Source organism: Streptomyces sp. NPDC056580, assembly GCF_042793175.1.
In the GTDB taxonomy this organism is placed as follows: Bacteria; Actinomycetota; Actinomycetes; order Streptomycetales; family Streptomycetaceae; genus Streptomyces.
Window position 1 is genome coordinate 1 of sequence record NZ_JBHTVE010000029.1, and the last position, 47,225, is coordinate 47,225.

Consider the following 47,225-nt stretch of genomic DNA (forward strand, 5'->3'; position numbering starts at 1 on the left):
AAGGACGGCCCCGGCGGTCCCGCCCGGCCCGACCCGCTGCTTGCGGCGACGAGAGACATGGTTAGCGACCGCGAAAACAGGAAGCAAGAATGTGACCTACTACCCAAGAGCGTAGAAACTGCGCAATTCGGTCATTCCGTGGCTTTCCTGCGCGTCAGACCGCTCTGCGGCCCTACGATCCCGCTTAGGACGTGACCTGCCTCTCGTGGGTGGCGTCACGCGGAGAGCCGGAAAATCAGCCTTCCCGCCGGGCATGCTCCACCCGGAACGGGGGGCAGAGCGCAGCCCGGAAATGCGTACACGTGATCGGCCCATCCCTCTCCAGGGGGCGGGATGCTGATGCGCAGGCCGGCCAGCAGGCCGGCGCTCGTCAGGGAGTCGCCGTCCGCCTGGGGATCAGGGCGACGGGCGCCATACCCAGCGACAGGCGTCCGATCACCGAGGCGATCAGCAGGTGACGGCAATATCGGTGGTGCAGCACGTCGAGGGCTGCGGGCCGTCGGCCGGTGCGGGCGGGGGGAACGGCTGGGGTGCGGGGGACGTCACGGACCTGCGCGTGGGTACGGGCCCGGCCGTACATCTGACGCTTGATCATTTTGATCCTGTTGACGTGGCCTTCGACGGCACCGGAGCTCCACGGCAGTGTGAGGCCGGCGGTGACGGCGGCGATGTCTCGTTCGAGGCCGTTGGCGAAGGCGTGGAGGCGTTCGTCGAGAGGGGCGAGGCCGGCGATCTCCCCCACGGCGGTAAGCAGCTCGCACAGCGCGGCGGACAGTATCGTGCGCGCTCCGCACCGCTAGGGACGCCCCGGGTACCCGCACGCCCGACCTGGGTGGCCGGTGTCGGGCCTGCTGTGAGCGAAAGAGGCTCAGCGCAGCCGTCGCGCACGCAGCACCAGGTCGTCGGTGTGGTGCGCGCCGGCGCCGCCGTCGGGTGCCACGCGTGGTCGCTGCTCGTTCACCTCCACCTCCCAGTCGTCGGTGAGCAGGGCGGCGACCATCGAGGGCCAGACGTAGTCGGCCGGGTCGAAGCCGCTGTCGTGCGCCTGCTGGGTGTCCATCCCCGCGTGGTGGACGAGCAGGATCACGCCGCCGGGCGCGACGGCCGCGAGCAGCGCTCGCTCGGCTGCGGCGTCGGGGGTGCGCAGCAGGGCTGGATACTGCGCGGAGACCAGGTCGAAGGAGGCCGGCGGGAGCGCCGCTTCCGTCAGCGCGGCGTGTACCCAGCGAACGGCGACGCCTGCGTCCCGTGCGTGCCCGGCCGCCCGCTCCAGCGCCACGCCCGAGACCTCGAGCGCGGTCACGTCCCAGCCGCCGCGCGCGAGCCAGACGGCGTCCGCGCCCTCGCCGCAGCCGACGTCGAGCACCCGCCCGGGCGTGAGCCCGGCGACCTCGGCCACGAGCGCACCGTTGGGCCGGCCGCTCCACAGCTGTTGTCGGTCGGCGTATCGGCTGTCCCACTCCGCCCGCACCGCGGGGTCTCCGACGTATCCGTCGCCAGGCAAGGAAGTGTCGGACGCGGGCGATCCCGCTGTGATGTTGTCGGTCACGGGCCCAACGTCACCCATCGTGGCCCGGTCACGCCACTCCTGTTGCCGCTCCGGCAAAACGGCGTCCGAGAGACGACTCCTGGCGCGCTTCTGAACTTGAACTCGTGATGTCGGCCGGGGCATCGGGTGGACTGCTCGTCGTCTGTCGGAGGTGATCGGTAGCCTCCCGGCAGGACTTCACACAGACCGAGGACGGGGAGCATGGGAGCGAAGACCGCAGTGCTGGCCTATGCAGACGATGCGATTGCCAACCTGCTCCAAGACGTATCAACGAGTGAGATCGACGGGGCTATGGCACTGGTTGCTCGGGTTCGCCTCGGTCACCGCGTAGACGCGGACGACGAAGAGGCTTGGGAACTGGCGGACGCGCTCTACCCGCCCGAGGGGACCGTCTGCGCGCTGTCGGCGTCGGGCCTTGACCTGGTCTGCGACCAGGAGGTCATGCTCGACCGGCCCTCGGAACTTCCGCAACACCTGGTCGCGGCCGGGGCCGACGCCTCTATCTCCACGCTATGCACAGCGTCGTCGACTGGCTGGCCTTCGCAGTCTGGGACGACGGCAAACTCGTACGCTCACTGAGCCTGTCCCCGGACAGCGGCGTCATCGAGGACATCGGCGAACGGCTCCCGTTCGAGCTGCCGTACTGGGAGGGCCGGCACCCGGTGGAGCCCTTTCCGCCCTTCGAGGACGAGGAGCCATACCCGCTGCCGTTCCATCCGCTGGAGCTGGGCGAGCGAGCGCTGCTGGAGTTCTTCGGCTTCTACGTCGAAGGCTTCTCGGACGAGGAGGACGCCCCCGAGCCGGTGGTGGACATCTGGAGCGTTGAGCTGCATGGCTTCCGCGTGACGGCGACGTCGCAGGACGAGGCCGCGGACTGAGCAAGGCCCTCCTGGAAGCTGAGCCCAGTGGCGCCCAGACAGCCGTCAACCACCGTCGGCCGGTACTGGAGCGTCTTCAGTCGGCGCTTCACCGCCCGGGTGATCTCCGCGAGGTTGGCCGCGGCGAGGTTGCCGATGTCGCGCTTGACCAGTGACCAGATCCCTTCGGTGGGATTGAGATCAGGGGCATAAGTCGGCAACTGGAACCGCTCCAGGGGCTGGCTGCATGAGGCGGTGCTGCACCGACTCGATGACGCCGGCCTCATCCACGGCAGCAGGTTCCGCCGAGACGGCGGAGCGGACCCTGCGGTTCGTCGCGCGGCGCCTCGCCGGCGAGGGGGGCCGACCGGGACCTGCGGTGGTGGCGCATCACGCACACCGACCACCCTTGCAGACGGGTCCGACAACGCCACCGCCGTCACGGCGTCGCGGCGGGCCATGGACGCCGGCCCACCGGTCTGCCGTGGATCGCGCCCTCGCCGAACACCCCGACGCCCGCGACCGCCGACCGCACCGGACGGCACCGGACGGCACCGGACGGCACCGGACGGCACCGGACGGCACCGACGGAGGGTGCCGGGGCAGGCTCCGGGGGCTTCAGCGACCTGCTGCGGGGGTCCGACCGGCTCGGCGCACGCTCGACGCCGGCGGCGACCCGTCGGCGCTGTGCGCCGCGCCCGCCCCGCCCACGGCGGGGCGGGGCGGGCGGGTCAGCGATCGCCGGTGGGGGCCTGCAGGACGCCGGCGCTGTCCGGGCCGACGGGGGCTAGCGGCGGTGCCTCGGCGGCGGCAAGGCTTTCCCGGGCCGCGGCGACGACCGCGTCCGCGGTGAGCCCGAACTGCTCGTACAGCACGGTGTAGGCCGCGCTGGCACCGTAGTGGTCAAGGCCGACGATCCGGCCGGCGTCGCCGACGAACTCCCGCCAGCCCATGGGCACGCCAGCCTCGACGCTCACCCGGGCGCGCACCGCAGGCGGCAGCACCTGCTCGCGGTAGGCCAGGTCCTGGGCCGCGAACCACTCCCAGCACGGCAGTGACACGACCCTCGTCGGGATGCCGTCGGCCTCCAGCGTCTCCCGGGCGGCGACGGCGATCTGCACCTCGGAGCCGGTGCCCATCAGAATGACCTCAGGACTGCCGCTGGAGGCTTCGGCCAGCACGTAGCCTCCCCGGGCGACGCCCTCGGCCGACGCGAACTGTGTGCGGTCGAAGACGGGCAGGTTCTGCCGGGACAGGGCGAGTCCGGCCGGGCGGTCGTTGTGCTCGAGGATGGTGCGCCACGCCACCGCGGTCTCGTTGGCGTCGGCCGGGCGGACGAAGTCCAGGCCGGGGATGGCCCGCAGCGCCGCGTAGTGCTCGATGGGCTGGTGGGTGGGGCCGTCCTCGCCCAGCCCGATGGAGTCGTGCGTCCACACGTAGGTGACCGGAAGCTGCATGAGCGCGGCCAGCCGCACCGCACCGCGCATGTAGTCGGAGAAGGTGAGGAACGTGCCGCCGTAGACGCGGGTCCCGCCGTGCAGCGCGATGCCGTTCATGATCGCGCCCATGGCGTGCTCGCGGACGCCGAAGTGCAGCGTGCGCCCGTACGGGCCGCCCGACCACATCTTGGTCTGCCGGTTCTCGGGCAGGAACGAAGCCTCCCCCTTGACCGCGGTGTTGTTGCTCTCCGCCAGGTCGGCCGAACCACCCCACAGCTCCGGCAGGACCGGGTACAGGGCGGCGAGGACCTCGCCGGAAGCCTTCCGGGTCGCCACGCCCTTCGGATCGGCGTCCCAGACCGGCAGGTCGTCCGCCCAACCCTGCGGCAGCCGACGGGTGGACAGCCGCTCAAGCAGCGCGGCACCGTCGGGGTTGGCGGCCCGCCACGCGTCGAAGCGCTGCTGCCACGTCGCGTGCGCCTGCGCGCCGCGCTCGGCGACCCGGCGGGCGTGCTCGAGCACCTCCGGGTCGACCTCGAAAGTCTTGTCGGGGTCGAAGCCGAGGATCTCCTTGGTCGCCCGGACCTCGTCCTCGCCCAGCGCGGATCCGTGGGCCGCGCCGGTGTTCTGCTTGTTCGGCGCGGGCCAGCCGATGATCGTGTGCAGCACGATCATCGACGGGCGGCCGGTCTCGGCCCGGGCAGCGGCCAGCGCGCGGTCGACCGCGGCCAGGTCCTCGCCGTCGTCGACGTGCTGCACGTGCCAGCCGTAAGCCTCGTACCGCTTGCCGACGTCCTCGGTGAACGCGATGTCGGTGTCGTCCTCGATCGAGATCCGGTTGGCGTCGTAGACCAGGACCAGATTGCCCAGCTCCTGGGTGCCGGCCAGCGATGACGCCTCGCCGCTGACGCCCTCCTCCAGGTCGCCGTCGGAGGCGAACGCCCAAATCGTGTGGTCGAAGACGCTCTCGCCCTCGGGGGCGTCGGGGTCCAGCAGACCGCGCTCGCGGCGGGCGGCCATCGCCATGCCGACGGCGTTGCCGACGCCCTGGCCGAGCGGGCCGGTCGTCGTCTCCACCCCCGGTGTGTGGTTGACCTCGGGATGGCCCGGGGTCGCAGAGCCCCAGGTGCGCAGCGCCTGAAGGTCGGCCAGGTCCAGGCCGTAGCCGGAGAGGAAGAGCTGGATGTACAAGGTGAGGCTCGAGTGCCCCATCGACAGCACGAAGCGGTCACGGCCGACCCAGTTCGGATCGCCCGGGTCGTGGCGCAGCCACTTCTGGAACAGCAGGTAGGCGATGGGGGCCATGCTCATCGCGGTGCCGGGGTGGCCGTTGCCGGTCTTCTGTACGGCATCCATCGCCAGCACGCGCACGGTGTCGATCGCGCGGCGGTCGAGATCGCCCATCCCCTCAGGGAGGGTGGGGTGCGGCTGGAAGGGGTTGCCGGTGGGTGCGTCACTCGCGGCCTCGGCGGGAGCCTCGGGGCGGGTGCTCTTCGCCTCGGTGGCGGGGTCTGCCTCATGGGCGGTCATCGGTGGCGGTACTCCCTTGGGGGTGGGACGGTAGATGCTTTTCACCGCGCGGCCGGTCTCGGGCACCGCAACCGGGCGGGCCCGGCGACGGTGGGGGCGTCAGGCGAGTGGGGTGTCGTCCAGTGCCTTCGCGGGCTCGCCGGGGGTGTCATAGAGGGCCATGGCGCCGGCCTTCCGCAGCTCGTCGTCCCCGAAGCCGCCGGAGCGGACGACGATCGCCGGCATCCCCGCTCTCTTGGCCTCCTCAACGTCCCGCACCGAGTCGCCGCCCGTCCCGATCATCCGGTGCGGCCGCCACACCGGATGAATCTCGCCCACCGGGCGCAGTGCGCGGTACCGGGCGAGGGCGTGGTGGTAGGTGGAGTCGATGAGTGTCCCGTCGATGTCGAGGACGGCGATGGCGGATGCGGTCACGCTCACCGGCTACCCGCCGGCCCGGTACCCACACGGAGACCGCGGAGCCGACCGCGGAGCCGACCAGGCGATCGTCGGTACGGACGGTGGCCGTGCCCTTGGTGTCGGCGGTGAACTCCCACTCGCCGGTGCCGTCCGGACCGGTGTGGCCGACGCCGCCTGGCGCTCAGCGCGCCGAGACACCCGAGGACTTGCGTCCCGTACGCATTCCGCACGGAAGATGGACGCAATGCGTTCGGTCCGGCGCGTGGCCGCGGCCACCACCCTCAGGGCATTGAGTTTGTGCTGGTGGCCGCCGCGCCATGCCATCAGAACGGCGTCGTCGTCGAAGCGGCCGCCGTGGTGTTCGAGGACAGCGCGCATCAGGCGAAGCGTGACTCGCAGCCCGGCCGGCGGTGCTCCGCGTTGCCGCTACGGGGTAGTCGGTAGATCCCGGTCCTGCGAGTGGGCGGCCGGAAGGCGCTTGGGAGGGTCTTCTTGTGATCGACCCTGTGAAGGTGAGCAGTGCGCTGACCGATCTGATGCTGGCCAGCCATCTGGCGGCGTTGGAGGAACTGCCCCGCATGGTGGTCGACAGTGTCGAACCGGTGGGCCTGCACGATGTGGCGTTCTTCCTCGTGGACGTGCAGGGCGAGGTATTGCGTGAGGTCACCGGCCGGGGCGCCGACGCCGGTGGCGGTGGCACGGAGCTGGCCGTCGACGCGACCCTGGCCGGGATGGCCTTCCGGCGAGTGGACCTGATCACCGAGCCCCCAGCCGCATCCGGGCGTCATCGCTGCCGCTGGTGGGTGCCCGTCACCGACGGGGTGGAACGGCTCGGGGTGCTGCGCGTGGACACCGGCCAGGGCGATCAGGCCACCGGGGACGCGCTGCGCGTACTGGCATCGATGGTGGCGTTGCTGTTGCTGAGCAAGCGGGACTTCAGCGATTCCTACGCACGTCTGATCCGCACCGCACCGATGACTGTCGCGGCCGAGATGCAGTGGCATCTGACCCCGCCCTCGGCCTATGCAGGCCGCAACACCACCGTCGCCGCGGTCTCGGAACCGGCCTACGAGGTCGGCGGCGACGCCTTCGACTACGCAGTCTCCGACAACGTGCTGCACCTGAGCATGTTCGACGCCATGGGCCACGACGCCCGAGCGGGCCTGACCGCCAACATGGCCGTGGCCGCCTGCCGCAACGCCCGCCGCCAGGGAGCCGACCTCGTGCAGACCTCCCAGGCGATCGAAGACGTCCTGACCGAGCAGTTCGGCACCAGCCGCTACGTCACCGGAATCCTCGCCGATCTCGACATGACGACCGGACGTCTGACCTGGATCAACCGCGGTCACCACCTGCCCTTGCTGCTGCGCTCGGGCCGCTGGCCCAGTGAACTGCACTGCCCGCCGGCCGGGCCCATGGGCGTCGCCCTGGGACTGCCGGTGACCGTCAGCCACGACCAGATGCACCCCGGCGACCGGCTCGTCCTCTACACCGACGGCATCATCGAAGCCCGCGACACGCACGGCCGGGAGTTCGGCCTGGAACGGTTCACCGACTACCTCGTACGACACCACGCCGACCGCCTCACCGTCCACGAGACACTGCGCCGGCTGATCCACTCCGTCCTCGACCACCACGACGGCCACCTCGACGACGACGCCACCGTCCTGCTCGCCGAATGGCGCGACCCCGACCAGGACAACCTCACCCCCTGACGACCACACCCCCGCGCACGACGAGACACAAGGCCCACGGCGGAGAAGGAGGCAACAGACCATGCCCAACCACCACAGCACCCCGCCGGACTCCCTGGGCACGCTCACCCTGCACACCGAGGCCCTGCCCGACCAGACCGTCCTGCTCACACTGAAAGGCACCCTCGACCACCACACCAGCGACCAACTCACTCAGACCCTGCACACACTCCTGCGCCCACCACGCCCGGCTCTCCTGCTGGACCTGTCCGGAGTGTCCTTCATCGACTCCACCGGCCTGACCTGCCTGCTCCAGGCCAGGCGAGCCGTCCACGGCACCGACGGCACCATCGATCTCATCGCACCCAGCCCGCCCGTCCAGAACCTGCTGGACCTCACCGGCGTCAACCAGGTCTTCCACATCCACCCCGACCGCCCCACCGCGCAAGCCGAAGCCGCCGCCGCCGCCGCGCACAGGAAGCAGACTTGACTTCCTCCCCCGCCTAAAGGCGGGGGATTCCAGCGGTCGCCCGCTGGGTTTCCTGCTTCACCGACGGCCGCCCCGTCCGGGAGGACTCCCGTTGGAGACCGGCCGGCCGGTCTCCAGGCGACGCGGGAGCACCATGGGCACCCGGTTGTCGCTGGCATGCCATACGCTTCGTCTCCGGCAGCGTCCGGGCGCCCGTAGCAGGGGGCAGGGGGACGCGCCGCCCGTTTCTTACCGCCCGGACACCACCGGGCTTCTTCTGTGGGGGGTCACAGTACTGTGCGCAGGCGCAGCATCTCGATCGCGACGGCACTCGCGGTCGTCCTCGGTTCCGCGTCCCTGACAGCGGGCGTGGCGGGTCCGGCGGCGGCCGACTCGGCGAAGGTCCTTCCGGTGAAGGCGGTCGGCGACATCATCGTGGACGGCGCCCACCAGCGGGTCTACGTCTCCGATCCGGCCGGCGGCAAGATCGTCGTCACCGACTACAGCGGCACGGTGAAGGCGACGCTCACCGGCCTTTCCGGCGTGAGCGGCCTGGCGCTGTCCGCCGACTCCGGACAGGTGTACGCGGCCGTCAAGAACGGCAATCGGATCATCTCGGTGGAGACGAGCACGTACACGCAGACCGCGAGTTATCCGGTGGGCGCGGCTCCCGGCGACCTGGAGGTGGTGGACGGCCGGATCTGGTTCGCCCACGGCACGGACTTCGGCTCGCTGGACGTCTCCGGCCCCGAACCCGTCGTGCACCTCGCCCAGCGCGGCGACGTCGACTTCTCCGGCGCCTTCGGCATGTTCCTGGCGTCCGACCCGGCCGTGCCGGGCGTCCTGGTGGCCGGCAACGGTGGCCGCCTGGCCGTGTACGACGTCTCGGCCGAGGGGGCGGTACTGCGGGTCAAGGGCAGCATGGACACCGCCGTGCGGCAGCTGGACCTGACGCCCGACGGCGAGCAGGTCCTCACCTCGTGGGGCGACCCGGAGTACGGCTACGGTCTCGGCGCCTACTCGGCCACCGATCTCACCGAGCGGCCGGGCTACCCCATCGACGCCTACCCGAACGCGGTGCGGGTCGCGCCCGACGGCAGCGTCGCGGGCGGCAGTTCCTCCTGGTACGAGCCCGACGTCCACATCCACCGGCCCGGCGACCCGGTGCCGGTGCGGGAGTACGACTTCCCCAACACCGGCAACAGCAGCGGCGCCGACACCCTGGTGGACGGAGCGCTCGCCTGGGCGCCGGACTCGAGCCGGGTCTTCGCCGTCTCGGAGAACACCTACGGCACGTACACCCTGCGCGCCCTGACCGACCCGACCAAGGAGCTGCCCACCCTCAAGGTGTCGGCCCCCGGCACGTCGGAACGGGGCAAGAAGCTCACCGTCACCGGCAAGCTGACCTCGAGGACCCCCCTCGCCGCCGGCACCGCCCTGAAGGTGACCCGTACCGACGTCGACTTCCCGAACGGCAGGGCACTGGCCGCCGTCACGACGAAGGCGGACGGCGGCTTCTCCTTCACCGACACCCCGCCCGCCGGCGGAAAGGTCACCTACAAGGTCTCCTACGCGGGCGACGCCACGCACGCACCGGCCTCCGGCTCGGACGCGGTGGCCGTCTCACGCAAGGCGACGTCGCTGACCCTGAACAACAACGGCAAGCTGTACGCGTACGGCAAGGACGTCACCTTCACCGCGCACCTCGGCACGACGTACAAGAACCGCACCGTCTCGCTCTACGCGGACCCCTTCGGCTCCGACAAGCCGAAGAAGCTGCTGAAGACCGCCAAGGTCAACTCCAGCGGCAACCTGTCGGCGACCGTCGACATGACCCGGGACACCGCCGTCACCGCGGTCTTCGCCGGCGACGCCCGCTATGCGTCGAAGACCGTGAAATCCACGGCGTACGCCCAGGTGAAGGTCTCCACCACCGTCTCCAAGCACTACAAGACGGGCCGGATCGGCTCCACCACCTACTACTACTTCCACAAGAACACCGATCCGGTGTTCACCACGACCATGACCTACTACGCCGGCCGCAAGCAGCGCTTCCAGCTCCAGGTCTACTACCAGGGCTCCTGGCACGACTCCGGCGCGGAGTACTTCGCCCTGGGAGCAGGCGGCAAGTCGGCCGTGCGCCTGGAGGCAGCGGGCACAGCCGGCGTCCGCGCCCGCATGCGCTCGTCGTACGTCAACGGCTCCTCCGGCGACAGCGTCAACTCCACCACGCACGGCGCCTGGAAGTACTTCACCTTCACCAACTGACCGCCCGGGCGGTCACGTCTCGTCCCTGCGGTGCTGCGGATCGCCCGCGACCGCGGCATCACGACGATCGCAACCGCTGGGGCGGCCAGCCAGGACTGTCTGCGCGGCCTGGGCGCCCTCGCCACGGCATACGGCGAGGGCTGGGCCGAGCGGGTGCGGCGGCTCGGCCGCGTCGGCGCAGCCCTCGACCTGGCCGGCTCGGGCGTGATCCGCGAGCTCGTCGAACTGACCGGGGACCCGCAGAAGGTGGTCCCCATCGCCGATCTCGGTGCGCGCGATAAATCCGGCGACGTCGGCGGTCGTCCCCGGGATACTGGTCGGCCGTGGATGAGGTCGAGGTCGTCGTCGCCCATTCCGAGCGGGCGACTCTGCGGGTCGGTGACGTGTTCTTGAAGGTGGACGCCGATCCGGGGCGCCTCGATGGCGAGTTCGAGGCGATGGCTTCGGCGCCGGTCCCGACTCCGCGGGTTCTGTGGCGCAAGCCGTCCGTGCTCGCGACCGCCGCGCTCCCGGGGACGACACTCGGGCGTCTCGGCGGGCCGTCGACCGGCTCGCCTGAAGCGTGGGCCGCTGCAGGCGCCGTCATCCGCAAGCTGCACGACGCGCCGCTGCCGCCCCGTCCGGGTCAGGCCGGCCGGAGCATCCTCGCGCTGGCGGCGGAACTCGACGCCGAGTGCGAGCTGCTCGTGACGAACGGCGTCCTGCCCGCCGGTCTGGTCACCCGCAACCGCCGGGTCGCCGAGGCGGCGCTCCGGCCGTGGACTGCGGCGTTCACGCACGGCGACCTGCAGATCGATCACGTCTTCGTCGACGGCGACGAGGTCACGGGCATCATCGACTGGTCCGAGGCGGGCCAGGGTGATGCCCTGTACGACCTCGCCACCTTCACGCTCGGCCACGAGGAGCACCTCGACGACGTCGTCGCCGGCTACGGCGCCGGCATCGACCTCGACGTGATCCACGCGTGGTGGTCGTTGCGGAGCCTGCTGACAGTTCGCTGGCTGGTCGAGCACGGCTTCGACCCGTTCGCGCCGGGCTGTGAGGTCGACGTGCTGAGATCCCGGATGTGAGACGGGGCGGGCCCGACAGGCAGGTATGCGTTCTGACGCAGCGGGCAGCGGGCGCCCTCCCGCTTTCGGCCCTCGGACGCGTCCAGCGCCACCGTCGCGGGCCCGGGCAGAGCCGGGGATCGTGGTCACCGCTGCCGTCACTCCCCCGCCGCGCGCAGGGCCGCGCTCGACGTGCGCGCCCCGGCCGTCTTGAGTCAGCGGCGGTGTGAGCCGTGCAGCACGGGTGAGCTTTCTCTCCCGCTCGCCGGGAACGGGCGGAACCTGTGACTGAAGTCCAGGGCGATGTCCAGTGCGAGGAAGTTCTGCCCGCTGTCCGTGCGGGCGCGCAGCAGGATGCGGTGCTCGGCCACCGGTACCGTTTCGGGGAGCTGGAGGTTCCACGTCTGCTGCCACGGTCCGGCAGCCGGCCTCAGGTCACCCGAGAGCCTCGCGCCCAGGCTCTCGAGCAGGTCGGGCAGCCCGTAGTTTCTCTCGAGCATCTTCACCGGCCCGAATTTCATGATCACGTTGCAGGTGACCCGGGTCAGGTCGACGGGCTCTTTGAGGTGGCCCTTCATCTCCCAGCAGGCCTGGTGTCCCAGCCGGGGCAGCGCCGGGGTCAGCGTGACGGTGAGGCCGTCCAGGACGCAGGTGCCGTCGCTGACGTCTTCCACCAGGCGGATGCTCATGTCACTCCTCACCCGTTTGCGGACCGGGAAAGCACCGGCCGGACAGCCTGGGCGGCCGCCCCGGGGCACCCGTCGGCGGGCACAAAACCGCAGGTGGGCGCACCTGTGAAGGGGAAGGGTGGCCGCGCGGGCGCCGGATGCCGCATGCCCGGCATCCGGCGCCGGCAGGGCTGTGCGGGACGTGACCGCCCCGCACATGGGCCAAACTGGGACCCCGGCCCGATTCCGGCGGGCCGGGGCCTTGACAGTCACACGACGGGCCGCGATCTAGTACTCGTCCTCGCCGTGGTGACGCTTGACCACGCGGAAGCTGGCCAACACACCGTCCTTGACCTCGACGTCTTCGATGTGGCCGGGGCGCACGCCGTAGGCGGAGCTGTGGCGTCCGACGGTGGCGATGGGCGCGCCGTTGTCGCAGACCGCCCCGCGGAAGACCTCGACGGTCTTGCGGCTGTCGTTGCGGATGTTCAGGGTCTTCGCGCCCAGGCCGCTGAGCACCGTGATGCAGTCACCGGGGTGGGCCCAGTAGGTCCGCTCGTTGACCTGGATACGGCCCTCCTCCTTCTTCTCGCCCCGGCCCTCGTTGCCCTCTTCCCGGCCCTCGTTGCCCCGGCCCTCGTTGCCCCGGCCCTCGTTGCCCTTGCTGTTGTTGCCCTCGTTGCCCTTACCGCCGTTGTTGTTGCCGTTGCCGTTGCCGTTGCCGTTGCCATTGCCGTTGCCGTTGCCGTTGCCGTTGCCGTTGCCGGTTGCGGCGGCCACGGCGGCCGGGGCCTCCTGGGGCGCCGGAGCGGAGGCGGCCGAGGCATAGGTGATACCGGTCGCGGCCAGGGCCGCGGCGGCCGACACAGCGGCCGTGACCACAGTCGAACGAAGCTTCATCTCACCATCTCCTGTCGTACAGAGAGACGCCGACCCGTCGGCCGACTCGTGAGCGAATTTACCCACAAGCGACATGACAGGCATATCGGAATACTGGCGATTGGGCTCCGAACAGGGTATTTTCCGGCCCTTGACACGAACTGACGAATCATCACATTAGTTAGCAAAAAGGCTGATTGACATACTATTAGGCTTTCCAGGTGACATTCTGACGCCTTCTCACTCGTGTCGTTGCGGCGCGTCGCTGCAGACCCGATGGACTGAGCCGTGTTAGGGCGGGGCCGCGCCGGAGCCCGCCGACAGGCCGCACAGCCCGGTCGGTGCTTCACGCAGGCATGGACGTCCGCGCGAGGGTCGGCGGCTTACGGCGCACCGGGCGCAGCGGCGTGCGTCTTGCGGAGCTGCCCGGCCGGTGCGCCGAGAGGGCACCGGTGGGAGCACGGGCGACCTTCGACACCTTCTGGCGGACCTTCGAGGAGAACCATCCCTTCCTCACCGCCAAGGGCATCGACTGGCGGGCGGTCAGGAACCGTCACCGGCCGAAGGTCCGTGACGGGATGACGGATGCCGAACTCTTCGCGCTGCTGCGGTCGTTGGCGCTGCCGCCGCGCGACGCTTCACGTGTTCCTCGACGCGGATGGCACCGGGTTCTTCGCCCAGGGCCGGCCCGGCATCACGGTCCCCTCCCCCGCACTCGATCAGCGAGCCCAGCGGTACGTCGAACAGCGGGATCTGGGCGGCACCCGGCTGCGGAACGTCGCGGGTGGCCGCATCGGCTACGCCCGGCTGCCGGACGGCACCGGCTACCTGCGGATCTCCGGCTTCGGCGGCTACGACGAGGCCGGCCCCGCCTACGCGCGCAACAGCGCCGTGCTGGACGAGACGGTGAGCCAGGTCATCAAGCCCGGTCTGAGGCAGCAGGACCCGGCCTTCGCACAGGCGCTCGCCGCTCTGCGCCGCCACGACCGGTAGCCGCTCGTCCCGGTGGGCCTGGCGGCGCGCGTCCGCCGGGCCTGCTCGGTGTCCTCTCCCCGCCGCCCGGGCGAGGAGGCGACCGGGCCGGCCGTCCTTCGCTCCCGCCCGGCCGTCCTTCGCTCCCGCCCGGCCGTCCTTCGCTCCGGTGCGGCACCGAGCCGCCCCCGTCAGCAAGGCGTCAGGCATGCGTCAGGGGGCCCTGCCAAAGTGGTTCACGTGAACGGCGCGGGGAAACACCCCGGGGCCGGACACAGGGAGAGGTGCCCGGAGCGGTTGATCGGGGACCAGCGAGCATGCCTCACGGTCGGGCCTTTCGGGGCCCACGCAGGTTCGAATCCTGCCCTCTCCGCCAGTGTCGTCGCGCGATGGCCTGCTCGACGCGGGCCCGGACAGTCCCGGTCGGCCGAGGCCGCCCCGAAGCGTTCGCCACGGCTGGGACGGGCCGGCCGGCGTCGTCAGCGGGGCCCGCGGCGCCGGCTGCGGGCGAGAAGCGCAACGGCCAGGAGGAGCAGGGCGCCTTCGACGGCGAGGCTGACCAGTCCGAGCGGCTCGGTCCAGTTGCCGATGTCGTCGCGGTAGTCGGGCAGGCCCGGTCCCCGGGAGAGGACGTAGCCCAGCAGGGGGCCGGCGGCGACCCCTGCCGCCAGCAGCCATCCCGCTCGGACACGATTGGCGAGGAGCAGCACGGCGGCGACCACGGCCGCGACCTCCAGGACGTGGTAGGCGATGCCGAGGTAATAGGGGTCCCGCGTGGTGGTGATGCCGCCTTGGTCCACGACATGGATCCCGGCCACCACGAGGCACAGCAGCGCTCCTGCCCATCTGGCCACCCAGCCGGTCCCGGGCGCTGTCACGGTGTGTTCCGGCATTGGGAGGTAACCCCCTTCCTCCTGCCCGGCGAGGCACCCCGAGAGTGTGCGTCAGCAGCGTGCAGGCGCCTCAGTGACCTGAAATGTTCCACCACTACGGCCAGTGTGCGTGGTCGTGGATGCGTGTGCCCGTCCGGCCGCTCGTGGCGGGCGGACGGGATCGGTGGCTGAAGAGCCGATCAGGATCATGCTGCGCTGCTCGGGGGTGAGGCGGGAGTCGCCCCAGGCCGCCAGAGTGATGATCACGCGGGCGCCGGACGCGGACCCACCGCCCATGCGGCGCGTCCGGCGTCACCGGGAACCCGCGCGCCCCCGGCCGGCCGGACAAACGGATGGCCGGGGGCGAGCGTGACGCGGCAGGATGCCCCGTATGGCATTGCCCACCCCCGAGCTGCACACCGCCCGCCTGCGGCTGCGGCCGTTCACCGACGCCGACGCGGCGCCGCTCTACGCGCTGCACAGCAGCGCCCGCGTGCTGCGTTACTGGGACTCCCCGCCGTGGACCGAACCGGCCCGTGCCCAGCGCTTCATCGCGACCTGCCGGACGATCGAGGAGGAAGGCACGGGAGCGCGGGTGGCCGTCGACCGCGTCTGCGACGGCAGGTTCATCGGCTGGTGCGGCCTGAACAACTGGAACCCGGATTTTCGCAGCGCGTCCCTGGGCTACGTCTTCGATGCCGCCACGTGGGGTCACGGCTATGCCACGGAGACCGCGCACGCCGTCCTGCGGTGGGCGTTCGACAACCTGGACCTGAACCGCGTCCAGGCCGAGACCGACACCCGCAACGCGGCGTCCGCCCGGGTCCTGGACAAGCTCGGCTTCGTCCGCGAAGGCACCCTCCGCGAGGACTGCGTCGTCAACGGAGACGTCTCCGACTCCTGGGTCTTCGGCCTCCTGCGCCGCGAGTGGCACCCGACGGCCACGCCGACGGCCGGCCGCTAGGACCGAGACCGGCCCGCCTTTCGGTCCGCACCCCGAATCTCCGAGACCATGGGATTCGGACGATTGAAGATCCGCCACGCCCGGCGTTGAGTTGCGCACCCGCGGCGTGGTCGGCGGCCCGCCTGCGGTGCCCGGGACCGCCCGTCCCGTCCGGTCCGTTGTGGTGCCCCAGCACACCGGCACGGTGTGTGCGAGCGGAGGCCGGCAAGGGGGGCGCGCCCTGGCGAGTCCCATCGGCCGACGGATACGGTCCCTCCATGCCTGAGTCAGCCGAAGCCGAGCGCAACGCCGAGGTCGTCCGCCGCTATCTCCGGGTCTTCGAGACGAAGGACGTCGCCGAGTTCGACGAACTCCTCGCCGAGGACGTCCTCGTTCACGGCGCGGGCTTCCACGGCCGGGGCCGGCGCCATCCCGAGGCGGCAGTGCTGACTGCGGGGCTGTCCGACTGCCGCGTGCAGGTGGACGACCTCTTCTCCGCCGGCGACCGGGTGACCGTGGCTTTCACCCTCACCTACACCCACGACCGCAGCGGCCGGGACCTCACGATGACGGGAGTCAAGTCCTACCGGCTGCGAGAAGGGCGGATCGCCGAGTTCTGGGGGCGAGACCGACCTCTACGGCCTCCTCCGCCAGGCCGGACTCGTGCCCGAACGGATTCCGCCCTTCTGACCGGCCCGATCCGCCGCCCCGGCGACAGTGCGGACCTTGCCTGATGCGGCACGGAGAGTGAACGCATCGCGTCCGCCTTCCGTGCGCCATCCGCACGGAAGGCGGACGGTGCGGTGGTCCGGCCGGGCGGGCGCGCCCCGTCAGCGGCGCCGCCGCCCCGCCGGTGCGGCTTCGGTCGGCCGGACCACCGCCCTGCCCTGTCGCGTGCGGCCGGTCCCGGGTCCGGGGCGGTCAGCGCAGCTGGTTGAGCGCCTTCTGGACGGCCGCGGCGTGCTTGGCCTCGTCCGCGGCGGTGTTGCGGAAGTAGCGGGCGGCGGCGGTGTCGCCGACGGCGGTGGCCCGCTGGGCGAACTGCGGGTACACCGTGGTCGCCTCGTTGTGCTCCCCGGTGACGGCCGTGCGCAGGTTGGTCTTCGTCGTGTGGACCAGGCCGGCCAGGACCGCTTCGCCGGCGAGGTGCTCCTGCAGTTCGACCTTGGCCGTGCCCTCCCACAGGCGGGCCAGCGCGGTGTTGCCGCTCTGCCGGGCGTAGGCGGCGAAGAGCATGTACTTGGCGTGGGCGAGCGCCTCGCCGTGCAGGGCGGTGTCCAGGTTGGCCTTGGTGCGGGCGGCCTTGACCTTGGCCGTCCCGGCGGGCACGGGCACCATGTCGGCCTTCGGCGGCGCCGGGACGGTGCTGCGGCCGGCGGTGACGGCCGTGAGGGCCGCGCGGAAGGCGTCGCGGTGACGGCCCTCGTCGGCGGCGATCTCGCTGAAGAGTTTCGCGGCTGCGAGGTCTCCGTCGGCGCGGGCCCGCTCGGCGAAGCTGCGGTACATCACCTGGTGCTCGTAGGTCTCGCCGTTGATGGCCTGACGCAGGTTCGCTGCGTTCGATCCGACGGTCCCGGCCAGAGCGGCCGCCTCGCGCAGGTGCTCGTTCAGCTCGGTCTGGGCCGTGCTGCGAAAGAGTCCGGCGACGGCCGGAAGGCCCTGGCGGTCGGCCTCGGCGGCGAAGAGGTTGTAGGCGGCGTAGGCGTACGCCTCGCCCTTCATCGCGGTGGTGACGTCGGCGAACGTCTGCGTGTTGAGAGCCCGGCCGGCGGTGTGCGGCGCCGGCTGCGGGCCTCCGGCCAGGGCCGGCGTCGCCGGAGCGGCCACGGCCACGGCCAGCGCGCACAGACCGACCATGAGCGTACGTGTCGAATGGCGGAACACGAGGTCCTCCTTCCGGGGGGCACCCTTCTGGGTGCGAACGCCCCCTCCTCATGCCACCCGTGCCTGACCGCCCCTGCCCCTTCACGTCACCCACCCGAGTGAACGCGAAGAGTGACCGGTGTGCGCTGCGTCGTCCGCGTCCGAGGTGCCGGTTCACCGGCCGGACCCCTACGGCGGAGGGCAGGCGCCGGGAATCCGAAGTCCCCGCCTCATCACCTCGGGTTGCGCCATGATGCGTGGAGGGGTCCGGGGCGGGCTGCAGCTGGGCGAACGGCCACAGGAGGCAGGTCATGGACGAGCGGTTCGCGGTGGTGGCGAGCGCGGGGTCGTTCCTGAAGGAAGACGGCACGGAAGACGGCGACGACGTCCGGCTCCCGCACCGGTGGACGCCCGGCGGCGTCGGGGTGCGGTCGGCGTTCACCGGTGGCCACGTGCTGAACCTGGCGGTGGCGGCGTGCGTGCTCAACGACCTCTACCGCGAGGCCGAGGCCGGCGGGGTGGAACTGCGGGGTGTCCGGGTGCGGGCGGAGGGCGGCTTCGACACCTCCCGATGGCGGTCGACCGGCATCTCCTACGCCGTCGAGGTCGACAGCGACGCGCCGCGGGCACTCGTCGAGGCACTGATCGCGACCGTCGACGAGGTCGCCGAGATCCCCCGCGCCCTGCGCCAGGGTGCCGCGGTCACCCGCTCGGCGGGCTGAGCGGCAAGGCGCGCTCCGCGCGACAGGGCGGAGGCCCGGGCCGGAGGCAGGGGGCGAGGCGGAGCGCGAGGAGGGGGCGCACGGTCGGTGTGCTCAGCGGATCAGGGACGCACATCGACGTAGTCGCCGGCGGCCTTGGCCGGGCCGGTGGTGCGGGTGCCGGTGAAGTTCCACCGCCAGTAGCCGTCCTTCACTGCCTTGACTGTGGTGCGAAGGGTGCCGGTGCCGCTGGTGTTCCCCGTGGCCACCGTGGTGTAAGTGCTGCTGTTCTTCGGCCGGAATTGCAGTTTCACGGCTTGGCCCGCATATCCCGCATACCGGTAGGTGTCCCAGTCGGCCCGCACGAGCTTGCCGGTGACGGTGATACGAGCGCCCTTGGCCACCGGTTCCGGTGAGGCGTCGACCGTGAGCCACGCGGCCCGCTTGAGGCCGAACGACCCCACACCGGGGGCGAAAACGGAATCGCCGTTGCTGAGATCGGCCAAGGCGTCGACCGACCACGTTCCCGCGTTGGCGTTGGCCAGGTCCACCGGGTCGTCGCTGCCCGGAGCCGGGTGGGCGTTGACGGTGAACACCGTCGTGCATGTTGTCGTGGTCTCGCAGAACGCGTCGGTGGTGTAGAAACCGCCGTGCGGCCCCTTCAGATCCACGTCGGCGAAAGCCAGGCCGGGGTCGTCCGAGCCGGTGACCGTGACCGGGAACCGCACGTCGTGCGTTATGCCGACGATGACGTCATGTCCGGAGTTGACGGTGGCGCCGCTGACCTCCGGGTCGCTGGGCGCGGCACCGGCCGAGGCGCCCCCTGCCGTCAGCAGAACGGCGACGGCCCCCACCACGACGCCGCGGCTTGTGACGCGGCCGACGGGCTTGCGCGGTACGGCAGGTGAGGCGGCGGTGAGCGGGACGATGTCACGCCCGTGCCTTTGTCTGTCGCTGGGCGGTGCGGCGAAACGGCTCATGGATCCTCCCCGGGGATGACAGGCCTTGCTGCCGGCCACCGCCCACGCGGGCAGTCGGTGGCGGGTGCGGGAGGCCGGTGTGTATCACTGCCTACGACTGCCGAACCGGTCCGATCGTTGCCCCGGCCGGGGCGGGAAAACCACCAGCCGCCCGCCGGCCGCCATGGGAGCCGGGCACTCCACGGGCCGTCGCTTGTGGGCGGTCGGCCGGCGGCGGGAGTTCTTCTTCCTCTTCGGCACCCCGGCTCGCGCGGCCGGCGAAACCGAGCCGTCCGGGGAGGATTTTCTTCAGTGACATGGGCGGTGCCTTTGTGGCGTGCCGGGGCGCGGCCGGCCCTTCCCCCGTGCGGCGGGGCCCGCTGCCGGGCGCCGGGCATGCGAAAACCCCGCCTCCAGTGTGTGGAGGCGGGGTCGGTGTGGAGCGCCGGGCAGGCCTTGCACCTGCATCTCCCCGCAGGAAGCGGGACGTCTTTCCTTGGACCACCAACGCACGGGCGGCCGACCGGAGTACCGGCGGCGACCTCAAGATCAACTATAGCGCATGGGGCCCGTGGGCGCACGGTGGGGCGGAGCCCGTCGGGCGGCCGAGGACGACGGCGTCGGCGGTCATGCCGGTCATCTCCAGCGCCTGGGCGATCCGCGGCGCTATATCGGGCGGCCCGGCCGCCCCCGGAGGACGCCGGCGCCGGGTGGCGGCCTCGGCCCACGGGGCTGCCCCTTCCGGTCTTGGCAGGGGGGCGCGGTCAGGCGGTGGTGGCGGGGTTGAGGCGTACGGCCATGAGGGCCACGTCGTCGTTTCCGTCGGGGGACAGCCGCTGCAGCAGGCGCGTGCAGGTCTCCTCGAGGTCGGCGGAGTCCTCGCCGGTCACGTCGGCCAGGGAAGCGAGGGACGTCCGGAGGTCCTCGTGGCGGCGCTCGATCAGGCCGTCGGTGACGAGCAGCAGGAGTGTTCCGGGCGGTGCGGTGACCTGGTGGGCCGGCGGGTGGGGCAGGCCGAGTCCGAGCAGCGGGCCGTGCTCGGTGTCGTACGCGGTGGTGCCGTCGGGGGCGCGCAGCAGGGGCGGCAGGTGTCCGGCGTTGGCGATGTGGAGGGTGTCGGACCGGTGGTCGACCAGGATGACGCACAGGGTCACGGTGGCCCCGGGCTGGACGGTCGTCAGGTGGCGGTCCAGGCGGGAGAGGATCGCCTGGGGCGGGTGGCCCTCGGTGGCGTAGGCGCGCAGCGCGTGGCGGATCTGTCCCATCCCCATGGCGGCGTCCAGGGAGTGGCCGGCGACGTCGCCGACGGCGAGGACCAGGCCGGCCGGTGTGTCGATGGCCCGGGCCGGGGACGCGCCGGTCCGTGCCAGCGGAAGCGTACGGACAGCATGGTGTGGCCGGTGTCCTCAGGGAGAGCCGTGCGGTCGGCCGCACGGCGCCCAGGAGGTGTTCGCCCGCCGCGCTCACCACGGTGGCCAGGCGGACGAGAGGGGGGCCCGTGATGCCCGTGACCCGGCACGCGGACTGGCTGAACCGGCGCAGGGCGAAGACGTCCCGGTCCTCCCGCAGGGCGATCGTGACCAGCTCCCGGGCGGCGTGCCCGCTGCTCACGGCCGCCTGTGGCCGGCCACGACGATGCCGGCGTCGTCGCGGCGGACGCCGGCCTGGTTGAGGAGCTGGGCTGCGACGAGGGAGGGGCGGTGGGCGAACAGACCGGGGAAGTCGGCGGGCTTCCACCGGTCGCTGAGGCCGTCGGAGTGCATGACCAGCACGGCGCCGGGCGGGAACGCCGCGTCGAAGGTGCGGGGGCGGGGAAGCTGCAGGCCGACGATGCCGGGCAGGGACAGCAGTCCCGTGCGGCCGCCCTCGGCGGTGACCAGGGCGCTGATGTTGCCGACGCCCATGAGTTCCACGCGGTGGCGTCGGGCGTCGATGAGCGCGAGCGCCACCGCGGCACCGCGGGTTCCCTGCAGTGCGCGGTGCACGTCCTGCAGGACGGCGCCGGGGCTGGTGCCCCTGCTCTCGCGGAAGGCGCTGCGGGCCAGGTCCGAGACGCGGGCGGCCAGGGGCCCGTGCCCCAGGCCGTCGCACATCAGCACGAGCGTGGCCTCACCGTCGTCGCGTGCCACGGTGCGCACGGCCCAGGTGTCCCCGCAGACCTGTTCGCCGCCGATCGGGCGGGTCAGACCGCCGGCCTCGACGGGGCCGGCGTCCAGCGGCGGGCCGTCGGCGGTCCAGAAACGGGTGTGGACGACCGAGCCGCGTCCCGGCAGGGTGTGCACGGCGAAGCTGTCGGCGGTCCGTGCGATGGCGCCGAGGCCGATGCCCAGCGTTCCGGTTGCCGAGGTGCCGTCGCGCAGGGCCGCGCCGACGTCCCTCATGCCGGGTCCGGTGTCCAGGGCCAGGCATTCCACGGCGGCGCGGTCGCGGGAGCGGACCACGTGCAGGGCGAGGGCGCCGTCCTCCGCGTGCTTGAGGATGTTCGTGGCCATTTCGGTCACGCACAGTTCGACCTGCGCGACGCGTTCGGCCTTCAGGCCGATGCTGCGGGCGAGGTGTCCGCCCGTGCGGCGCGCGGCCGCCGCGAGGGCGACGTCCGCGCGCAGCCACGTGACGTCGCCGGCTTCGCAGACCGGGGTTGCGTTCACCGGCCCCACTTCACAATGCGCACCGTGGTGCCCGTCGGTCCCGACTCGATGTCGAACTCGTCGACGAGCCGCTTGGCGCCGCTCAGCCCGAGGCCCATGCCGTTGCCGGACGTCCAGCCGTCGGTCAGGGCCAGGTCGATGTCCGGGATGCCGGGCCCCTGGTCGGCGAACTCCACGAAGATCCCGGTGCGGCCCGCTTCGCCGACGGCCGCCGCCCGGACGACGCCGCCTCCGCCGTAGATGAGCATGTTGCGGCCCAGTTCGCTCGCCGCCGTGACCAGTTTGGTCTGGTGGACCAGCGACAGGCGGCTGCGCTGTGCGAGGGCGCGGACCATCTGCCGTGCGGTGACGACATCGGTGCTGCTGGCGACGGGCACGCTCTCGCACGCGGCTTCCTGCGCGTAGTTCCTCATGCGCGGCCCGCGGTCAGCCGCCGCAGGAGCCTGAGTCCGCGCTCGAGGTTGAGTGCCGTGCGGACACCGTTCAGGGAGAGGCCGAGTTCGACGAGCGTCATGGCGACGGCGGGCCGCATGCCGACGACGATCGTCTCGGCCCCCAGTATCCGGGAGATGGACGCGTTGGTGGCGAGCATCCGTCCGACGAAGGAGTCGACGATCTCCAGGGCGGAGATGTCGATGACCACGCCTCTGGCGCCCGTCTCGACGATCCGGCTGGAGAGGTCCTCCTGCAGGTCCATCACCATCTGGTCCTCCAGATCGGTCTGGATGGAGACCAGCAGCGTGTCACCGATCTTCAGTACGGGAACGCGGTCGGTCACAGCAGGGCTCCCGCGTTCTCCTCGGCGTCCTGGGCGATCTCCTTGAGCGCCTGGCGCAGGGCGTCGGACAGCGAGGCGTTCGTGGGGATGTCACCGAACTCGATACCGAGGGCGACGATCGTCTGCGCGATCTGCGGCCGGATCCCCGAGATGGTGGCCTGCGCCCCCATCATGCGGGCGGCGACGACGGTCTTCAGCAGGTGCTGCGCGACCTGGGTGTCGACGGTCGGGACACCGGTGATGTCGATGATCGCGTGCGTGGAGTCGCTGTCGACCAGGGTCTGCAGGAGCTTTTCCATCACGACCTGGGTGCGGGCCGAGTCCAGGGTGCCGACCAGGGGCACGCCCACTACGCCGTCCCACAGCTTCACCACGGGCGTGGAGAGCTCGAGCAGCTGCTCGGCCTGCGAGGCGATGATCTCCTCGCGTGTCCTGACGTACGCCTCCGTCGTCAGCAGGGCGAGGTCGTCGAGCAGCCGGGCCAGCCTGAGGTAGACGCGGGCGCCGTCCTCGCCGTTGACCAGCTCCGGCTCGAGGACCTCCTTGAGCGCCAGCACGCTGCGCGCGGTCTCGCTGGGCGTGAAGCCCTGCCGGGCCCGGTTGCGGGAGAGCTCGATCAGCAGGCTGCGGACCTCGCCGAAGTGCTCGCCCGGATCGTCCAGACCGCCGACCTTGAGCGCCTCGCAGATGGCCCCGTACAGATCCGCCAGCTCGCGCTGCATCTCGGCCGTGCTCAGCCGCCCCTGCAGCGACTCGCCCACGGTCCTGACCCAGCGCGCGATGAAGTCGTCATGACGGGCCGCCAGCGTGTCGACCAACTTCTGCGCGTTGTCCTCGTTCACCACTAAACCCGCCATGTGTTCGATTGGATATGCCGCACTGACGATACGGCAACGCACGTACACCGCCGGCGCCGAGCCCGGGTCGGCCGCGCACCCCGCCGGCCCGGGCCGCAGCCCCACGAGCAGCGAGAACACGTCCGGGCCGGGAGAACCCGGGGGCGGCGGTGGGCGCGGCGGGTGCCTGTGCCCGGTGCGGGCCGGTGGGAGGAGAGCGGCCTGTGGCCGGGCGGCCGCCGGTCTGCACGCTCATGGCGAACGTCCCCGCCCGAGGCGACCGCCGGGCACCACGGTGAGCGGATGATCGAAAAGACGATTGACGAGGTGTTCGCGGCCGGCGGCTGCCTAGGAAGCCTGAGCGTGCGGGAGATCGACGGGCCGGGGCGGCTGTCGGTGGCGGGCGGGGAGCTCGCGGTGGCGGCGTCCACGTTCAAGATCGCCATCGGTCTGGAGTTCTTCTGCCAGGCGGCGCAGGGAGATCTGGACCCCGCCGAGCGAGTGGCCGTCTCGCCGGCCCAGGCCTCGCCGGGCGGTCAGGGGCTGTGCATCACCGAGGACCCGGTGGAGATCTCGCTGCGGGACACCGCCCGGCTGATGCTGACCATCAGCGACAACACCGCGACCGACGTGCTGATCCGCCGGGTCGGCATCGGACGGGTCAGGGCGCGCCTGGCCGGGCTCGGCCTCACCGGCTTCCACCTGCCCGGCACGATCCGGCACGAGCTCGACAGCGCGGCCCGCGCCGCCGGGTTCGCCGGCTGGGAGGCGATGGCCGAGAGGGTCCGGGACGCCCGATCGCCGCAGGAGGGCGAGGCGATGTGGCGGCGGGTGCTGGCGTCGCCGGGGATGCGGCCGGGACGGATCAGCAGCGCGACCGCCGACGACCTGGCCGCCCTGCTCCGCGCGGTCTGGCGGGACGAGGCCGGGCCCGCCGAGGCGTGCTCGAACCTGCGGCGGATGATGGGACAGCAGCGGCTCACCCGGAAGATCGCCGCCGGCTTCGGGCCGCACGTGCTGGTCGTGTCCAAGTCCGGCACCGTGCCGGGTGGCGTCAGCAACGACGCCGGCGTGGTCGCCTTCCCTGACGGGCGGCGCTACCGGGTCTATTCGAAGTGCACCGGGCTTCAGCCCGGTGGTGAAGCGAATCTTTAGCCTGCTCTGACCTCAGCTGTGTGCACGGATGCGCACTGTTCACCTCAGCTCAGGTCAGAGCGGCCGGTTCTGCTGCTCGATGTACTGCTTCACGATGCTGAGTGGCGCACCGCCGGCCGACCCGGCGAAGTACGAGCCGGACCACAGGCGCTGTGCCCGCCAGTAGTGGCGGACGAGGTCGGGGAACTCCTGGCGGAGCCGGCGCGAGGACACGCCCTTGAGGGAGTTGACCAGCCTGGATACGGCGACCTTGGGCGGGAAGTTCACGAGCAGGTGGACGTGGTTGGCCTCGCCGTTGAACTCCACCAGCTCGGCCTCGAAGTCCTCACACACGGCTCGCATGATCTCCTCGCACCGCGTCAGATGCCGGTCGGTGAACACGGAGTGCCGGTACTTCGTCACGAAAACCAAATGGACATGCATCCGGAAGACGCAGTGACGACCTGTGCGAACATTCTCATCGATACCCATAAACCAACTGGGTATCATGATCCGCGTGCAGCTTCGGTACAGCTTCCGCTTGTACCCGAGTGCCGGTCAGCACGCGGCGTTGGCAAGGGCGTTCGGGTGTGCGCGGGTGGTCTACAACGATGCTCTCAGGGCTCGGGAGACCGCCCGCAGCAAGGGGCTGCCGTTCCCGAAGACCGGGGACCTGTCCAAGGCGCTGATCACCGAGGCCAAGAAGCGGCCCGAGCGGGCGTGGCTCGGCGAGGTGTCGGCGGTCGTGCTGCAGCAGTCTTTGAGGGACCTTGACATGGCGTACCGGAACTTCTTCGACGCGCTGAAGGGCAGGCGCCCGCGCGTGGGCGCGCCCCGGTACAAGTCCCGTAAGGACACCCGGCAGGCCGTCCGGTTCACCGCGAACGCCCGCTGGTCCATCACCCCCGGGCAGAGGCTGCGCCTGCCGAAGATCGGAGACGTGGGGGTGAAGTGGTCGCGGACGCTGCCCTCGATGCCGTCCACGGTGACGGTGGTCAAGGACTCGGCCGGCCGGTACTTCGCGAGCTTCGTCGTGCAGACCGGTCCGGAGGAAATCCTGCCGGAGACGACGCCCGAGCTGGGTATCGACCTCGGACTCGGGCACTTCGCGGTCCTCTCCGACGGCCGGAAGATCGACAGCCCGCGCTTCCTGCGCCGGGCCGAGAAACGCCTGAAGAAGGCGCAGCGGGACATGTCCCGCAAGGTCAAGGGCTCCAGCAACCGGAACAAGGCCAGGATCCGCGTCGCCCGCGCGCACGCGCGGGTCGCCGACGCGCGCCGCGAGTTCCACCACCAGCTCTCCACCAAGCTGATCCGCGAAAACCAAGCGGTCGCCGTGGAGGACCTGGCGGTGAAGGGACTCGCTCGCACGCGTCTGGCCAAGTCCGTCCACGACGCCGGATGGTCGGCCTTCGTGGGCATGCTGGAGTACAAGGCCGCCCGGTACCGGCGCACCTTCGTGCGCATCGGCCGGTTCCAGCCCACCTCCCAGGTGTGCTCGGCCTGCGGTGTCCAGGACGGCCCCAAGCCCCTCCACGTCCGCGTGTGGACGTGCAGGGCGTGCGGGACCGTCCTGGACAGAGACATCAACGCGGCGGTCAACGTCGCAAAGGCGGCCGGACTGGCCGTGACAGCCCGTGGAGCGCAGGTAAGACGGGGACCCGTCCCCGCACAGCGCGGCGAAGCGGGAACCCGCCCGGAACCGCACCCGACAACGGTGCGGCAGACGGGAATCGCCCTCCTTTAGGCGGGCGAGGATGTCAAGCGATCGCCGTCCTCACCCGGCCCCTGACGCCCGGGGCACCCACCCGCGAGGACGTCCTGGGCGCCGCGGCCCGGGTGGCCCTGGACCACCTCCGCGCACACGGCACACCCCACTCCTCGTGAGGAGCACGGGGACAGCAGTCGCCGCCGGCGTGCACGGCGGGCAGACCGGGGCGGGGCGGTGGCCGGCAGACCGCGCCGGGGCGGTGGCCGGCAGACCGGGGGGGCGGTGGCCGGCAGACCGCGCCGGGGCGCTGCTCCCGGCGCAGGTCGGCGCCGGGATCCGGACAGCCGCCGTGGGGGGCTTGCCGGCTTCCTGGACGTCGAACGTCGTGCCGGGCCGGCCCGCCGGGTGGGGGCGGGGCGGTGCCGCTGCGGGCCCGCGTGTCCGGGATGTCGGTGCTCGGGGCGCGCCGTTCGCGCGGTCGGCTTTGTGGTGTCCCCCGGGGGGACGGGTGGCGGAGAGGGCAGGATTCGAACCTGCGTGGGCCCCGAAAAGGGGGGCCCGACCGTGAGGCGAGCTCGCTGGTCCCCGATCAACCGCTCCGGGCACCTCTCCTCGTTCCCGGCTCTCTTTGGTGCCGGTCACAGGAACAACGGTGTCAGCAGCCGCTGACCGCACCCTGACATCGCGCTGACCGCATCCGTGGGCCGGAACGCCGGCGCCGCTGACCGGTGGTGTGCCCTGTGGTGTGGGGCTTGGCGTGTCAGGAGGGCCTCGATCGCAGGCGGCGCACCATGCGGGCGTCCTCGAATCCCACTTCCCGGGCCGCGGACTCGATGGTGGCGCCCTGGCTGATCAGGTGTTCGGCCCGTTCCAGGCGCAGGGTCTGCTGGTAGCGCAGCGGGGTGAGGCCGCCGGTGGCCCGGGAGAACTGGCGGGTGAGCGTGCGGGCGCTGACGCCGGCGTGGGCGGCCAGGCGTGTGAGGGGCAGGGGCTGGGCGTAGTGGGTGTCGATCATGTCCTGGACGCGGTGCACGGTGTCGTCGACGTGGCCGCGGTGCCGGAGCATGGCGCTGGCCTGGGGTTCGTTGCCGTTGCGGCGGGCGTAGATGACCATCTCGCGTGCCACCCGGGCGGCCAGGGCGGGGCCGTGGCGGGCGGCCAGCAGGTGCAGGGCCAGGTCGATGCCGCTGGCGATGCCCGCGGAGGTGACGACCCGGTCGTCGGCGGAGAACAGGACGTCGCGGACCACCGTCGCCCGTGGGTGGCGGGCGGCCAGTTCGTCCTGGAGCTGGTGGTGTGTGGTGCAGCGGCGGCCGTCCAGGAGCCCGGCCTGGCCCAGGGCCTGTGCTCCGGCGCAGACGCTGGCGACGGTGCCGCCCGCGGCGTGGTGGGCGCGCAGCCGGCCGGTGGTCTCGGGGCTGATGCGGGGGCCGTGTCGCAGGGAGGGCGCGCTCCAGCCGGGGACCACGACCAGGTCGTCCGGGCCGAGTTCGGGCCAGTCGGTCCGGGCGGTCAGCGGCAGGCCCTGGGCGCTGCGCACCCGGGGCTCCTGGGCGACGTAGTCGAGGACGTACGGCTGCCCGAAGGCCCCCGCCGTGGAGAAGACCTGGGCGGGGCCGGCCAGGTCGAGCAGGTGGACTTCGGGCAGCAGGACGAAGACGACACGGGTCATACCGGTGATGCTGCCAGTTCGTCCACCGTGGCGATCCGTGCGAAGCGGCCCCGCAGGACGGCCAGGGTGCGTTCGGTGATCGCCTCGGCGCTGAGGTCGCCGATCGGGTTGGTCGTGGTCGCATCCGCCACGAACACGACCTCGTATCCCAGGTCGCTGCCGATCCGGGCGGTGGTCTCGACGCACTGCTCGGTCCGGATCCCGCAGACCCACAGCTCGCCGACCCGGGCCGCGGTGAGCCGCTGCTGCAGGTCGGTGGTGGTGAACGCGTTGTGCGAGGTCTTGTGGAGCACCGGCTCGCCCGGCAGCGGCTGCTCCAGTTCCTCCAGCAGCCGCACGTGCCCCGACCGCGGGTCGAACACGCCGCCGCTGCCGGGCTCGGTGTGCAGCACCCAGATCAGCAGGTCGCCGTTGTCCCGTGCGCTGCGCACGAGCCGGTTCACCGGCTCGGCGATCTCGGGGTTGGCGATCTGCTCCCACGAGGGGCGGGCGCGGAAGGATTCCTGGACATCGATCACGATCAGGGCTCGTCTCATGTCCACCAGTCTGACCAGGGCGTACCGGGGTCCGACAGGCATGATCGGGGCCGGGACCGGACCGATCCGGTCACCTGGGCCGGGCGGATCGAGGGCGGCCGTCCGGCACGCTCCCGCGGTGCCCGCGCGCTCCCTCGCCCCCCCCGCACCCCCCTCCCCCGCTCCCCCGGTTCGTGTGCCGTGCCCCGCCGCTCGGCACACCGCGCGAGCGGTGGCGGGCGGAGCCGCGCTCCCTTCGCGATCGGCCGGCGCTTGGGGGCGTGCATGCGGGCCGCCGCCCGCGGTCAGGGGCGCTGACCGCGGGCGGCGCGGATGTGGTGAGGGCTCAGGACGTCAGTCGCAGTCCCAGTAGGAGGCGCGGTGGTGGTTGCCGTACCGGTAGAACCGGTCCCAGCGGTCCCAGCGGTCCCAGCGGTCGTCGCGGTCGTCGCGGCAGTGGTTGCGGTGGTGCCAGCGGTCGTAGCGGTCGTCGTCGCAGCCCCGGCGCCAGTCACCGAAGTCACGGTATCCGTAGGCGTGGTGGTTGCCCGGGTGGAACGAGGGCGCCACCGCCGTCGTGTGGACCGCCGCCGGGGCGGCGGCTGCCTCCATCGACAGAGGCGCCATGACAGCGCCGGCCGCCAGAAGCGTGCCCGCTACTGCCTTAGCAATGGTCTTCACCCGATCTCCTTTCAAACATCAGGGCTGGTTTAGCCCTGGCACTGAGCTGACGCTACCTCACATAACCCGCAATTCCACGCCCGCTGAGTGTTCGTCAATTCACAGGCTCCTCCTGCGGGATATCGAGAAGACGGCAGCTCAGCGTGCGTTTTCCGGCCGCTTCGGGAAATCTGGGGGCGGCCTCGGGAAGAGACGGCCGACCAGGTGAACTCCCGGGCATGCGCGGGTGGTTCACAAGGGTGCGACAGGTCGGGGCCGACGGTGTGAGTGCGCGGCTCGAAATGCCCCGGGTTTTTCGGAGTCGCGCGATGAGAAAATGCGGGGCAGCCCGGCGTGAAGGCCGGTGAGGGGGTTTTCGGTACTGCCCTGCATTTCGTGGAGTGCGTTTTCCCGCCGAAAGTCGTCTGCCGGCCGCCCGTAAACGGAAGGCCGCTCGACGGCTTGGCGTGTCGCCTCCGCCTCCCGCCCGCCGAACAGCCGCCGCGCAAGGGGGGCGGGGCGCCTCCCGGGCGGTACGGCGCGCCACCGGCCCGGGACGGCGGCCGGCGGGCCGGCGGTCGGCGGGGCGGGGGGACGGTGGCCGGGGGGACGGGGGGACGGTGGCCGCAACGTGGGTCAGGCGGGGCGCGGTTGAGGGCGGCGGCATGGATTGGAACAGGCATACGCTTCTGAACGGATGTCGGAAATAGGCGGTTTGCGCTGACCGTTCCCCTTCGGCTACCGTCCACGCTCTCCGGACGAATCGTCCAGAGGCTCCGGACGGCGGGGTTAGCGCATGGCCCCGGCCGCCCGGGGTGACGCCTCCGTACGGGATCCGTGCGATGCCGTCGCGTCTGGTCTGCGGCTCCTGCAGTGGCCGGCAGACCTGGTGGCCGGCGGCGCCGGCCGGGGGCGGAGCGCGGCCGGCGGCAGCGGCGGGTTCGTTCGCCGCCCGGCGCGGGCTCCTGATTTCGCGTACATCCCTTCCTTCATGAAAGGCTTCCCATGAACAACGACTGGCTCGAGGCCGAGACCGCCGAACTGCTCCCCGGCCGCGAGGCGCTGGGCAGGTTCTCGTTCAGCTTCACCAAGATGACGACCGTCTCGAAGAAGATCGCGCACGTGGACGCGCACAACGAGTCGATGGCGGTGAACCAGTACTCGCCGTTCGCGGTCGCCCAGTCCCAGGCCTCCCAGGCCATCAGCGTCCGGCAGTAGCAGGGCCCCTGACGCGGGGGCAGGCCCTCACCGGGCGTGCCCCCGCGGCGCCGCAGGGACCGGATCGCCGGCACAGCCCGGCCGGGTGATGGGCACGGCCGGGCAGCCGGTGTTCCGGTGTTCCGTGCGGGTACCGGACGGTCACTGCCTGCCGGCCGGCACCGGCGGCCCTGCGGCGCCGACCCGTTGGGGGGACGACAGGCGGCGGCACGAACGAGTGGGATCCAGTTGAGCAAGTCTCGCCCCGCGGCACCGCGCGCCCGTGCCGAGCAACTGCTCGGTGAAGGGCGTCCGGCGAAGGAAGTGGCACGGCAACTGGGCGTCTCCGTGGCCACCGTCTACCGCTGGCGGCGCTCCGCCGGGCCCGCATCGGACCTGGCACAGGCGCGTGCCCGCGTCGTCGAACTGGAGCGGGAAGTCCTTCTGTGCCGCCAGGTCATCGCCACGATGCGGCAGATGATGCCCCCAAAAGACGTTACGAGGTGATCCACCGCATGGCGTCGCACGGTTTCCCGGCACGCCGGATCGCCGCGCTCATGGGCGTCTCGGAGTCCGGCTACTACGCCTGGCGCTCACGCGCCCCCTCCCCCGGCGCCCTGCGCCGGGCCTGGCTGACCCGTCTGGTCCGCGACATCCACCAGGAGTCCGGCTGCGCCTTTGGAGCCCGCAGGATCAGGCAGGAACTCCTGCGCCGCTACGGCATCACCGTCGGCCACACCACCGTGGAGGCCGTCATGAAGGGGGCCGGGCTGCGCGGCCGGGCCGGACGGCTGCCCGGGCCGGGCCCGCGGGAAGGCGCCCGCACGCCCGGCCGGCGCTGGATCGTCGACGTGCTGGCCCTCACCACGCTCCCGGGCCCCGTGTACGCGGCCATCGTCCTCGATGCCGCCTCGCGCGCCCTGGCCGGCTGGAGCACCGCCGCGACAGCCGACCGCGCCCTCGTCCACCACGCCCTCATGGCCGCCGCCGCCCGCGCCGCCCGCACCGAACCGGCCGCCCCGGCCGTGTACGAGCCCCTGCCGGGCTGTTCGTTCACCGAGCGGGCCGGCTCGCTCGGCTGCGCGCCGGCCGGGGCCACCGTGGGCGACTGCCACGACCACGCGGCCGTCGCCGTCTTCTGGGACACCGTCCACCGTGAACTCGACGGCCCCTGCTCCCGGCCGGACCCGCACCGCGCCGGCGAGCGGCTCGCCGCGACCCTCGACCGCTTCGCCCGGCAGGTCCCGGCCGCCGCAGCAGCGCGCCCATCCACCCCGTAAGGCGGACCACTTTGGACACCACACCACCTCTGCCCGCCGCCGGCGGCGCCGGGCCCGACCTCCACACCGGGCAGGACACCTCCACCGCCCACACCCACCGGCTACGCCTGTACGGCGCGCTGGACGCGGTGTGTGTCCCCCTCGCCGCCGCCGACGTCCAGGCCGTCTTCAAACTGGCCGAACTCGACTGCGTCACCGTGCACGCCGTCATCGACTGGATCAACACGGCACGAACGCTCGCACCGCTTCCGCACCCGACCTGAGGCACGGCCGGCACCCGCACGTGCGACGGCCGGGGGCGCACCCTCCTGGCCGTCTCCGCCTACCGGGTGCCGTCCGCCTGCAGCAGCGACTCCACGAGGACCGCCACATGCCGGCGGTCCGCCGGGCTCAGCTTGTGCACGCTCGCGATGAGGATCGCCACCTCCGGATCCGCGGCCTCGGGCGCGTCCTCGAGGTAGAGGTTGACGCCCGCGGCCTGGGCGGCGGCCCGCTGCACCGGCGCCACCGGGATGCCCAGTCCCCTGGCCAGGCCCTCCAGCGTGGTCCGCTGGGGCATCTGCGCCAGCCGCTCCGCCGTCGCCAGATGGTGCACCGTCGAACGCGAGATGCCGCCGCGGCGCGCCACATCGCTGTAGGACCAGCCGTTCAGGTCCAGCTTGTGCTTGATCATTTCCTGCAGTGTGTTGGGCACGCCGGTTCTTCCTGTGGAGAGGGAGTGACCGCCTGTCGATGAGTCTAACGGCCCTGCCGCCGGGGCGTTCTGCCCCTTCTTCTCCACCGGCGTCCTGCGCTACGCTGCCCGCCGACTTCACGTCATGATCGGCCCCCGGGGCGTTCGCGCCCACGGACCTGCGCCCACGACAGCGGCGGATGCCGGAGTATGGCCGGGTGAGCGGGATCTGAGCGAACGCGGAACGCGGCCCGCCTCTGACGGGAACACCGCACCTGCGAGTTCCCCGCCCGTCCGCGAGGCGTCGAGGTGGAAGGCATCGACACGGTGATGCCCGACGCGTACACCGCCGGCCGCGTCCACGCCTGGATCCGCGACGGCGGCGTCCTCGCCCCGGAGCGCGGCCGCATCCCGCGGACCTGTATGGAAGACCTGAACCGTGTGACACCGCGGATCAGCGACCCGTCAGGGCGTCACTGCTACCGGGTCTATTCGCAGTGCACCGGGCTTCAGCCCGGTGGTGAAGCGAATCTTTAGCCTGCTCTGACCTCAGCTCTGGGCACGGATCCGCAACTGGTCACCTCGGCCAGCGTCCAAGCGGCCGGTTCTGCTGCTCCATGTACTGCTTCACGATGCTGAGCGCCGCCGACCGACCCGGCGAAGTACGAGCCGGTCCATAGGCGTTGCGCCTGCCAGTACGTATCATGATCCGCGTGCAGCTTCGGTACAGCTTCCGCTTGTACCCCAGTGCCGGTCAGCGCACGGCGTTGGCGAGGGCGTTCGGGTGTGCGCGGGTGGTCTACAACGACGCTCTCAGGGTCCGGGAGACCGCCCGCAGCCAGGGGCTGGCGTTTCCGAAGACCGGGGATCTGTCGAAGCAGCTCATCACTCAGGCGAAGGACACCCCGGAACGGTCCTGGCTCTGCGAGGTGTCGGCGGTCGTCCTGCAGCAGGCCCTGAGGGACCTGGATGCGGCGTACCGGAACTTCTTCGACGCGCTGAAGGGCAAGCGTCCGCGTATGGGCGCGCCCCGGTACAAGTCCCGCAAGGACACCCGGCAGGCCGTCCGGTTCACCGCGAACGCCCGCTGGTCGATCACGGCGAGTGGGAAGCTGCGTCTGCCGAAGATCGGCGATCTCAAGGTGACGTGGTCGCGGACGCTGCCCTCGACGCCGTCCACGGTGAGCGTGGTCAAGGACTCGGCGGGCCGGTACTTCGCGAGCTTCGTCGTCGAGACCGGCACATCAGAGGTGCTGCCAAAGGCGACGCCCGAACTGGGCATCGACCTGGGGCTCGGGCACTTCGCGGTCCTCTCGGACGGCCGGAAGGTCGACAGCCCACGCTTCCTGCGCCGGGCCGAGAAACGCCTGAAGAAGGCGCAGAGGGCCCTGTCCCGCAAGGAGAGAGGCAGCCAGAACAGGGACAAGGCCAGGATCCGCGTCGCACGGGCACACGCGCGGGTCGCGGACGCGCGCCGCGAGTTCCACCACCAGCTCTCCACCAAGCTGATCGTCGAGAACCAAGCGGTCGCCGTGGAGGACCTGGCGGTGAAAGGGCTCGCCCGCACACGTCTGGCCAAGTCCGTCCACGACGCCGGATGGTCGGCGTTCGTGACCATGCTGGAGTACAAGGCCGCCCGGTACGGGCGCACCTTCGTGAAGATCGGCCGGTTCGAGCCCACCTCGCAGGTGTGCTCGCGGTGCGGCGTCAAGGACGGCCCCAAGCCCCTTAACGTCCGAGAGTGGATCTGCGGTGCATGCGGGGCCGTCCTGGACCGGGACATCAACGCGGCGGTCAACGTCGCCACGGCGGCCGGACTGGCCGTGACAGCCCGTGGAGCGCAGGTAAGACGAGGACCCGTCCCCGCACAGCGCGGCGAAGCGGGAACCCACCCGGCCCCGCACCCGACAACGGTGCGGCAGACGGGAATCGCCCTCCTTTAGGTGGGCGAGGATGTCAAGAGCGCCTGCACCGACTCGCCGTACTCGTCTCGAATGCCCACGACACCGCGTGAGACGCCCGCGTGAGACGCGCTGTTCCAGGACACCGGGCGCGGCGGCCGGGACACTTCCCCGACGAAGCCGCCGGGACGTGCCCGGATCAAGACCGCGGAAGGCAGGGGGACGAGGCCGCGGGAGGCAGGGGGCCAGCGCCGCGGGAGCAGGGGGACAGGGCGGCGGGAGCAGGGGGACGGGGCGGCGCAGGGCAGGGGACGGGGCGGCGGGATTAGGCAGGACGGGGCCGCGGGAGGCAGGAAGGGGCAGGGCCGTGTGGGCCGAGAGGGGCGTTCGTCAGCCGCTCGGAGCCTGCGCGGCCGTCGTCACACCGCAGGCCGCCCCCGCGGCGCCGCGTACCGGGGTACCGGGTCGTATGGACCGGGGGCGGTGAGGGGGGCGGCCTGCGGTGTGACGTGTGGTCAGCGGCGCTCGTGGGGCTGGGGGTCAGCGACGGCGGGGGTGAGGGGGCCGTTGGCCACGACGATGGAGGTGAGCGGGTAGGACGGGCCGCCGGTAGCGCTCAGGGTGACGAGGGGGGTGTCGTCCTCCTGGCGCCGGCCCTGGTAGTGCCAGGTCTGACCATGGCGGTCGGTGTGGCCGAGGGCGAGGTCGTAGACGCGGCCCCCCAGGAGGAAGGGATCGGTGGCTTGCTGTGCCGCCTCCTGCAGAAGGCGGGGCACGGCGTCCGCGGTGAGGCGGACCTCCACCCCGTCGAGGCGTCCGGTGGCGGTCTGGACCCATCCGCTGCGGTGCGTCGGCGCGTTCAGGGGGGCACCGATCGCGGTCAGCCAGTACTCCCAGTCGCCCAGGGACACGGCGTGGATGTGGACGCTGACGCCTTCGTGATCCGCGGTGATCTGCGTGACCTCGAGCCGGGCGGCGTTCTCGGCCCGCAGCCTGGCCGCCGTCACCGCGGCCGGGGACTGCGCCTGTCCCGCGTCGGCCGTACGCGGCTCCCGGGCGCCGGGGCCCTGTCCGGGAACCGGCCCGCGCGCGGCCGCCTGCCCGGCGGGGACCGGTTGGAGCGCGGTGGCCTCCGGGGCGGGAGCCGGGACGGGCGTGCCGGCCCCGACGGGAACCGGTTGAAGCACGGAGGCCTCCGGGGCGGGAGCCGGGACGGGCGTGCCGGCCCCGGCAGGGGCCGGTTGGAGCGCGGAGGCCTCCGGGGCGGAAGCCGGGACGGGCGTGCCGGCCCCGACGGGAACCGGTTGAAGCGCGGAGGCCTCCGGGGCGGGAGCCGGGACGGGCGTGCCGGCCCCGACGGGAACCGGTTGAAGCGCGGAGGCCTGCCCGGCGAGGGTCGGTGTCCTCATGGCGGCCTGCCCGGCGAGGGTCGGTGTCCTCATGGCGGCCTGCCCGGCGGGGACCGGTTCGAGTGTGGTGAGCTGCCCGGCGGGGGACGGTTCGAGCGCAACAGCCTGTGGGGCGGCGGCCGGTGCGTCGTGTGGGTCGGGCGTGTTCGTGTTCGGGGGGCACGGCTCGGGTTCGTCGAGGATGCGCAGCGGGCGGGGCGTCAGGGGCAGGCCGGGTGTGTCCTTGCCGGCGCGGGGCGTTATGACCCTCTCCCACCGGGGCGGCGTGTCCGGTGCGGGGTGCGCGTCGGTCCGGGTGGCCTCGGCGGTGGTGGCGTGGGGGTCGCCGGGTTCCGCCCGCGGCGGATGGTGCGGCGGGAGGTTGTGTTGTCTGAGTCGTCTGAGGGTGTCGGCGCCGCCGGTCTCCACCAGGCGGCCCTGTGCGTTCAGATCGGCGATGAAGGCGTGGGCGAGTTCCCGCAGCCGCGCGGTGAGTTCCCGCTCGACGTCGCTGTCCTTGCCGTAGGCGTCGGTCATGCCACTGCTCCCGGGTAGGCCTTGCGGAGGGAGTCGAGCGCGCGCCACTGGAGTGTCTTGACGGCGCCGTCGGTGGTGCCCATGGTGCGGGCGGTCTCGCGGACGGACATCTCGCCCAGGAACCGCAGCCGGATGACGACCTGCTGACGGGGGGTGATCTCGGACAGGGCGTGGTGCAGGTCGTCGAGTGCGAGCGAGGACAGAACGGTTTCTTCAGGGTTGCTCGCCAGGGGGGCCCAGGCGTCTCCCACCTGGGTGATGTGGTCGACGAAGGTGAGGTGGCGTGTGGTGGCGGTCTTGAAGTGGTCGGCGACCACGTTGCGTGCGATGGTGCACAGCCAGGCACGGATCGACGTGCCGTTCCACGTGAAGGTGTCGATCTTGAGCCATGCCTTCATGAAGACGTCCGCGGTGAGGTCCTCGGCCAGGGCGGTATGCGATCTGACGCGCTGGGCGATGAGTGTGGCGATGATGCCGTGGTGCATGCGGTACAGCTCGGCGAACGCCTCGCGATCGCCTTGCTGGGCACGGGTGATGAGGGCCGGTTCCCCCGTGGCGCCGCCGTCGGGGGCAGCGGGGTGAGCCTGAGTGGTCAAGGATCGCTCCTGGTCGTATGGGAAGAGGTGAAGAGGTGGGGTGGGCGCCGGCGGGACGCACGGCGCGGTGTGCGTGAGGCCGCCCCCGCGGCCGCACGTCTTCGCCCGAGGTGGGGGCCGGGCCGGTTCTCAGTCGGCCGCACGCCGGTCCGGGCCCTGGTCCTGGTCCTGCCGCACGCGGTGCCGGTCCTGGGCGGGCACCCGCCGGCGCTGCGGACGCCTGCGCTGCATCGTCTGCGGGTCGTCGTAGACGAGCGCGTCGAGCCGGACGCTGTAGGTGTCGCGCAGCGTCCAGAGGGTGGCCAGGCTCGGCTGTATCGTTCCGGTCGCGAGCCGGTGGAACGTCGACCTGCTGATACCGGTGCGCTGCGCCATGTCGGCGACGCTTGCGTCACCGAGCTCCCCGGCCTTGAGCAGGAGCGTGGCCATGTGGAGGCGGAGCATGGTCAGAAGACCCCCTCAGCAACGTGCAGCCGTGCGGCTAACCCACACGCGCGCAACATATGCAAGTTGCCGGATATGAGTGACGCAAGGGTATTTTGATTCGCACAGGAATACGACATTCGGGATGTGGCCTGCAGGAATACGGATCTAGGTTTTGACCTGCAAAGGTGCACGCATGCAACCAGCATGTGGCGACATGCCTGCGCGCTACCCTCCGACCATGCGGAGTGCGAAGGATTCCCCCCACGAGAGCCGGGCCAAACGGCAGGCCCAGGCGCAGCGGGTCGGCGCGTATCTCACTCAGGCCGCGACGGCGGCCGGATATGACGTCCGCCGGCGCAAGGGCGGCCGGGCGCAGCTGGCGGCCGCGACCGGGCTGAGCCTGACCACGATCAGCCGGACGCTGGACGGCAAGACATTGCCGCTTTCCTCGCAATTGACGACGTGGGCGACCGTTCTCAATCTCGACCACGGAAGGGTTCTGATGGAGATCGGCCTCATTCCCGAGCAGCGGGGGCCTCATTCACCGCGGCGGGGTCCGGGCGCGGCGGCGCTCTCACCGGACGAGGCCATGACCGCTTGGCGGATCACCGATCCCATCATCCGCAGAACACTGAACGGGAGCATCGTCCACGCGATCGAACTGCAGGCGGAGATCGATGCGGCCGCACGGTCCGGGGCCGGGCGGGAGGGGGACAGGGGCGCTTGGCGCAGCCGCGGGTGACACCGCCGGCGCCGGGGCCCCTCGGAGGCGGATGCCCTGAAGAAGCGGGAACGAGGGCGCGGGAAGGGGGGTGCGGGAGGGAAAGGGTGCGGGGAGGGGTGCAGGCGGCGTCGCCGGATGCGCGGGCCGGGGAAATTCGAGCACATGCACGCCCGCCGGGTCCGTCCCCCTCGGCAATGCCTCTCCCGCTAAGCTCGGCGGAATCCTCCCGATATCGAGTGCCTCGTGCGGATCACGGTCACCGGGAGAGCGAGGAATCCTCCTGCCGTGCCGGCATCCCGCGGGCCGAAAAGGGCCACGCCGAGAGGGGTATCAGGTGCTTGTCGTACAGGGAGCCCCCATGACCGCTGTCGTGCGCGGCAGTAGCGGCGAGGCGGTGGTTCTGCTGTCCGGCGACTGGCTCGGGCAGGTGCCGGAGAAGACGTTCACCGACATGATCGAGGCTGCTTCCGCCGTGCTCAGCGCCGCGGAACTCAAGACCGTGCACAACGCCGTCGCCATGCTCGGCACGGGCCCGCCGGATTTCCGTGTCCAGGTCGACGGGGCGGAGTTGACGGTCTACCGGCTGACCGTCCGCTGAGAGCGGCCCTGCGGCCTTTCCTCCCGGAGTGACTTTTGCTCCGGGGGACGGCGTGCGCCGCGATGAGTTCCGCGGCGCCTTGCGCTCATGCGGTCCGACCCCCGGCCGTCGGGGAGGACGAGGAGGACCTGGCATGCGCAGCGTGGCCTGTCCGGTGAGCGTTTCGCTGGACGGCTGCACCGTCGGGCCGGACGGCGGCTTCACCCGGGCGGCGCCCGACGAGGAGGTCTCGCCGGTTGTGGATCGGGGAGATCCGCGAGGTCGGCGTCCACCCGCCCGGGCGCCGGCTGCGCGAGGCGCTGCCGTACTGGGAGAGGGCCGGCCAGGATCCCTCGCCGGAGGAGTCGCAGCTGGAGTGGACCGCGCCGTGGAAGCCGCTTGTGAAGGTGGTGTCCTCCCTCACGCCGCCGTCGGTGCGGGGCCCGCGCCCGCCTGGCCTCCGGCAGCGTGGCGGAGGAGATCGGGCGGTTGCGGGCCGAGCCGGGGCAGGGCGACATCGCGACCGGCCGCGCGACGCTCACCGCCGAGGCGGCCGCGCCTGATCTGATCGACGAATACCGGGTCGTCGTCCACCCGGTACGCGTCGGCGGCGGCATCCCGCTCTTCCCCCGCGAGGAGCGCCGGGTGGATCTCGCACGCGTCGAGACCCGCACCTTCACATCGGGAGTCGTCTGCCTGCGCTACCGCGTGACGCGGCAGGACCCGGCCGGGACCCTCACGGCACCCCAGCAGCCATAGGCCACGGCCGCGGCCGCGGGGGGTGTTGCCGTCTCCTCGGTGCGCTCGCATGAGGTGCAGGTCCTCGCCGCATGCGTCCAGCACCCGGCCGTGTCCGGCGTCCCGGGCCGCCGCCCCGAGACGAGGGTGAACAAGCGCACCGGACGCTGCCGGCGGCGTCCGGACGAGCGGCGAAGGGCTGGCCGTCCCGGTGACACCGGGCGGCGGCACGCATGCTGAACGCCGGGCGGCAGCAAACCTGTTGGGCTCCGGGCGGCGGCACGCCTGTTGGGCTCCGGGCGGGCGGGCATCTCCTGGCACGGGGGGCGGCGGCGCCGGCGGCCGCGGCCACCGCCTCGCTCTCCCGGCGCGTCCGGTGCCGCCCCTGCAGGGGCCGCGGGCGTATCCGGCCGGGAACCGCTCGCACCTGCGGGCCGCGGTGCCGCGCCGCGCGGCCGGCCCTGGTCCCACCGCACGGAGGAACAGCCGTGCGACTTTGAACGAATGTCGCATTTGGATCGTTTGCGCTTTTCCTTCGGCTTCAGCTACTGTCCAGGCCCTCCGGACGAATTGTTCGGAGACTTCGGACGGTTGGGCGGTTCTCCCCCGGATTCCGCCGTGCCCCGACCCCGCGGCCGGGTTTCCGCATGACCCGGCCGCGGCGGGAGGGACGTCGTCATCCGTCCGCCGATCCTCCCGGCGCGCCGCGCGGACAGCCTGCTGCTCGCTCACTGTCAGCCGGAACGCGCCGGCGGGTTCGAGGAACGAGGCCGCGGGGCGGCCCGACGGCATGCCGGGCCGCAGCGCTGCGGAACTCCTGCGATGCACAGATCACTTGAAGGATGAAAGGAACCCATTTCCATGAACATGGACCAGCTCGAGGCCGAGACCGCGGAACTGCTGCCCGGACGTGAGGCGCTCGGCAAGTTCTCGTTCAACTTCGCCAAGCTGACCACCGTCACGAAGAAGGTGGCGCACGTGGACGCGCACAACGAGTCCGCCGCGCTGAACCAGTGCTCGCCGTACGCGGTCGCCCAGTCCGAGGCGGCGCAGAGCATCAGCGTGCAGCAGTAGCCCGGGAGCCGGGCGGGGCCGGGACCGGCACACGGACCCGGCCCCGCCCGGCACTTCGCCGCACCCGCACCTTCGCAGACACCCAACCACGCTTTCGCTCATTACCCTGACGGCTCGTCAGGAGGCTGTTCTGACGGCCGTCAAGAGCCCGGTCGGCGCGCGCGGTTGGCTGGGGGGCCGCTCTCGCGCGTCGAGTGCGCACCCGCCACCTGCGGCCGTCCCCGATGCGGGCGCCGGCCTTCGCGGCCGGCCGCCGGGATGCGGACACCCCCTTCCAGCGCCCTTCGACCGCACACCGCGCACCTGTGGCGAACCGTCACGTCCGCTTCTGGAGAAGACCATGCCGGCGTCCGAAGACAACAGCGGCCTCACCACGCTGCCCGCCCACGCTCCCCACCCCGGGCACGCCCCCGGGCACGTCCCCGGGCACGTCCCCGGGCACGTCCCCGGGCATGTTTCCGGGCATGTTTCCGGGCAGGGGGCCGCCACCGGTGCGCCCGGCGGCCACCCGCACCCGGCACCTGCCGTGACGGCCGACACCCTCGCGCCCGTCCGGCAGGCGGCCGGCGCCCCGGCGCCTTTCACCCCCGCGCCCGTCCCGCAGCCGACCCGCGGTCTGCAGACCCTGGGCGAGTACAAGGGGTCGGGCTTCACCGAACGCCGGTACATCGTCCGCCGCGGCGACGGGCAGATGATCCAGCTGTCGCGGCTGCTGTACCTGGTCGTGGCGAGCGCCGACGGCGTCCGCGACGCCGAGGCGATCTCCCACCGGGTCAGCGGCCGCTACGGGGCCGAGGTCACCACCGAGAACATCGTCCACCTGGTGGAGCACAAACTCACCCCGCTCGGGATCACCCTCCCCCTGCACGGGCCGCCCGGCGAGGCGGCCGCGCCCCGCTCCGATCTGCTGCTGGCCCTGCGCGGCCACAAAGTGATCTTCCACGAGGGGCACGTGGCCCGCATCGCCGCCGCGTTCGCCTGGCTGCACCGGCCCCCGGTCGTGGCGGCGGCACTGGCCGGCGCGGTCGTCATGGACGTCTGGCTCTTCGCCGTCCACGGGGCGATGACGGCCGTGCTGCAGGTCCTCGAACAGCCCCTGTGGATGCTCATCATCTTCCTGCTGACCGTGGCCTCCCTGCTCTTCCACGAGTTCGGGCACGCATCGGCCTGCCGGTACAGCGGGGCGGTGCCGGGGAAGATCGGCTGCGGCATCTTCCTGATCTGGCCCTCCATGTACACCGACGTCACCGACGTGTACCGGATCGGGAAGGCCGGCCGTCTGCGCACCGGGCTGGGCGGCGTCTACTTCAACGTCGTCTTCATGCTCGCCCTGACCGCCGCCTACCTCCTGACCGGCCAGTCCTTCCTCCTCGCCGCGGTCTACCTCGCCCACTTCGAGGTCCTCGAACAACTCATGCCCGCCCTCAGGCTGGACGGCTACTACATCCTGGGCGACCTGGCCGGCGTCCCCGACCTGTACGGCAAGATCAAACCGATCCTGCTGAGCCTGCTGCCCGGACGCCACCGCGCCGCCGCGCAGGTCGCGGACCTCAAACGCTCCGCCCGCACCATCGTGACCGTGTGGGTCCTGACCATGGTCCCGCTGCTGCTCGCCGAAGCGGCCTACGCCCTGTGGAACCTGCCGCGCCTGCTCACCACCGCGGCCCGCGGCCTGCACGAGCAGACCGCACGGACCCTCACGGCGTTCGCCCAAGGACACCCGACGGCCGCACTGGCCGCGGCCGTCGGCACCCTCATGCTGCTGTGCCCGATGGCAGGAGGCGCCTACCTCACCGCCCGCCTCACCACCCGCCTGTGGCGCGCCGCCGCGAAAGCGAGCCAGGGCAGACCCGCGGTGCGTCTGGCGCTGGCCGCCGCCGCCGTCGCCGCCTGCGCCGTCCTCGCCACCGCCTGGCTCCAGGGCCTGACCCCCAAGCCACTGCCGCAGGCCGCCCCCGCCACCCCCGCCCTGCAACCCGGCGCCCCCGCCCCCCGCACCCCGCACCCCGCCTCCCCACCCCCCACCACGACACCCCCGGCCACCCCCCGCCTGCCCGGCACCGCACCCGGCAGCCGCCGCGCACCACACACCCGCACCACCGCCGCCGCCCGGCACACCCCCACCGCCACCGTCTCCACCCCGCCCCCGGCCGCCCCCGCCACACCCCAGCCCACCACCACCCCCACCCCCACCCCCACCCGTCCCGCGCCCACCACCACCGGCCCAAGCCCCACCCCCTCCCCCACCCCCTCCTCACCCTCACAACCCGGCCCCACCGGGCCCACGCCCTCACCGAGCGCGCCCTCCGAACCCGGCCAGTCCTGACACCACACCACCCCGGCCCCGACACACAGGGAGAAGACCATGCACCACCGCAAACCCCGCACCCCCACGCCCAGCCACCGGGCCGTCCGCCTCGGCGCCGCCGTCACCGCCGGCCTCGCCATCACCGCCACCGCCACCGCCGCCCGCGCCACCACCGGCCACCCGGGCATCACCCGCCACGTCGCCATCGCCGTCGACACCGCACTCAGCCACGCAGACAGGACCCACGTGAACCAGTCCGACACCACCTTCGCCATCCACGAGTACGGCCCCACCATCGCCGTCACCGCCAACAACCGGGCCACCGCCGTCTCGGCCGGCTGCACCCCCGACAACCCCTGCCGCTCCGTCGCGCTCTCCTACCAGATCGTCACCACAGCCGGCCACAACGCACGCCTGATCAACGCCACCAACATCAGCCGGTCCGTCAACGAACACTGCCCCGCCTGCCAGACCCTCTCCGCCGCCTACCAGTTCGTCATGGCCACCCCCCGGCAGTTCACCCTGAGCCGCCAGGCACGCAACGAACTGAACAACATCAACCGCCAGGTCGACACCCTCAAGACATCCCGCCTGCCCATCGACCAGATCACCCACCAGGCCGACGAACTCGCCCGCCAGATCAAAACCATCCTCGACCGCGAAGCAGCACACGCCCCCCGCACCAGCGGCACCACCGACCCCCTCGCCGACTTCACCCCCACCGTCACCATGCACCGCCACATCCGCTAACCCCCCACCCCCAACCCCCAGCCCCCAAGCCGAGCCCGAGCCCGAGCCCGAGCCCAGCCTCGGGCCCGCCCCCTGGTCCCGCCGCGGCACACGGTCCTGCCCCAGCCCCTGGTCCTGGCCCGCGGTCCTGCCCCGGTCCGCGGACCCAGCCCCCGTCCGCGGACCTGCCCCAGCCCCCGGCCCCAGCCCCGGCCCCCGGCCCCAGCCCCGGCCCCCGAGCCCGGCCCCGACCCCGGCCCCTGGTCCTGCCCCGGCCTCCGGTCCAGCCCCGGCTCCCGGTCCAGCCCCGGCTCCCGGTCCGGCCCCGGCTCCCGGTCCGGCCCCGGCTCCCGGTCCGGCCCCGGCTCCCGGTCCGGCCGTGGCTTCGGGTGCGGCCGCGGATTCGGGTGGGGGCAGCCCTTTACCCCCACGTGGCGTCAGGCGGCGCAGTCGGTGCCGTGAAGGACCACTGGAGCGTGGGACGCGTAGCCGACCTGGCCGGCGTGAGCGTCCGCACGCTGCACCACTACGACCAGATCGGACTCCTCCGCCCGTCGGCGCGGACCGCGACCGGAGACCGGGCCCACGCACCCGCCGACATCGAGCGACTACGACAGGCGCTGGCCCACCGGCGGCTGGGCTTCGGACTGCCAGAGGCCGCGGACCTGATGGACGACCCGTCCACCGACGCCGTCGCACACCTGCGCCGGCCGCGCAACCTGCTTGCTTAGAGGTCGTTTTATCCCGGTGTTTTATCCCGTGATGCGGGCTTGGTCCGGTGGTGTCGGGTCGCGCCAGGAGATGGTGTTCTCGCTGGTGAGGCGGCGGGCCATGAGGTCGGTCATGGCGAGGTGGATCATGGCTTCGGAGCGTTCGGGAAGGGTTTCGTAGTCACGGGCGAGCCTGCGGTGGAGCATGAGCCAGCCGTAGGTCCGCTCGACGGTCCAGCGTTTCGGGACTGGTGTGAAACCTCTGGTCCCGGGGGTGCGTTGGACGATTTCGAGGTCGATGCCGAGGGTGGCGGCGTGCTCCACGAAGTGTTTGCGGTAGCCGCCGTCGACCCAGACCTTGCGGATCCTGGGATGGGCTGATGCTGTTTGGTCGAGGAGTCTCTGGCCTGCGGCGGAGTCCTGGACGCCGGCCGCGGTGACCAGGACGGCCAGCAGGAGGCCGAGGGTGTCAGTAATGATGCTCCGCTTCCGCCCTACGATCTTCTTGCCCGCGTCGATGCCCTGACTCGAGGCGGGAACACTGGTGGACGTCTTGACGCTCTGCGCATCGATCACGCAGGCCGACGGTTCGGCGTCCCGGCCTTCCTTCTGCCGTAAGAGCCGCCTGAGTAAGCCGTTGAGCTGTGCGAACACGCCTTCCCGCTGCCACTTCGCGAAGTAACCGTAGACCGTGTTCCAGGGCGGAAAGTCGTGCGGGAGGTAGCGCCACTGCACGCCCGTGCGGTCCACGTAGAGAATCGCGTTCATGATCTCGCGCAGGTCATGCTCGGGTGGCCGGCCGAAGTCGAGGGCCCGGCCACGTCGCTCGAACCGCCAGGCAGCCAGGACCGGTTCAATCAGCTCCCACCGGGCATCGGTCAGGTCACTCGGATACGCACGCCGTTCCACCATGACCTGGGCATACTGCCGGCCGGGGGCGTGCGCCCAGGCGCGCATCATGCCGTGCCGAAGCACGGAACAGACCCGGGCGTCCTGGAATGAGACAGGCGCAAGCGAATTCTCACCCCATCCGTGACACCGCCAGCACCACCATGCCGGACCGCCACCACAGCCTCACCAGCAGCACATCGACAGATGGAACAAACCAACACAGAGCATCACATTCAAGAGGAAAACGACCTCTTAGACGCCGTTCCTTATGACTCTGGTGAGGGCTGCGCGGCCCGGGGAAAGCCCAACTGCTCCAGCAGCACGCTGAAGAGGTCCTCCGCAAAGGCGCCCCGCGAGCACAGTAGCTCTTCGATCCCGGACTGCTGCGCTGTGGCTGGGATGCCAGCCGCTGCAGCCCACACGAGGGCGCCTTCAGCGCTGGCTGGAACATCCACCTCGAGATCCGCGCGCTTGCGCCTCACAGCCTCGTTGAACCCGGGTGTACCCACCCACAGGCCCGCGTCGTCCAGGTCCTCTGGTTCCTCGCTGAGGAGTGCCGCAGCGTTATCCAGGTTGAGCCACGCCCGCCAACACTGCCCATTGGTTCCCAGCCCGACCACGAGGGCCATGTCGCTATCAAAAACGTCTGCGACGCAGGCCGGTGCACCGGTCCACCCGACCAGGGCGGACAGGTAGCCGTCCTCCCATAGCCCATGATCGAACTGGAGGGTTTGCCAACCACCCGGTCGCGGCCACCACGCACGCACGGTGTCCTTCAGCTCCTGGCTGATGCTGTCGAACACGGGTGCTTCCAGCAACGGACGCTTGCTACGGGCAAAGACCAGGTGACCCGAAAATCCCACGAACCCTCCTCCTCGCAGACGTTGCGCGCACCTTACGGGCTGCCACCGACAGAGCAGGCATGGGCCCACTCAGCTGCTGAGTCGGCGACAGCCGAAGAGGGCGGCAACCATGCCGACGAAAGCGAGGAAGCGCTCGGCCTTGCGCTCGTAGCGGCGGTACAGGCATCGGCATCCGGCAAGCCAGGACACGGTTCCCTCGACAACCCAGCGATGACAGCCCAGGCATCCCAAGGACTCGACGCCCTTTGCGAGCGATCCAGTGACGGATGCCCCTCTTGCGCAGCCATCGCCGCAAGTGATCCCAGCCGTATCCCTTGCCGCGGCACGGAGCCTGGCGGAACGCCGGCAACACGAACCGCGACGGGAACGGACGAGCGCGATCCCACGGACCAGCAGCTTCAGACCGAGACCGTCGTCCATGGTGGCGCCGGAGAAACCCAGCGACAAAGACAGTCCATTCCAGTCTGCGATCAGATGGATTTTCGCCACCAGGAGGCGAACGGAGAACGACAGGCGACAGGCACCACCGACGAGCGACAGGCGGCAGGCACCGCCGACGAGCGACAGGCGGCAGGCACCGCCGACGAGCGGCAGGCGGCAGGCACCACCGACGAGCAGAGAGCGGCAGGCGGTGGGCACCGTGCGGCGGGTGGTGGGCACGGCTCGCTCCTGGCCCAGCGGGCCGCGCGGGCCCGAGGAAGCGGACCGTCCCTCACAGACCCTGCAGGGCACCCGTGAACACCTCCGCCCCGGCCCACCCCCCGCCTCGGGAAGAAAGACCGGACAGCACCCCGCCGACACCCCCGCATCCCGGATGCCGACCGCGGTCCCGGAAGAACCTGCGGCGGAGAGGGCAGGATTCGAACCTGCGTGGGCCCCCAAAAAGGGCCCGACCATGAGGCGAGCTCGCTGGTCCCCGATCAACCACTCCGGGCACCTCTCCTCGTTCCCGGCCCACTTCCCCGCCGGTCACAGCAACAACACTGACAGCAGCCCCTGACCCCACCCTGACACCCCACTGACCCGACCCACGACCACCCCAACCACCCACCACAACGCCCCCACCAAACCGGCGACGAGGACCCGACCCTCCAGGACAGACACCAAAACGGCACCAGACACCACACCACACCCGCCAGACACCACACCACGCCCACACCCCCGGGACACCAGGACCACCCCGCCCGCCCGGACAGCCCTCAAAACACCCACCCCCCACCCGCGCCCACAGGCCAAGGCCGAGACCGGACCGAGGCCGAGACCGGGACCGGAACGAGGCCGGGGCCGGGACCGGGACGAGGCCGGGGCCGGGGCCGGACCGAGGCCGAGGCCGAGGCCGGGACCGGGGCCGGACCGAGGCCGAGGCCGGGACCGGAACGAGGCCGAGGCTGGGAAGCGGGACCGCGCTGTCGGGTCCCAGGGGGACCGGAACGAGGCCGGGGCGAGGCAGGGGCCGGGACGAGGCAGGGGCCGGGACGAGGCCGAGGCCGGGGCGAGGCCGGGACCGGGACGAGGCCGGGACGAGGCCGGGGCCGGGACGAGGCCGGG

46 protein-coding genes and 8 pseudogenes are annotated in these 47,225 nt (G+C 71.8%); 27 read left to right on the forward strand and 27 right to left on the reverse strand.

The features are described from left to right. Positions 1 to 370: 370 nt before the first annotated feature. Both ACFQ9Z_RS37210 and ACFQ9Z_RS37215 read right to left on the reverse strand, forming a co-directional pair. Complete coding sequence (locus tag ACFQ9Z_RS37210) at positions 371 to 742, reverse strand: hypothetical protein (protein WP_383030791.1); 372 nt, start codon at positions 740 to 742, stop codon at positions 371 to 373. A gap of 126 nt (positions 743 to 868) precedes the next feature. Next, the gene (locus tag ACFQ9Z_RS37215; RefSeq protein ID WP_383030672.1) at positions 869 to 1,549 is read right to left on the reverse strand and encodes a class I SAM-dependent methyltransferase; all 681 of its coding nucleotides are present in this window, start codon (positions 1,547 to 1,549) and stop codon (positions 869 to 871) included. A gap of 201 nt (positions 1,550 to 1,750) precedes the next feature. Here ACFQ9Z_RS37215 and ACFQ9Z_RS37220 point away from each other — a divergent pair. Next, positions 1,751 to 2,427: pseudogene (locus ACFQ9Z_RS37220) on the forward strand (DUF6928 family protein). Positions 2,428 to 3,137: 710 nt separating this feature from the next. Here ACFQ9Z_RS37220 and tkt read toward each other — a convergent pair. Then, the gene (gene tkt, locus ACFQ9Z_RS37225; protein WP_383030675.1) at positions 3,138 to 5,375 is read right to left on the reverse strand and encodes a transketolase; all 2,238 of its coding nucleotides are present in this window, start codon (positions 5,373 to 5,375) and stop codon (positions 3,138 to 3,140) included. 99 nt (positions 5,376 to 5,474) lie between these two features. Continuing rightward, positions 5,475 to 5,789 (reverse strand): HAD hydrolase-like protein, encoded by a 315-nt coding sequence (locus ACFQ9Z_RS37230; protein WP_383030677.1) that lies wholly within the window; start codon positions 5,787 to 5,789, stop codon positions 5,475 to 5,477. A 497-nt stretch (positions 5,790 to 6,286) separates the two neighbouring features. Here ACFQ9Z_RS37230 and ACFQ9Z_RS37235 point away from each other — a divergent pair, with 497 nt between their 5' ends. The 5 genes and pseudogenes from ACFQ9Z_RS37235 to ACFQ9Z_RS37255 all read left to right on the forward strand — a co-directional run bounded on the left by ACFQ9Z_RS37235 (position 6,287) and on the right by ACFQ9Z_RS37255 (position 11,275). Then, positions 6,287 to 7,489, forward strand: coding sequence for a PP2C family protein-serine/threonine phosphatase (locus ACFQ9Z_RS37235; protein ID WP_383030680.1), 1,203 nt, complete (start codon positions 6,287 to 6,289; stop codon positions 7,487 to 7,489). 61 nt (positions 7,490 to 7,550) lie between these two features. Continuing rightward, positions 7,551 to 7,958, forward strand: a complete 408-nt coding sequence (locus ACFQ9Z_RS37240; protein ID WP_383030683.1) for an STAS domain-containing protein — start codon at positions 7,551 to 7,553, stop codon at positions 7,956 to 7,958. Between the two features lie 276 nt (positions 7,959 to 8,234). Continuing rightward, positions 8,235 to 10,205 carry a YncE family protein gene (locus tag ACFQ9Z_RS37245; protein ID WP_383030685.1) on the forward strand — a complete coding sequence of 657 codons (1,971 nt, stop codon included), beginning with the start codon at positions 8,235 to 8,237 and terminating at the stop codon, positions 10,203 to 10,205. Between the two features lie 21 nt (positions 10,206 to 10,226). Further along, positions 10,227 to 10,484, forward strand: a pseudogene (locus ACFQ9Z_RS37250) (NADP-dependent oxidoreductase); the annotation flags it as partial. A gap of 44 nt (positions 10,485 to 10,528) precedes the next feature. After that, positions 10,529 to 11,275 carry a phosphotransferase family protein gene (locus ACFQ9Z_RS37255; protein ID WP_383030687.1) on the forward strand — a complete coding sequence of 249 codons (747 nt, stop codon included), beginning with the start codon at positions 10,529 to 10,531 and terminating at the stop codon, positions 11,273 to 11,275. Positions 11,276 to 11,469: 194 nt separating this feature from the next. Here the strand turns inward: ACFQ9Z_RS37255 and ACFQ9Z_RS37260 are convergent, their stop codons facing one another. Both ACFQ9Z_RS37260 and ACFQ9Z_RS37265 read right to left on the reverse strand, forming a co-directional pair. After that, on the reverse strand, positions 11,470 to 11,943 hold the full coding sequence (locus ACFQ9Z_RS37260) for a hypothetical protein (RefSeq protein WP_383030689.1): 474 nt from the start codon (positions 11,941 to 11,943) through the stop codon (positions 11,470 to 11,472). Positions 11,944 to 12,210: 267 nt separating this feature from the next. After that, complete coding sequence (locus ACFQ9Z_RS37265; RefSeq protein ID WP_383030691.1) at positions 12,211 to 12,822, reverse strand: hypothetical protein; 612 nt, start codon at positions 12,820 to 12,822, stop codon at positions 12,211 to 12,213. 335 nt (positions 12,823 to 13,157) lie between these two features. On the opposite strand from ACFQ9Z_RS37265, the pseudogene ACFQ9Z_RS37270 reads away from it, so the two are divergent. The 3 genes and pseudogenes from ACFQ9Z_RS37270 to ACFQ9Z_RS37280 form a co-directional block, all read left to right on the forward strand. Next, positions 13,158 to 13,355 (forward strand): annotated as a pseudogene (locus tag ACFQ9Z_RS37270) (peptidase S41); the annotation flags it as partial. Between the two features lie 88 nt (positions 13,356 to 13,443). After that, positions 13,444 to 13,794: a hypothetical protein gene (locus tag ACFQ9Z_RS37275; protein WP_383030693.1), complete on the forward strand. Its 351-nt coding sequence runs from the start codon at positions 13,444 to 13,446 to the stop codon at positions 13,792 to 13,794. 257 nt (positions 13,795 to 14,051) lie between these two features. Then, positions 14,052 to 14,149: pseudogene (locus ACFQ9Z_RS37280) on the forward strand. 103 nt (positions 14,150 to 14,252) lie between these two features. On the opposite strand, the gene ACFQ9Z_RS37285 reads toward ACFQ9Z_RS37280, so the two are convergent. Continuing rightward, the gene (locus tag ACFQ9Z_RS37285) at positions 14,253 to 14,651 is read right to left on the reverse strand and encodes a hypothetical protein (protein WP_383030695.1); all 399 of its coding nucleotides are present in this window, start codon (positions 14,649 to 14,651) and stop codon (positions 14,253 to 14,255) included. A 385-nt stretch (positions 14,652 to 15,036) separates the two neighbouring features. On the opposite strand from ACFQ9Z_RS37285, the gene ACFQ9Z_RS37290 reads away from it, so the two are divergent. Both ACFQ9Z_RS37290 and ACFQ9Z_RS37295 read left to right on the forward strand, forming a co-directional pair. Continuing rightward, positions 15,037 to 15,609, forward strand: a complete 573-nt coding sequence (locus ACFQ9Z_RS37290; RefSeq protein ID WP_383030700.1) for a GNAT family N-acetyltransferase — start codon at positions 15,037 to 15,039, stop codon at positions 15,607 to 15,609. A gap of 257 nt (positions 15,610 to 15,866) precedes the next feature. Further along, on the forward strand, positions 15,867 to 16,322 hold the full coding sequence (locus ACFQ9Z_RS37295; RefSeq protein ID WP_383030703.1) for a nuclear transport factor 2 family protein: 456 nt from the start codon (positions 15,867 to 15,869) through the stop codon (positions 16,320 to 16,322). Between the two features lie 187 nt (positions 16,323 to 16,509). On the opposite strand, the gene ACFQ9Z_RS37300 is transcribed toward ACFQ9Z_RS37295, so the two are convergent. After that, positions 16,510 to 17,472, reverse strand: a complete 963-nt coding sequence (locus tag ACFQ9Z_RS37300; protein ID WP_383030706.1) for a ferritin family protein — start codon at positions 17,470 to 17,472, stop codon at positions 16,510 to 16,512. Positions 17,473 to 17,762: 290 nt separating this feature from the next. Here ACFQ9Z_RS37300 and ACFQ9Z_RS37305 point away from each other — a divergent pair, with 290 nt between their 5' ends. Further along, the gene (locus ACFQ9Z_RS37305) at positions 17,763 to 18,173 is read left to right on the forward strand and encodes an OsmC family protein (protein ID WP_383030708.1); all 411 of its coding nucleotides are present in this window, start codon (positions 17,763 to 17,765) and stop codon (positions 18,171 to 18,173) included. Positions 18,174 to 18,274: 101 nt separating this feature from the next. Here ACFQ9Z_RS37305 and ACFQ9Z_RS37310 read toward each other — a convergent pair whose 3' ends face one another. From ACFQ9Z_RS37310 to ACFQ9Z_RS37335, 6 genes are all read right to left on the reverse strand, one after another. After that, positions 18,275 to 19,171 (reverse strand): calcium-binding protein, encoded by an 897-nt coding sequence (locus ACFQ9Z_RS37310; RefSeq protein WP_383030710.1) that lies wholly within the window; start codon positions 19,169 to 19,171, stop codon positions 18,275 to 18,277. A gap of 704 nt (positions 19,172 to 19,875) precedes the next feature. Then, complete coding sequence (locus ACFQ9Z_RS37315; RefSeq protein WP_383030713.1) at positions 19,876 to 20,382, reverse strand: PP2C family protein-serine/threonine phosphatase; 507 nt, start codon at positions 20,380 to 20,382, stop codon at positions 19,876 to 19,878. 336 nt (positions 20,383 to 20,718) lie between these two features. Then, positions 20,719 to 21,768, reverse strand: coding sequence for an ATP-binding SpoIIE family protein phosphatase (locus tag ACFQ9Z_RS37320; protein WP_383030717.1), 1,050 nt, complete (start codon positions 21,766 to 21,768; stop codon positions 20,719 to 20,721). Then, complete coding sequence (locus tag ACFQ9Z_RS37325) at positions 21,756 to 22,172, reverse strand: anti-sigma regulatory factor (RefSeq protein ID WP_383030721.1); 417 nt, start codon at positions 22,170 to 22,172, stop codon at positions 21,756 to 21,758. Before ACFQ9Z_RS37325 ends, ACFQ9Z_RS37320 begins: the two co-directional genes overlap by 13 nt. Beyond that, positions 22,169 to 22,537, reverse strand: a complete 369-nt coding sequence (locus ACFQ9Z_RS37330) for an STAS domain-containing protein (protein WP_143640272.1) — start codon at positions 22,535 to 22,537, stop codon at positions 22,169 to 22,171. Before ACFQ9Z_RS37330 ends, ACFQ9Z_RS37325 begins: the two co-directional genes overlap by 4 nt. Further along, on the reverse strand, positions 22,534 to 23,394 hold the full coding sequence (locus tag ACFQ9Z_RS37335; protein WP_383030725.1) for an STAS domain-containing protein: 861 nt from the start codon (positions 23,392 to 23,394) through the stop codon (positions 22,534 to 22,536). The genes ACFQ9Z_RS37330 and ACFQ9Z_RS37335 overlap by 4 nt, the downstream gene beginning before the upstream one ends. 282 nt (positions 23,395 to 23,676) lie before the next feature. Here ACFQ9Z_RS37335 and ACFQ9Z_RS37340 point away from each other — a divergent pair, with 282 nt between their 5' ends. Beyond that, positions 23,677 to 24,528, forward strand: a complete 852-nt coding sequence (locus ACFQ9Z_RS37340; RefSeq protein WP_383030729.1) for a serine hydrolase — start codon at positions 23,677 to 23,679, stop codon at positions 24,526 to 24,528. Positions 24,529 to 24,582: 54 nt separating this feature from the next. On the opposite strand, the gene tnpA is transcribed toward ACFQ9Z_RS37340, so the two are convergent. Further along, positions 24,583 to 24,999: an IS200/IS605 family transposase gene (gene tnpA, locus ACFQ9Z_RS37345; protein ID WP_383030732.1), complete on the reverse strand. Its 417-nt coding sequence runs from the start codon at positions 24,997 to 24,999 to the stop codon at positions 24,583 to 24,585. Between the two features lie 25 nt (positions 25,000 to 25,024). Here tnpA and ACFQ9Z_RS37350 point away from each other — a divergent pair, with 25 nt between their 5' ends. Next, positions 25,025 to 26,254 (forward strand): RNA-guided endonuclease InsQ/TnpB family protein, encoded by a 1,230-nt coding sequence (locus ACFQ9Z_RS37350; protein WP_383030734.1) that lies wholly within the window; start codon positions 25,025 to 25,027, stop codon positions 26,252 to 26,254. A gap of 473 nt (positions 26,255 to 26,727) precedes the next feature. On the opposite strand, the pseudogene ACFQ9Z_RS37355 reads toward ACFQ9Z_RS37350, so the two are convergent. From ACFQ9Z_RS37355 to ACFQ9Z_RS37370, 4 genes and pseudogenes are all read right to left on the reverse strand, one after another. Then, a pseudogene (locus tag ACFQ9Z_RS37355) lies at positions 26,728 to 26,830 on the reverse strand. Positions 26,831 to 26,978: 148 nt separating this feature from the next. After that, entirely contained in the window at positions 26,979 to 27,890 is a 912-nt protein-coding gene (locus ACFQ9Z_RS37360; RefSeq protein WP_383030737.1) for a GlxA family transcriptional regulator, read from the reverse strand. Further along, positions 27,887 to 28,426 carry a cysteine hydrolase family protein gene (locus tag ACFQ9Z_RS37365; protein WP_383030741.1) on the reverse strand — a complete coding sequence of 180 codons (540 nt, stop codon included), beginning with the start codon at positions 28,424 to 28,426 and terminating at the stop codon, positions 27,887 to 27,889. The genes ACFQ9Z_RS37360 and ACFQ9Z_RS37365 overlap by 4 nt, the downstream gene beginning before the upstream one ends. A gap of 333 nt (positions 28,427 to 28,759) precedes the next feature. Next, entirely contained in the window at positions 28,760 to 29,086 is a 327-nt protein-coding gene (locus tag ACFQ9Z_RS37370) for a hypothetical protein (protein ID WP_383030743.1), read from the reverse strand. 984 nt (positions 29,087 to 30,070) lie between these two features. Here ACFQ9Z_RS37370 and ACFQ9Z_RS37375 point away from each other — a divergent pair. The 4 genes from ACFQ9Z_RS37375 to ACFQ9Z_RS37390 all read left to right on the forward strand — a co-directional run bounded on the left by ACFQ9Z_RS37375 (position 30,071) and on the right by ACFQ9Z_RS37390 (position 31,805). After that, a complete protein-coding gene (locus tag ACFQ9Z_RS37375) occupies positions 30,071 to 30,283 on the forward strand; it encodes a hypothetical protein (RefSeq protein WP_383030746.1) in 213 nt (70 codons plus the stop codon). Between the two features lie 228 nt (positions 30,284 to 30,511). Further along, the gene (locus tag ACFQ9Z_RS37380; RefSeq protein ID WP_383030749.1) at positions 30,512 to 30,769 is read left to right on the forward strand and encodes a transposase; all 258 of its coding nucleotides are present in this window, start codon (positions 30,512 to 30,514) and stop codon (positions 30,767 to 30,769) included. An 8-nt stretch (positions 30,770 to 30,777) separates the two neighbouring features. Further along, positions 30,778 to 31,542, forward strand: coding sequence for an IS3 family transposase (locus ACFQ9Z_RS37385; RefSeq protein ID WP_383030752.1), 765 nt, complete (start codon positions 30,778 to 30,780; stop codon positions 31,540 to 31,542). A gap of 11 nt (positions 31,543 to 31,553) precedes the next feature. Continuing rightward, the gene (locus ACFQ9Z_RS37390) at positions 31,554 to 31,805 is read left to right on the forward strand and encodes a hypothetical protein (protein ID WP_383030755.1); all 252 of its coding nucleotides are present in this window, start codon (positions 31,554 to 31,556) and stop codon (positions 31,803 to 31,805) included. A 59-nt stretch (positions 31,806 to 31,864) separates the two neighbouring features. Here the strand turns inward: ACFQ9Z_RS37390 and ACFQ9Z_RS37395 are convergent, their stop codons facing one another. Next, the gene (locus ACFQ9Z_RS37395) at positions 31,865 to 32,236 is read right to left on the reverse strand and encodes a helix-turn-helix domain-containing protein (protein WP_383030757.1); all 372 of its coding nucleotides are present in this window, start codon (positions 32,234 to 32,236) and stop codon (positions 31,865 to 31,867) included. 288 nt (positions 32,237 to 32,524) lie between these two features. On the opposite strand from ACFQ9Z_RS37395, the gene ACFQ9Z_RS37400 reads away from it, so the two are divergent. Both ACFQ9Z_RS37400 and ACFQ9Z_RS37405 read left to right on the forward strand, forming a co-directional pair. Further along, positions 32,525 to 32,752: a hypothetical protein gene (locus ACFQ9Z_RS37400; RefSeq protein ID WP_383030760.1), complete on the forward strand. Its 228-nt coding sequence runs from the start codon at positions 32,525 to 32,527 to the stop codon at positions 32,750 to 32,752. 176 nt (positions 32,753 to 32,928) lie between these two features. After that, positions 32,929 to 34,158: an RNA-guided endonuclease InsQ/TnpB family protein gene (locus ACFQ9Z_RS37405; RefSeq protein WP_383030762.1), complete on the forward strand. Its 1,230-nt coding sequence runs from the start codon at positions 32,929 to 32,931 to the stop codon at positions 34,156 to 34,158. A 473-nt stretch (positions 34,159 to 34,631) separates the two neighbouring features. On the opposite strand, the gene ACFQ9Z_RS37410 is transcribed toward ACFQ9Z_RS37405, so the two are convergent. The 3 genes from ACFQ9Z_RS37410 to ACFQ9Z_RS37420 all read right to left on the reverse strand — a co-directional run bounded on the left by ACFQ9Z_RS37410 (position 34,632) and on the right by ACFQ9Z_RS37420 (position 37,066). Beyond that, positions 34,632 to 36,041, reverse strand: a complete 1,410-nt coding sequence (locus tag ACFQ9Z_RS37410) for a BN159_2729 family protein (RefSeq protein WP_383030765.1) — start codon at positions 36,039 to 36,041, stop codon at positions 34,632 to 34,634. After that, positions 36,038 to 36,637, reverse strand: a complete 600-nt coding sequence (locus tag ACFQ9Z_RS37415; protein ID WP_383030768.1) for a sigma-70 family RNA polymerase sigma factor — start codon at positions 36,635 to 36,637, stop codon at positions 36,038 to 36,040. The genes ACFQ9Z_RS37410 and ACFQ9Z_RS37415 overlap by 4 nt, the downstream gene beginning before the upstream one ends. Before the next feature lie 129 nt (positions 36,638 to 36,766). Beyond that, positions 36,767 to 37,066 carry a helix-turn-helix domain-containing protein gene (locus ACFQ9Z_RS37420; RefSeq protein ID WP_383030770.1) on the reverse strand — a complete coding sequence of 100 codons (300 nt, stop codon included), beginning with the start codon at positions 37,064 to 37,066 and terminating at the stop codon, positions 36,767 to 36,769. Between the two features lie 235 nt (positions 37,067 to 37,301). Here ACFQ9Z_RS37420 and ACFQ9Z_RS37425 point away from each other — a divergent pair, with 235 nt between their 5' ends. The 7 genes and pseudogenes from ACFQ9Z_RS37425 to ACFQ9Z_RS37455 all read left to right on the forward strand — a co-directional run. Then, complete coding sequence (locus tag ACFQ9Z_RS37425) at positions 37,302 to 37,805, forward strand: transcriptional regulator (RefSeq protein ID WP_383030773.1); 504 nt, start codon at positions 37,302 to 37,304, stop codon at positions 37,803 to 37,805. Between the two features lie 340 nt (positions 37,806 to 38,145). Further along, positions 38,146 to 38,385: a hypothetical protein gene (locus ACFQ9Z_RS37430; protein ID WP_383030775.1), complete on the forward strand. Its 240-nt coding sequence runs from the start codon at positions 38,146 to 38,148 to the stop codon at positions 38,383 to 38,385. 133 nt (positions 38,386 to 38,518) lie between these two features. Further along, a pseudogene (locus ACFQ9Z_RS37435) lies at positions 38,519 to 39,123 on the forward strand (dihydrofolate reductase family protein). An 840-nt stretch (positions 39,124 to 39,963) separates the two neighbouring features. Next, complete coding sequence (locus ACFQ9Z_RS37440; RefSeq protein ID WP_383030777.1) at positions 39,964 to 40,176, forward strand: hypothetical protein; 213 nt, start codon at positions 39,964 to 39,966, stop codon at positions 40,174 to 40,176. 340 nt (positions 40,177 to 40,516) lie between these two features. Next, positions 40,517 to 42,502 (forward strand): hypothetical protein, encoded by a 1,986-nt coding sequence (locus tag ACFQ9Z_RS37445; protein ID WP_383030779.1) that lies wholly within the window; start codon positions 40,517 to 40,519, stop codon positions 42,500 to 42,502. 39 nt (positions 42,503 to 42,541) lie between these two features. Beyond that, on the forward strand, positions 42,542 to 43,234 hold the full coding sequence (locus ACFQ9Z_RS37450) for a hypothetical protein (RefSeq protein ID WP_383030782.1): 693 nt from the start codon (positions 42,542 to 42,544) through the stop codon (positions 43,232 to 43,234). A gap of 455 nt (positions 43,235 to 43,689) precedes the next feature. Further along, positions 43,690 to 43,938: pseudogene (locus ACFQ9Z_RS37455) on the forward strand (MerR family transcriptional regulator); the annotation flags it as partial. Between the two features lie 27 nt (positions 43,939 to 43,965). Here ACFQ9Z_RS37455 and ACFQ9Z_RS37460 read toward each other — a convergent pair. The 4 genes and pseudogenes from ACFQ9Z_RS37460 to ACFQ9Z_RS37475 all read right to left on the reverse strand — a co-directional run bounded on the left by ACFQ9Z_RS37460 (position 43,966) and on the right by ACFQ9Z_RS37475 (position 46,620). Beyond that, positions 43,966 to 44,835, reverse strand: coding sequence for an IS5 family transposase (locus ACFQ9Z_RS37460; protein WP_383030784.1), 870 nt, complete (start codon positions 44,833 to 44,835; stop codon positions 43,966 to 43,968). A 245-nt stretch (positions 44,836 to 45,080) separates the two neighbouring features. Next, positions 45,081 to 45,677, reverse strand: a complete 597-nt coding sequence (locus ACFQ9Z_RS37465; protein WP_383030786.1) for a hypothetical protein — start codon at positions 45,675 to 45,677, stop codon at positions 45,081 to 45,083. Positions 45,678 to 45,746: 69 nt separating this feature from the next. Continuing rightward, a complete protein-coding gene (locus ACFQ9Z_RS37470) occupies positions 45,747 to 46,337 on the reverse strand; it encodes a hypothetical protein (protein ID WP_383030788.1) in 591 nt (196 codons plus the stop codon). A gap of 185 nt (positions 46,338 to 46,522) precedes the next feature. Then, positions 46,523 to 46,620 (reverse strand): annotated as a pseudogene (locus ACFQ9Z_RS37475). Between the last annotated feature and the right edge of the window lie 605 nt (positions 46,621 to 47,225).

What these genes read in the sequence shown, in the direction of transcription:
- tkt (WP_383030675.1), bottom strand. Translation starts at nt 5,375, where the DNA reads ATGACCGCCCATGAGGCAGACCCCGCCACCGAGGCGAAGAGCACCCGC.
- ACFQ9Z_RS37240 (WP_383030683.1), top strand. Translation starts at nt 7,551, where the DNA reads ATGCCCAACCACCACAGCACCCCGCCGGACTCCCTGGGCACGCTCACC.
- ACFQ9Z_RS37260 (WP_383030689.1), bottom strand. Translation starts at nt 11,943, where the DNA reads ATGAGCATCCGCCTGGTGGAAGACGTCAGCGACGGCACCTGCGTCCTG.
- ACFQ9Z_RS37265 (WP_383030691.1), bottom strand. Translation starts at nt 12,822, where the DNA reads ATGAAGCTTCGTTCGACTGTGGTCACGGCCGCTGTGTCGGCCGCCGCG.
- ACFQ9Z_RS37290 (WP_383030700.1), top strand. Translation starts at nt 15,037, where the DNA reads ATGGCATTGCCCACCCCCGAGCTGCACACCGCCCGCCTGCGGCTGCGG.
- ACFQ9Z_RS37295 (WP_383030703.1), top strand. Translation starts at nt 15,867, where the DNA reads ATGCCTGAGTCAGCCGAAGCCGAGCGCAACGCCGAGGTCGTCCGCCGC.
- ACFQ9Z_RS37305 (WP_383030708.1), top strand. Translation starts at nt 17,763, where the DNA reads ATGGACGAGCGGTTCGCGGTGGTGGCGAGCGCGGGGTCGTTCCTGAAG.
- ACFQ9Z_RS37315 (WP_383030713.1), bottom strand. Translation starts at nt 20,382, where the DNA reads ATGGGGATGGGACAGATCCGCCACGCGCTGCGCGCCTACGCCACCGAG.
- ACFQ9Z_RS37325 (WP_383030721.1), bottom strand. Translation starts at nt 22,172, where the DNA reads ATGAGGAACTACGCGCAGGAAGCCGCGTGCGAGAGCGTGCCCGTCGCC.
- ACFQ9Z_RS37335 (WP_383030725.1), bottom strand. Translation starts at nt 23,394, where the DNA reads ATGGCGGGTTTAGTGGTGAACGAGGACAACGCGCAGAAGTTGGTCGAC.
- ACFQ9Z_RS37340 (WP_383030729.1), top strand. Translation starts at nt 23,677, where the DNA reads ATGATCGAAAAGACGATTGACGAGGTGTTCGCGGCCGGCGGCTGCCTA.
- tnpA (WP_383030732.1), bottom strand. Translation starts at nt 24,999, where the DNA reads ATGGGTATCGATGAGAATGTTCGCACAGGTCGTCACTGCGTCTTCCGG.
- ACFQ9Z_RS37360 (WP_383030737.1), bottom strand. Translation starts at nt 27,890, where the DNA reads ATGACCCGTGTCGTCTTCGTCCTGCTGCCCGAAGTCCACCTGCTCGAC.
- ACFQ9Z_RS37365 (WP_383030741.1), bottom strand. Translation starts at nt 28,426, where the DNA reads ATGAGACGAGCCCTGATCGTGATCGATGTCCAGGAATCCTTCCGCGCC.
- ACFQ9Z_RS37375 (WP_383030746.1), top strand. Translation starts at nt 30,071, where the DNA reads ATGAACAACGACTGGCTCGAGGCCGAGACCGCCGAACTGCTCCCCGGC.
- ACFQ9Z_RS37385 (WP_383030752.1), top strand. Translation starts at nt 30,778, where the DNA reads ATGGCGTCGCACGGTTTCCCGGCACGCCGGATCGCCGCGCTCATGGGC.
- ACFQ9Z_RS37410 (WP_383030765.1), bottom strand. Translation starts at nt 36,041, where the DNA reads ATGACCGACGCCTACGGCAAGGACAGCGACGTCGAGCGGGAACTCACC.
- ACFQ9Z_RS37420 (WP_383030770.1), bottom strand. Translation starts at nt 37,066, where the DNA reads ATGGCCACGCTCCTGCTCAAGGCCGGGGAGCTCGGTGACGCAAGCGTC.
- ACFQ9Z_RS37425 (WP_383030773.1), top strand. Translation starts at nt 37,302, where the DNA reads ATGCGGAGTGCGAAGGATTCCCCCCACGAGAGCCGGGCCAAACGGCAG.
- ACFQ9Z_RS37430 (WP_383030775.1), top strand. Translation starts at nt 38,146, where the DNA reads ATGACCGCTGTCGTGCGCGGCAGTAGCGGCGAGGCGGTGGTTCTGCTG.
- ACFQ9Z_RS37440 (WP_383030777.1), top strand. Translation starts at nt 39,964, where the DNA reads ATGAACATGGACCAGCTCGAGGCCGAGACCGCGGAACTGCTGCCCGGA.
- ACFQ9Z_RS37445 (WP_383030779.1), top strand. Translation starts at nt 40,517, where the DNA reads ATGCCGGCGTCCGAAGACAACAGCGGCCTCACCACGCTGCCCGCCCAC.
- ACFQ9Z_RS37450 (WP_383030782.1), top strand. Translation starts at nt 42,542, where the DNA reads ATGCACCACCGCAAACCCCGCACCCCCACGCCCAGCCACCGGGCCGTC.
- ACFQ9Z_RS37460 (WP_383030784.1), bottom strand. Translation starts at nt 44,835, where the DNA reads ATGGTGGAACGGCGTGCGTATCCGAGTGACCTGACCGATGCCCGGTGG.